Origin of the sequence: Agrobacterium sp. B1(2019) (assembly GCF_008274755.1) — a bacterium.
Lineage (GTDB): Bacteria > Pseudomonadota > Alphaproteobacteria > Rhizobiales > Rhizobiaceae > Agrobacterium > Agrobacterium salinitolerans.
Window position 1 is genome coordinate 57,391 of sequence record NZ_VTPB01000007.1, and the last position, 56,868, is coordinate 114,258.

Annotated in this window: 51 protein-coding genes and 5 pseudogenes (2 of these 56 cut by a window edge); 22 read left to right on the forward strand and 34 right to left on the reverse strand. The window is 58.5% G+C overall.

Features of this window, described 5'->3' with window-relative positions; genetic code table 11:
* Both AGR1_RS28870 and AGR1_RS28875 read right to left on the reverse strand, forming a co-directional pair.
* Positions 1-307 carry the 5' end (the start) of an NAD-dependent succinate-semialdehyde dehydrogenase gene (locus AGR1_RS28870; protein WP_149149158.1) on the reverse strand. 1,079 nt of this gene lie to the left of the window's left edge, so 307 of the gene's 1,386 nt are visible here — the first part of the coding sequence; the start codon lies at positions 305-307; its stop codon lies beyond the left edge, outside the window.
* 71 nt (positions 308-378) lie between these two features.
* Positions 379-1,482 carry an alkene reductase gene (locus AGR1_RS28875; RefSeq protein ID WP_149149159.1) on the reverse strand — a complete coding sequence of 368 codons (1,104 nt, stop codon included), beginning with the start codon at positions 1,480-1,482 and terminating at the stop codon, positions 379-381.
* Between the two features lie 104 nt (positions 1,483-1,586).
* On the opposite strand from AGR1_RS28875, the gene AGR1_RS28880 reads away from it, so the two are divergent.
* The 3 genes from AGR1_RS28880 to AGR1_RS28890 all read left to right on the forward strand — a co-directional run bounded on the left by AGR1_RS28880 (position 1,587) and on the right by AGR1_RS28890 (position 5,604).
* Positions 1,587-2,459 carry a LysR family transcriptional regulator gene (locus AGR1_RS28880; RefSeq protein ID WP_149149160.1) on the forward strand — a complete coding sequence of 291 codons (873 nt, stop codon included), beginning with the start codon at positions 1,587-1,589 and terminating at the stop codon, positions 2,457-2,459.
* A gap of 973 nt (positions 2,460-3,432) precedes the next feature.
* Entirely contained in the window at positions 3,433-4,086 is a 654-nt protein-coding gene (locus AGR1_RS28885; protein ID WP_149149161.1) for an OsmC family protein, read from the forward strand.
* A 483-nt stretch (positions 4,087-4,569) separates the two neighbouring features.
* A complete protein-coding gene (locus AGR1_RS28890) occupies positions 4,570-5,604 on the forward strand; it encodes a 2-dehydropantoate 2-reductase (protein WP_149149162.1) in 1,035 nt (344 codons plus the stop codon).
* A 202-nt stretch (positions 5,605-5,806) separates the two neighbouring features.
* On the opposite strand, the pseudogene AGR1_RS28895 reads toward AGR1_RS28890, so the two are convergent.
* The 6 genes and pseudogenes from AGR1_RS28895 to AGR1_RS28920 form a co-directional block, all read right to left on the reverse strand.
* Positions 5,807-5,968: pseudogene (locus tag AGR1_RS28895) on the reverse strand (alpha/beta hydrolase); the annotation flags it as partial.
* Between the two features lie 112 nt (positions 5,969-6,080).
* Positions 6,081-6,821 (reverse strand): alpha/beta hydrolase, encoded by a 741-nt coding sequence (locus tag AGR1_RS28900; RefSeq protein WP_149149231.1) that lies wholly within the window; start codon positions 6,819-6,821, stop codon positions 6,081-6,083.
* 57 nt (positions 6,822-6,878) lie between these two features.
* On the reverse strand, positions 6,879-8,129 hold the full coding sequence (locus tag AGR1_RS28905) for an amino acid ABC transporter substrate-binding protein (RefSeq protein ID WP_149149163.1): 1,251 nt from the start codon (positions 8,127-8,129) through the stop codon (positions 6,879-6,881).
* Positions 8,130-8,139: 10 nt separating this feature from the next.
* Positions 8,140-8,787 carry a hydrolase gene (locus tag AGR1_RS28910; protein WP_149149164.1) on the reverse strand — a complete coding sequence of 216 codons (648 nt, stop codon included), beginning with the start codon at positions 8,785-8,787 and terminating at the stop codon, positions 8,140-8,142.
* Positions 8,788-8,819: 32 nt separating this feature from the next.
* Entirely contained in the window at positions 8,820-9,197 is a 378-nt protein-coding gene (locus AGR1_RS28915; protein ID WP_149149165.1) for a nuclear transport factor 2 family protein, read from the reverse strand.
* Positions 9,198-9,354: 157 nt separating this feature from the next.
* A complete protein-coding gene (locus tag AGR1_RS28920) occupies positions 9,355-10,239 on the reverse strand; it encodes an AraC family transcriptional regulator (protein WP_149149166.1) in 885 nt (294 codons plus the stop codon).
* A gap of 287 nt (positions 10,240-10,526) precedes the next feature.
* Here AGR1_RS28920 and dnaE2 point away from each other — a divergent pair.
* Positions 10,527-11,454 (forward strand): annotated as a pseudogene (gene dnaE2, locus AGR1_RS28925) (error-prone DNA polymerase); the annotation flags it as partial.
* Positions 11,455-11,467: 13 nt separating this feature from the next.
* Here dnaE2 and AGR1_RS28930 read toward each other — a convergent pair.
* The 4 genes and pseudogenes from AGR1_RS28930 to AGR1_RS28940 all read right to left on the reverse strand — a co-directional run.
* Positions 11,468-11,966 (reverse strand): annotated as a pseudogene (locus tag AGR1_RS28930) (DDE-type integrase/transposase/recombinase); the annotation flags it as partial.
* A 65-nt stretch (positions 11,967-12,031) separates the two neighbouring features.
* Positions 12,032-12,394: a group II intron maturase-specific domain-containing protein gene (locus AGR1_RS30060; protein WP_246669782.1), complete on the reverse strand. Its 363-nt coding sequence runs from the start codon at positions 12,392-12,394 to the stop codon at positions 12,032-12,034.
* A 159-nt stretch (positions 12,395-12,553) separates the two neighbouring features.
* The gene (locus tag AGR1_RS30065; RefSeq protein WP_246669783.1) at positions 12,554-13,138 is read right to left on the reverse strand and encodes a reverse transcriptase domain-containing protein; all 585 of its coding nucleotides are present in this window, start codon (positions 13,136-13,138) and stop codon (positions 12,554-12,556) included.
* A 176-nt stretch (positions 13,139-13,314) separates the two neighbouring features.
* Positions 13,315-13,455 (reverse strand): annotated as a pseudogene (locus tag AGR1_RS28940) (IS6 family transposase); the annotation flags it as partial.
* Between the two features lie 44 nt (positions 13,456-13,499).
* On the opposite strand from AGR1_RS28940, the gene AGR1_RS28945 reads away from it, so the two are divergent.
* On the forward strand, positions 13,500-13,898 hold the full coding sequence (locus AGR1_RS28945) for a M20/M25/M40 family metallo-hydrolase (protein ID WP_149149167.1): 399 nt from the start codon (positions 13,500-13,502) through the stop codon (positions 13,896-13,898).
* A 353-nt stretch (positions 13,899-14,251) separates the two neighbouring features.
* Here AGR1_RS28945 and AGR1_RS28950 read toward each other — a convergent pair whose 3' ends face one another.
* The gene (locus tag AGR1_RS28950) at positions 14,252-15,031 is read right to left on the reverse strand and encodes an alpha/beta hydrolase (RefSeq protein WP_149149168.1); all 780 of its coding nucleotides are present in this window, start codon (positions 15,029-15,031) and stop codon (positions 14,252-14,254) included.
* Between the two features lie 146 nt (positions 15,032-15,177).
* Between AGR1_RS28950 and AGR1_RS28955 the strand changes: the two genes are divergently transcribed.
* Positions 15,178-15,648, forward strand: coding sequence for a MarR family transcriptional regulator (locus AGR1_RS28955; protein WP_149149169.1), 471 nt, complete (start codon positions 15,178-15,180; stop codon positions 15,646-15,648).
* A 41-nt stretch (positions 15,649-15,689) separates the two neighbouring features.
* Here AGR1_RS28955 and AGR1_RS28960 read toward each other — a convergent pair whose 3' ends face one another.
* Positions 15,690-18,074, reverse strand: coding sequence for a 1-deoxy-D-xylulose-5-phosphate synthase N-terminal domain-containing protein (locus AGR1_RS28960; RefSeq protein ID WP_149149170.1), 2,385 nt, complete (start codon positions 18,072-18,074; stop codon positions 15,690-15,692).
* A 54-nt stretch (positions 18,075-18,128) separates the two neighbouring features.
* Complete coding sequence (locus AGR1_RS28965) at positions 18,129-19,148, reverse strand: 1-aminocyclopropane-1-carboxylate deaminase (RefSeq protein WP_149149171.1); 1,020 nt, start codon at positions 19,146-19,148, stop codon at positions 18,129-18,131.
* A gap of 143 nt (positions 19,149-19,291) precedes the next feature.
* On the opposite strand from AGR1_RS28965, the gene AGR1_RS28970 reads away from it, so the two are divergent.
* Positions 19,292-19,768 (forward strand): Lrp/AsnC ligand binding domain-containing protein, encoded by a 477-nt coding sequence (locus AGR1_RS28970; RefSeq protein WP_149149172.1) that lies wholly within the window; start codon positions 19,292-19,294, stop codon positions 19,766-19,768.
* A 30-nt stretch (positions 19,769-19,798) separates the two neighbouring features.
* Here AGR1_RS28970 and AGR1_RS28975 read toward each other — a convergent pair whose 3' ends face one another.
* From AGR1_RS28975 to AGR1_RS29005, 7 genes are all read right to left on the reverse strand, one after another.
* Positions 19,799-20,992: a helix-turn-helix domain-containing protein gene (locus AGR1_RS28975; RefSeq protein ID WP_149149173.1), complete on the reverse strand. Its 1,194-nt coding sequence runs from the start codon at positions 20,990-20,992 to the stop codon at positions 19,799-19,801.
* Positions 20,989-22,098 carry an FAD-dependent oxidoreductase gene (locus AGR1_RS28980; protein ID WP_187772324.1) on the reverse strand — a complete coding sequence of 370 codons (1,110 nt, stop codon included), beginning with the start codon at positions 22,096-22,098 and terminating at the stop codon, positions 20,989-20,991. Before AGR1_RS28980 ends, AGR1_RS28975 begins: the two co-directional genes overlap by 4 nt.
* A gap of 113 nt (positions 22,099-22,211) precedes the next feature.
* Entirely contained in the window at positions 22,212-23,411 is a 1,200-nt protein-coding gene (locus AGR1_RS28985) for a cytochrome P450 (protein WP_187772325.1), read from the reverse strand.
* A 197-nt stretch (positions 23,412-23,608) separates the two neighbouring features.
* Positions 23,609-24,430, reverse strand: a complete 822-nt coding sequence (locus AGR1_RS28990) for an alpha/beta hydrolase (protein WP_149149176.1) — start codon at positions 24,428-24,430, stop codon at positions 23,609-23,611.
* A gap of 109 nt (positions 24,431-24,539) precedes the next feature.
* Positions 24,540-26,177 (reverse strand): GMC family oxidoreductase N-terminal domain-containing protein, encoded by a 1,638-nt coding sequence (locus AGR1_RS28995; protein ID WP_149149177.1) that lies wholly within the window; start codon positions 26,175-26,177, stop codon positions 24,540-24,542.
* A 394-nt stretch (positions 26,178-26,571) separates the two neighbouring features.
* A complete protein-coding gene (locus tag AGR1_RS29000) occupies positions 26,572-27,351 on the reverse strand; it encodes an SDR family oxidoreductase (protein ID WP_149149178.1) in 780 nt (259 codons plus the stop codon).
* Positions 27,348-27,677, reverse strand: a complete 330-nt coding sequence (locus tag AGR1_RS29005) for a nuclear transport factor 2 family protein (protein ID WP_149149179.1) — start codon at positions 27,675-27,677, stop codon at positions 27,348-27,350. Before AGR1_RS29005 ends, AGR1_RS29000 begins: the two co-directional genes overlap by 4 nt.
* 138 nt (positions 27,678-27,815) lie before the next feature.
* On the opposite strand from AGR1_RS29005, the gene AGR1_RS29010 reads away from it, so the two are divergent.
* Complete coding sequence (locus tag AGR1_RS29010) at positions 27,816-28,712, forward strand: LysR family transcriptional regulator (protein ID WP_149149180.1); 897 nt, start codon at positions 27,816-27,818, stop codon at positions 28,710-28,712.
* A gap of 524 nt (positions 28,713-29,236) precedes the next feature.
* On the opposite strand, the gene AGR1_RS29015 is transcribed toward AGR1_RS29010, so the two are convergent.
* Both AGR1_RS29015 and AGR1_RS29020 read right to left on the reverse strand, forming a co-directional pair.
* Complete coding sequence (locus AGR1_RS29015; protein WP_149149181.1) at positions 29,237-29,890, reverse strand: ImmA/IrrE family metallo-endopeptidase; 654 nt, start codon at positions 29,888-29,890, stop codon at positions 29,237-29,239.
* Between the two features lie 4 nt (positions 29,891-29,894).
* Positions 29,895-30,239: a helix-turn-helix transcriptional regulator gene (locus AGR1_RS29020; RefSeq protein ID WP_149149182.1), complete on the reverse strand. Its 345-nt coding sequence runs from the start codon at positions 30,237-30,239 to the stop codon at positions 29,895-29,897.
* 172 nt (positions 30,240-30,411) lie between these two features.
* Between AGR1_RS29020 and AGR1_RS29025 the strand changes: the two genes are divergently transcribed.
* The 3 genes from AGR1_RS29025 to AGR1_RS29035 are packed head-to-tail and all read left to right on the forward strand — an operon-like array spanning position 30,412 to position 32,956.
* On the forward strand, positions 30,412-31,218 hold the full coding sequence (locus AGR1_RS29025) for a multiubiquitin domain-containing protein (protein ID WP_187772327.1): 807 nt from the start codon (positions 30,412-30,414) through the stop codon (positions 31,216-31,218).
* The gene (locus tag AGR1_RS29030; protein WP_149149184.1) at positions 31,215-32,615 is read left to right on the forward strand and encodes a ThiF family adenylyltransferase; all 1,401 of its coding nucleotides are present in this window, start codon (positions 31,215-31,217) and stop codon (positions 32,613-32,615) included. The genes AGR1_RS29025 and AGR1_RS29030 overlap by 4 nt, the downstream gene beginning before the upstream one ends.
* Entirely contained in the window at positions 32,612-32,956 is a 345-nt protein-coding gene (locus AGR1_RS29035) for a DUF6527 family protein (protein ID WP_149149185.1), read from the forward strand. The genes AGR1_RS29030 and AGR1_RS29035 overlap by 4 nt, the downstream gene beginning before the upstream one ends.
* An 8-nt stretch (positions 32,957-32,964) precedes the next feature.
* On the opposite strand, the gene AGR1_RS29040 is transcribed toward AGR1_RS29035, so the two are convergent.
* The 5 genes from AGR1_RS29040 to AGR1_RS29060 form a co-directional block, all read right to left on the reverse strand.
* Entirely contained in the window at positions 32,965-35,187 is a 2,223-nt protein-coding gene (locus tag AGR1_RS29040; RefSeq protein WP_149149186.1) for a S8 family peptidase, read from the reverse strand.
* Positions 35,187-36,311 (reverse strand): ATP-binding protein, encoded by a 1,125-nt coding sequence (locus AGR1_RS29045; protein ID WP_149149187.1) that lies wholly within the window; start codon positions 36,309-36,311, stop codon positions 35,187-35,189. Before AGR1_RS29045 ends, AGR1_RS29040 begins: the two co-directional genes overlap by 1 nt.
* A 232-nt stretch (positions 36,312-36,543) precedes the next feature.
* Complete coding sequence (locus tag AGR1_RS29050; protein WP_149149188.1) at positions 36,544-37,380, reverse strand: hypothetical protein; 837 nt, start codon at positions 37,378-37,380, stop codon at positions 36,544-36,546.
* Positions 37,380-38,864 carry an AAA family ATPase gene (locus AGR1_RS29055; RefSeq protein ID WP_246669784.1) on the reverse strand — a complete coding sequence of 495 codons (1,485 nt, stop codon included), beginning with the start codon at positions 38,862-38,864 and terminating at the stop codon, positions 37,380-37,382. The genes AGR1_RS29050 and AGR1_RS29055 overlap by 1 nt, the downstream gene beginning before the upstream one ends.
* A 182-nt stretch (positions 38,865-39,046) precedes the next feature.
* Positions 39,047-40,177, reverse strand: a complete 1,131-nt coding sequence (locus tag AGR1_RS29060; RefSeq protein ID WP_149149190.1) for an RHE_PE00001 family protein — start codon at positions 40,175-40,177, stop codon at positions 39,047-39,049.
* 190 nt (positions 40,178-40,367) lie between these two features.
* On the opposite strand from AGR1_RS29060, the gene AGR1_RS29065 reads away from it, so the two are divergent.
* Positions 40,368-41,516, forward strand: coding sequence for a site-specific integrase (locus AGR1_RS29065; protein ID WP_149149191.1), 1,149 nt, complete (start codon positions 40,368-40,370; stop codon positions 41,514-41,516).
* Between the two features lie 431 nt (positions 41,517-41,947).
* On the opposite strand, the pseudogene AGR1_RS30070 reads toward AGR1_RS29065, so the two are convergent.
* A pseudogene (locus AGR1_RS30070) lies at positions 41,948-42,252 on the reverse strand (peroxiredoxin); the annotation flags it as partial.
* Positions 42,253-42,397: 145 nt separating this feature from the next.
* The gene (locus tag AGR1_RS29075) at positions 42,398-43,942 is read right to left on the reverse strand and encodes a hypothetical protein (RefSeq protein WP_149149193.1); all 1,545 of its coding nucleotides are present in this window, start codon (positions 43,940-43,942) and stop codon (positions 42,398-42,400) included.
* Between the two features lie 143 nt (positions 43,943-44,085).
* Here AGR1_RS29075 and AGR1_RS29080 point away from each other — a divergent pair, with 143 nt between their 5' ends.
* Positions 44,086-44,949 (forward strand): hypothetical protein, encoded by an 864-nt coding sequence (locus AGR1_RS29080; protein WP_149149194.1) that lies wholly within the window; start codon positions 44,086-44,088, stop codon positions 44,947-44,949.
* A 143-nt stretch (positions 44,950-45,092) separates the two neighbouring features.
* On the opposite strand, the gene repC is transcribed toward AGR1_RS29080, so the two are convergent.
* From repC to repA, 3 genes are all read right to left on the reverse strand, one after another.
* Complete coding sequence (gene repC / locus AGR1_RS29085; protein ID WP_149149195.1) at positions 45,093-46,307, reverse strand: plasmid replication protein RepC; 1,215 nt, start codon at positions 46,305-46,307, stop codon at positions 45,093-45,095.
* 154 nt (positions 46,308-46,461) lie between these two features.
* Complete coding sequence (gene repB, locus AGR1_RS29090) at positions 46,462-47,448, reverse strand: plasmid partitioning protein RepB (RefSeq protein ID WP_149149196.1); 987 nt, start codon at positions 47,446-47,448, stop codon at positions 46,462-46,464.
* 74 nt (positions 47,449-47,522) lie between these two features.
* On the reverse strand, positions 47,523-48,710 hold the full coding sequence (repA, locus tag AGR1_RS29095; RefSeq protein WP_149149197.1) for a plasmid partitioning protein RepA: 1,188 nt from the start codon (positions 48,708-48,710) through the stop codon (positions 47,523-47,525).
* A 440-nt stretch (positions 48,711-49,150) separates the two neighbouring features.
* Between repA and trbB the strand changes: the two genes are divergently transcribed.
* The 9 genes in view from trbB to trbG are tightly spaced (at most 23 nt apart) and all read left to right on the forward strand, a layout consistent with a single transcriptional unit that may run on beyond the window.
* Positions 49,151-50,116 (forward strand): P-type conjugative transfer ATPase TrbB, encoded by a 966-nt coding sequence (gene trbB / locus AGR1_RS29100; RefSeq protein ID WP_149149198.1) that lies wholly within the window; start codon positions 49,151-49,153, stop codon positions 50,114-50,116.
* Entirely contained in the window at positions 50,106-50,483 is a 378-nt protein-coding gene (locus tag AGR1_RS29105) for a TrbC/VirB2 family protein (protein WP_149149199.1), read from the forward strand. The genes trbB and AGR1_RS29105 overlap by 11 nt, the downstream gene beginning before the upstream one ends.
* Complete coding sequence (locus tag AGR1_RS29110) at positions 50,476-50,775, forward strand: conjugal transfer protein TrbD (protein ID WP_149149200.1); 300 nt, start codon at positions 50,476-50,478, stop codon at positions 50,773-50,775. Before AGR1_RS29105 ends, AGR1_RS29110 begins: the two co-directional genes overlap by 8 nt.
* A 10-nt stretch (positions 50,776-50,785) precedes the next feature.
* A complete protein-coding gene (locus AGR1_RS29115) occupies positions 50,786-53,221 on the forward strand; it encodes a conjugal transfer protein TrbE (protein WP_149149201.1) in 2,436 nt (811 codons plus the stop codon).
* Entirely contained in the window at positions 53,218-54,027 is an 810-nt protein-coding gene (gene trbJ, locus AGR1_RS29120; RefSeq protein WP_149149202.1) for a P-type conjugative transfer protein TrbJ, read from the forward strand. Before AGR1_RS29115 ends, trbJ begins: the two co-directional genes overlap by 4 nt.
* A gap of 11 nt (positions 54,028-54,038) precedes the next feature.
* On the forward strand, positions 54,039-54,227 hold the full coding sequence (gene trbK, locus AGR1_RS29125; RefSeq protein ID WP_246669787.1) for an entry exclusion protein TrbK: 189 nt from the start codon (positions 54,039-54,041) through the stop codon (positions 54,225-54,227).
* Entirely contained in the window at positions 54,221-55,399 is a 1,179-nt protein-coding gene (trbL, locus tag AGR1_RS29130; protein WP_149149204.1) for a P-type conjugative transfer protein TrbL, read from the forward strand. The genes trbK and trbL overlap by 7 nt, the downstream gene beginning before the upstream one ends.
* A gap of 23 nt (positions 55,400-55,422) precedes the next feature.
* Entirely contained in the window at positions 55,423-56,085 is a 663-nt protein-coding gene (locus tag AGR1_RS29135; protein ID WP_113731228.1) for a conjugal transfer protein TrbF, read from the forward strand.
* Positions 56,086-56,102: 17 nt separating this feature from the next.
* Positions 56,103-56,868, forward strand: the 5' portion of a protein-coding gene (trbG, locus tag AGR1_RS29140) for a P-type conjugative transfer protein TrbG (RefSeq protein WP_149149205.1). 47 nt of this gene lie beyond the right edge of the window; only the first 766 of its 813 coding nucleotides appear in the window; the start codon lies at positions 56,103-56,105; the stop codon falls past the right edge of the window.

Consider the following 56,868-nt stretch of genomic DNA (forward strand, 5'->3'; position numbering starts at 1 on the left):
GCATTTTTGCAGCGTGATCAGCAAAATGGCGCGAGATCTTGGCGATCTGCTCTACCTCGCCGCGCGCTTCGGAGATGCGCTTGCCCATCTCTTGTACGGCGACTTTGGCCAATTCGTCAGATCGGGACTCGATCAAGTCTGCCAATCGAGACAGAACGTTTAGCCGACGCTCAATGGGTCCTTGCGACCATTCGGATTTATAGATCTCGTGCGACTGCGCCAGAAAGCGCTCGATCTCCGCATCCCGGTGGCTCGCGAACTCTGCGACGGTTTCCCCGGTCACAGGATTAATACTCTTGTATGCCATGGAAAATCTCCATTGGTGGGAGGCGACCAAATAGGTCCGCCGCCACACTCGGTTGGTTCAGTAATTGTCAGTCAGAGGAAGGGATAGTCGGTGTAACCCTCGGCACCGCCGCCATAGAATGTGGCGCGGTTGTGCTTGTTCAACGGCGCGCCGAGGCGAATGCGCTGGGGCAGGTCAGGATTGGCGATGAACGGGCGGCCGAAGGCAATGGCATCGGATTTACCCGAAGCAACTGTCGCTGCCGCGGTATCGGGAACGAAGCCGCCGGCGGAGATAATCGGACCGCCAAATGCCTTCTTGAACAGAGCCGCGACGTCGGGCGCGTCCATGTCGAGTGGCTTTTCATCGTTGGTGAAGTCGGCGCGCGGCTCGATCAAATGCAGGTAGGCGATCTTGCGCTTGCCCAGTTCAGTGATCACGTACTCCCACACGGCCACGCCGGTAGAGTCCTGCACATCCAACTTGCCGCTCCAGGGCGAAAGACGGACGCCGACGCGGTCCGCGCCGATTGCAGCTACGACTGCATCAACAACTTCGAGAGCGAAGCGCGCGCGATTTTCGATCGAGCCGCCGTACTGGTCGGTGCGGTGATTGCTGCCGTCATTGAGGAACTGGTCCAAAAGATAGCCGTTGGCACCATGAATCTCGACGCCGTCAAAGCCAGCCTTGCGGGAATTGCGTGCGGCCTGGACAAAATCGCCGACGATGCCGGCAATTTCATCGATCTCCAGAGGACGGGGCGTTTCGAACGGTACCGCGTTCGCCTGAGCATCCATGTGACTGCCAGTGACGGCGATTGCAGACGGTGCGACGGGGAGCGCACCGCCCGGCTGCATTGAGCTATGCGAGACGCGGCCGACGTGCCAGATTTGATTGAAGATGTATCCGCCTTTGGCGTGGACTGCATCCGTCGTCAGGCGCCATCCTGCGATCTGCTCGTCCGAGTAGACACCCGGAACCCAGGGGTAACCGTGCGCCTGTGGCGTAATGTCGGTCGCCTCGGAGATCTGGAGCCCACCTTCGCTTGCGCGCTGGCCATAATACTTGGCGTTCAGGGCATGCGGAACGTCGCCCGGCTGGGCGGCGCGCATGCGGGTTAGGGGGGCCATCACCACACGGTGCTTGAGTGTAACCGCGCCGATCTGGAGCGGCGTGAAAAGAGTATCTTGTGCCATTTGAACCTCTACTGGTTGAAAGTGCACAAGATGTAATTCGGTTTAGTTTGTGTTACTATCCGCGCAATATGTGAAGCTATGTAACGATATTCGATAGGGTAGTCATGGATACACAAGCGCTCGACGTCTTCCTAAATGCGGCCCGTACCGGCAGTCTTTCAGGGGCTGCGCGCCATCTGAAGCTCACGCCAATGGCGGCGACACGCCGGTTGGCTTCGCTCGAAAGTGAGCTGGGAGTGCGCCTGTTCAATCGCACTTCAAGATCGCTCTCGCTTACGCCTGAAGGGGAGGCCTTCCAGCCTTTCGCAGCTGAGATGATGGATGCGCATGAAGTCGCGCGAGCCACGCTGTCGCCGAAAGCCGGCGGTGCGACGGGGCTACTGCGCTTGACAGCACCAATCACCTTAGGCCGAAAGCGGATCATGCCAATAGTTCACGAGCTGCTCGACGAGAATCCCGACTTACGGATCGACCTTGACCTGAGCGATGCAATGGTCGACATCGTTGCTGCTGGCATTGACCTTGCGATCCGAATTGCACCGATGAAAGATTCCGGCTTGATCGCCCGGAAACTGGCGGACAACCCGAAGCACATCTATGCCGCCCCACCCTATCTTGAAGCGCGTGGAGTGCCACAGACTGTTGAGGATCTGGCTCAGCACGAATGCCTTACGTTTTCGAACTTCACGCACTGGCAGTTCATAGTAGCCGGCAAGGAACGGTCGGTACGTGTGAGCAGCCGATTTTCGTCAAGCGGGGTCGATGGCTTCTTGGCCGCCTGCGTTTCAGGTCTTGGGCTGGCCCAACTGTCCTCCTGGGAAGTGAAAGACGAACTGCAAAGCGGAGCTCTCGTACCCGTACCGATCGCAGGGGTCTTGCCCCGGGATCTGGCGGTTTGGGGCGTCTATCCGTCCAGGCGACAAGTGTTACCCAAGATCAGGGTCTTTCTCGACAAGCTGCAAAGAAGCCTGGTCTGACCGTCAGGCTATTGCTCGGCACGCTCACGGCTGTATTGCTCCAGGCTGGCGGATGACTGGGGTGGGTTCGAAGACCTACTTCAGCACTAAGTCTCACCCCGATATTCCAGGGAACTGACTGCCTACGTCTGCCCCAATCTTCGGTCGGTCACAATCCGTGAATTCTGTCCCCGTGAGTACGAGAAGGGCGGGTGGAAACAAAGTCTTCGGGTGGACGGGCAGCTGGCATTCAGTATCAGCATGCAGGTTCTGGTGCCGCTCCGGGTAGGCCCGGTCTGGGGCATGTTCCCGAGGACACGCTAACGGAGCATGTCGGAGAGGGAGAGTTAGTCCGCGTTCTTGGAGGTCTGAATGCCACACTCTCTCGGCTAACATCTCTACTATTCAAGCGGGCACTACTCGACCGTGTTGAGTTGTTCGTTGACGCGGCACGTTACCAACAGCGATAGCGGGTAGGGCGGCATGGCTGATCGGCCTCCCCACCTAATGTAACCATCGCGCCACCGCCGGTCACCCCAAACTCTGCAAGCTGAAAGATCACAGCCATCGCGCCGTCAGACTGGCAACTCTCCGGCGGTGTTTGGCAGTGCGAAGGTAGACATGAATTGCTTGGTTACAACGGAGAGACTGCCCTTCCGCACCGCCGTCAGGAAAAGACTTCCGAAGCACATTGCCACGCCCACGAAACGCGTTATCCAGTGCACATTCCCCGAAAGTGCAGGACCAAGAACAATCGGAGCAATGAAACCGACGCGCGTGCCGGCCACGAGGAACCCCCGCACGTGAGGTTGCGGCGCTGCACTCGCAAATGCCGCCGGTGCGTTTCGCTGCTGTTAAATGGTGCCCCGGCATTCCAAACCAATGCGTTCCAGCAGCATAACGAAAAGCGTTATATTCCATATCAGGTTGGTGTCATGGAAATCAGGATCGTTATTGGGTAGGTTTTTGCTAAGGCAAACCAGAAGAGGCAACTATGGAAAATTCCTCCCTGTTAGAATCTGAGTCATTCGAGTTCAGAACCAAATCCCATGGTCCTGGAACTGCGAATGCGAACGAGTCCCAATCCGGCGAGACCGGTGCACTCTCCGGGTACAACGGTCTCGACATCCCGGCGCTTCGCGACACAGCGGCGGCCATTGAGGCCGATCCCGCAAAAGGGGCCGCAAGGTTCCATGTACGTACCCGGTGGCAGGGCGGAACCCGCAGCCGGTCCACCGTGGATGAATACCAGTTGGGCGACCAGGTCATCGAGCGCCGCTTTGTGGTGGACTCCGACGAGCCGCTGGAGCTTCTCGGCGGGAATTCTGCACCCAACCCACAGGAACTGCTCATGGCGGCCGTCAACGCCTGCATGACCGTTGGTTACGTCGCGAGCGCAGCGATGATGGGTGTCAGCTTGTCGACACTTGAGATCGACATACACGGCACCCTCGATCTGCGCGGCTTCCTGGGCCTCTCGGACGACATTCCAGCGGGCTACCAGAGCCTCGATTACACAGTCCGCATAGCGGGCGACGGCACGCCCGAGCAATTCGTCGCCATTCACGAGGCGGTCATGCGGACGTCGCCCAACTATTCCAACATGACCCGCCAGATTTCGATGAATGGACGCCTATCCATTCTGTAGCCGGTAACCTGAGCGGGTCCTGCTGTAGGAATTGGTCAAAATGGGCGGGCCAATCCACAATGGGCTGCCCGAAATACCCTCAACACGACGATGGTCAGGCAGGACGCCGGTCCGACGGACCGATTCGTGGAGCATGTAGACGGTGACGCTTTCTCTGAACGGAACAGAGCGAACATTCAACGGAGCTGCCCAGCACTAGGCAACATGGGCATGAGCCCCAAACCGTCCTGCGCGCCGGGGAGGGCTCATGCCCTCACCGGGGGTCCACCCAGCCCACGATCTAAGCCTGCGCCATCTGCTCGACAAGTTCGTCCATCTGGGCCTGGCTCGAATCCGGGGTGATGTGTCGTCGATCTGAGGTGATCGCAATGCCTCGACACGACTGCAACCGTCCCGAGACAATCATATGTTTGTTCGCTCCGCGCTGACGGGCGGGCCCTTACTGGGTCCGGCGTCCCCATCCGAAGACAAAAGACTGCAGAAATGATGATCCAGAACACGAAGAGTGAACCGCGCATCTGCGTTGCAGGAGCGGGAGCCGTCGGGTTGACCCTCGCGGCCCGTCTGATGGTCGGGGGAAACAGGGTCGGGCTGATCGCAAGGGAAGAGAGCGTCCGCTTCATCCGACAGAACGGGCTTAAGCTCCTCGACCTCGATGGGCTCCATCACCTCCGCCCGGAGGTGGATCTGGCCTCAGAATTCTCTGCTGCAGACATCCTTTTCCTCTGTCCGAAATCACAGGACCTACCGCAGCTGTCGCTGTCGATCCGGCACCTGATCACGCCGGACACGCTTGTTGTTCCCGTAATCAATGGATTGCCATGGTGGTATTTTGACGGCGAGAACGGTGTGTGGATGGGTGATAGCGTACGCGCTGTCGATCCCGACAGCATCCTGAAGACGACGATCCCGTCGCGACAGGTCATCGGAACAACGACTGTAATGACGGTCGAGCGGGTCAATCGCGGCACCGCGCGGACCTTCAATCGTCTTCAGATGACGCTGGGCGAGCTTGACGACCAGCCTTCAGCCAGACTCGCGGCGCTCGCTGGCCTTCTCGAGAAGGCCGGATTTACGGTGCATGTGGCTTCTCGCATCCGGGATGCCGTCTGGACAAAGATCGTCAGGAACCTGATCTCGAACCCCCTGACGGCCATTACCGGGGCGACACTGCGCGAAAATTTTGGCGACCCGTTCCTTGCCGATGTGAGCAGCCGCATGTTGGAGGAGATTCTGCCCCTAATCGCGGCTTACGGCGCAAAGCTCGATGCGAGCCCGGTGTCCATTCTGGAACTGGGTAAGTCAATGGGCGACGTGAAGACTTCCATGCTGCAGGACCTTGAGCGGGGACGCGAGCTGGAGCTTGCTGCCGTGTGCGATGCCGTGGTCGAACTGGCGCGCGCGCGCAACATCGCCATGCCGGTTACCGAGGCAATCGGAAAGATCGCACACTTCAGAAGCAGTCGGCAGCAGGCGCCGGTCGCTGAGGTCTCCACATTTGGCGGATCCGGAGTCTGACAGCTGGTTGACTTGGAAGAGCACAGAAATTCCGCCCTGACGGAGGGATCGGACTGAGAGGGCCGCGACTGCTGACGACTCGGCGGTGCCGCCATTGCTCGAAGGCGCATGGGACACTTTACGTTTAGTGCGACGCCATTGGCCTCAAGAGGTGGCCGGCTGACTTTGAAATACGCCAGATGTCCGGCATCGCGTCTGGCCGTGCCACGACGCGATAGCCGTTCTGGAGGAAGAACAGCATTTGGTTGTCCCAGTCGTCCGATGACAACGGCCAGCCGTGGTGGAACATGATCGGCTGGGCGTCCTTCGGGCCCCAGTCCTTGTAGAAGATGTCGACGCCGTCGCTCGTGGTCACGTAAGGCATGATGTTCTGTCCTTCTGAGCTTGTGGAGGATGCGGTGTAATGCTGTTCTTGGGAGAGTGCCCGCCCCGTGCAGGATCGTGACTGACAATACCGCTAGCTATCCATCCTCTACCTATTCGGGATTTCGGGCAGCTTCATCGATCACATCGGCGATGGCCTTGGGCTGCGTCATGAACAGCGCATGGCTCGCTTTCACTTCCGTGATCTTGGCGCCGATCCGATTGGCCATGCTATGCAGCATCCCTTCGCCGAAAGCGTTGTCCTCGGTGGCGATCACCGCCCAACTGGGCTTGGTGCGCCAAGCCGCGTTTTCCAGCTTGGTGGCGAATACTGACATGTTGATCGGAACCTGAGAGTCCCGCAGGAAGGCGGCATCCTCGTCGCCGGTATCGGCGGCGAAGGCGGTCTTGAAATGTTCGAGGTCAATGAAGCCGAAGCCATCGGCCTGAACATCAAGCACGAACTTGGATGCAGCAGGGAAGCCATCGTACTGCTGCGCTGTCGTCTCGCCAGCATCGGGGATGAGCGCGGAGACGTAGACCAGGCTCGCTACCTTGGGATGGACGCCAGCCTCCGTGATGACGGTTCCGCCCCACGAATGGCCGACCAGGACAGCCATGCCGTCCTGCCGGTCCAGAACGCGTCGGGTTGCGGCGACATCGTCGGCGAGTGAGGTCAGGGGGTTCTGCACGATCGTTACACGATAGCCGCGGCTCGTCAGCTCATTATAGACGCCGCGCCAACCCGAACCATCGGCGAAGGCACCGTGAACGAGCACGACATTTTTCACGGCATTGCTGTCCGATTTTCGCGCTCCGGACTGTGCATACGCGGCACCAACAAGGCTTGCCATGGCAAGCGTAGTCGCGGCGGCGGAAATGAGGCTTGGCTCGAACATTGGAATTTCCTCTCAGTTGGGTTTTGACGAGGCCGGAATCTCATTGAATGGCAGCAACGCCGGGGAACCCGGATCGGCATGGCGCGCGTCCTCAAACGGATATATCAATTGACCTGATGCCAGCCGGCTCGGCGAGACGACCACCTGCCTTGATCCATCCCTCAACTGGTTGATGTCATTGCCAGCGATGCCGCGAAACTGAACTTGCAGAACACGCGGCCGTGCCCATTCGCCGTTCTTGCCGAATCTCAGATCACCCATGACAGTGTGGAAGGTCGCCTCGCTCGCGAAGGTCGACAGTAGGGTGTCGTCAAGGGCATCGGTTTCCTCGATCGCTTGGCCCACAACCTGCATCTGGGCATAGGCGAGCGGGGCCACGTAGTGCCCGAGTGGATCCACCCCCATAGTGGCTGCCTTCATCTGGTAGGCGTTCATCAACTTACTTATGCCGGGAAACATCATGCTGGGGACCGGCGCCCAGTAGGCGTAGTTGACGAAACCGTTTAGTTGAGAACCAAGCGTGATCCTGACGGATGAACTTTGCGGGCCAATCATTGTGCCGCCCACCATTTTGGGTTTGAACCGATGTCCGTTGATCGCCCGCACCAATCCGACGGTGTCCGCAGGATAGGAAGAAAGGAACAGAAGCTCGCAATTGTTTTCGGCCGCAGCATCGATGATCGGCATGAAAGTCTCCGTGGCCATCGGGTAGGTGGCCTCGTGAACTATATTAAATCCGTATTTCTCCGCGTTTGCCTTGGCGCCATGGATGGCGCTTCTTGAGAACTCCGCATCGGCATACACAAGTGCTATGCGCCGCGAGGTCGGCGCGTGCGCGGCTGCGAGTTCGAAAAAACCCTCGGTGAGCGCTGCATTTGCGTCCGGTCCCGTCGGTATCATTGCGAAGTAGTTTGGATAGCCGAACGCCTCATTCACGCGGAGGCCCATGAGACCCACGAAGAAGCGCTCCCGATGAATGATCACGGGCATTGCCGCCATCAGGATCTTGGTGCCATACCCACCGATGACGAGATCGACCTGGTCTTCGTCCATTAGCCGTTTGTAGATGCCGTCAACCGTCGCCGTATCGGAATAATCGTCATAGCAGACGAATTCCACGAGGCGGCCGAGTAGGCCGCCGCGATTGTTGACGTCTTCCCGCCAGATCTCATGGGCGAGCCGGGCGCACCTGCTGTTTTCGGCGAGCGGACCCGTCAGCGACAAGCAATAGCCAATACGAAGAGGCATCGACGCTGCGGACATGTTGAGGGCCTCAGATGCCTGTGCCGGGGCGCCCGGCGAGAAGCTGCAGTTCCCAGGCGAAGGCGACACCGGAGCCGCCAGTATGTGGGAGGACCTCTTTGCCAAGCGATTGCGCGGATTCTTCACGCGCCCAGTCGCGCTGCCATTCGCTCACTACCGCAAGCCAGGTGATCGGCGTTACGCCGGCCTGCACCATGCGGAGCACGGCCATTTCGTGCGCTTCGAGGCTGACGCCCCCCGATGCGTCGGTCACGCCATAGACGTCCCAGCCTTCGCCCGCCGCCTGGATGGCGGGCATTGCGAGGCATATCTCGGTCCACAGCCCTGCAAGTATGAGCTGCTTGCGCCCGGACTCCTTGACCGGGTCGACCACCTTCTGGTCTTCCCAGGTATTTATGTAGGTACGATCGATCGGCTTCTGATCCGGGAAGACGTCCTGAAGTGGCTTGAGAAGCTTGCCGCCGCGATCCTCCAGGACCGTGGTAAGGACGGTCGGGACGTTGAAGACCTTGGCTGCCTTGGCCAGACCGACAACGTTGTTGATGATCATCGTCGGCTCGTGGCTGTGCAGGTTGGCGAACTGAAACGGCTGATGATCAATCAGCACCACGATGCTGTTTTCGGGACGAAGTAGGGCGTTGAGACCGTTCTTGGGCATGACATTTCCTTCGGTTGGCGGTGGGTACTGGCTTAGGCGCCGGGCGGATCGAGAAAGACGTAGAGAGCTCGGATCAGGCCGTCCTCGATCCTGGCGACGTCGGTGCCGGTTGCGACCGCAGGGCCGAAAGGCGGACCGGACCGCCAGCGCAGTCGTGCAAGTCCGTGGTGGCCCACGGCCGGACCGAGGCTGGAGAACACGAAGTTGGGTGGAAGGCTCGACAGCAGCAATTCAACAGCGTCGTTGATGGCGGGATGCCCTGTTGCTGAGGCCTCCGGTTCGTAGAGCACTGCGTCGTCCGCATAGAGATCCGTTAAGGCGATCATCCGGCGTGCAGCGTCGCGTTCACCAAATATGCGGGCGAGGTTCGCCTGCATCAATTCGTCATAGTCGATGGATTGCGTGCGCATGCTTGCCCTCCAGAACCGGTGATCCGGCGGCGGGCGCTGTCGAATGGAGCGGGTCGTTTAGCGCGCCTGCCGGAATGCGAAAACAATACGTCTTCGCCCCAGCAAGGGCACTGCACGATCATGCTGTCGGCGGTCCGATTCTGCTACAAACTCAGAGCTATCCCTTTCGGTCGCGACGCCATGCAGCCGGTGTTGCGCCAGTGAGCCTCCTGAAAGTGCGTCCGAAATGAACCGCATCGGCAAAGCCGGTGATCTGGGCCACTTCCTCGAGCGTAGCATCAGTGTCAAGGAGAAGCGTTCGCGCGCGCCGGATGCGCGAATTGAGCTGCCAGCGGTAAGGTGGCGTGCCGGTCGAGGCCTTGAACGACCGACTGAAGTGCGACTGCGAGAGTCCGACCATCGCAGCCAGTTCCGCCAGTTCGACACGCTGGAAAAGGTGCGCTTCGAGGAAATCGGTCACACGCCGCAACTGCCATGGCGCTAGTCCGTTGCCATCGGCGATGGGTTCTCGCGGTTTGGCAAAAAGGCCTGCGGCAATCGCGGCGACCAACCCGTCTCCATAAAGCTGTACGGACGGATCCGTGTCACCGACTGCATCGGCGAGCAGTTTCATGAGGGGCCATATTCGCTGATCCGAAAAACGCAGGCGAGGAGCGGAGATCACATCGCGGTCGAGCCTTGTATCCAGTCGCTCTTCCAACGCTGCGAAATCTACAAGCAATGTGGCGTCCCTGACGAAGCGAACGTCCTGGCTGAAGCCCCACACCTCCATTCCCGCAGGTAGGAAATCCATATGCCGGGGGGTATAGCCGATGCGACAGGACTGGTTTGCGCGCAGCCGAGGCTCGCAGGGACTGCCAACCTCATCAAGCAGCGCAACGAGGCGGGTTTCGGAGTCGTAGGGAAAAGGATGGGCGACGGCCCCGGAACCACGCCATTCCGAGACCTCGACAGAAACCCCGTTCCATATATGCCGCGAGACCGACAGGCTCACGACATTCTCGGGCAGATCCGAGACCAGAGGATTCGCAGGAGCAGACATCTCCCACCTCCCATATATTCACGAAGGACCCGCCGCCGCATCGTTCGCTCGGGCAAGCCGCCCGTGCCCCTGTTCCTGTCCTGAATGGCGTAGGCTTGGCCAGCCTGTTGAAATTTGAACCTTCTTTCGGTCTTGGCCAAAACGTATCACGGCTTTCTAAATTCGTCCAGACGGCCAGGCAGTTCCGCCCCGACGTTGTCAACGTTCAGAGTAGAACTCTTATTGAACAATCGCCCTTGACATGGATGTCATGAAAATTGAGCTAACCCAAGATCAGCTTCCCGACTGTCGGCTGCCGGCTCGATCTGCAGGACGGCATGTCGATCCTCGTTTATCCCACCGATCGCGCCGCCTATTCGCGGCTGACGCGGTTGATGACGTTGGGCAAGAGCCGCGGCGGGAAGGCGAATTGCATCCTGCATCTCGATGATGTCGCGCGCTATGCCGAAGGGCTGATTGGCATCCTGGTGCCGGATATGGGGGATGACACCTCTGCCGTGCATCTTCGGAAGATGGCGGAAGTCTTTAGCGATCGTGCCTATGTTTCCTTTGCCTGCGCCGGCGCCCCAACGATCAACTGCGGCTGCATGGCCTGTCGAACCTGGCGGTCAAGTATCGGGTGAAGACGGTCATCACCAATGACGTGCTGTTTCATGAGCCCGGCCGGCGCCAGCTTCAGGATGTCGTGACCTGCATCCGCACCGGCACCACCATCGACGATGTCGGCTTCGAGCGGGAGCGGCATGCCGACCGTTATCTCAAGCCGCCGGAGGAGATGGCGGGTTTGTTTCCGCGCTATCCGGAAGCGCTAGCGCGAACGACGGAGATTGTCGAGCGCTGCAGATTCTCGCTTGAGGAGCTGGTCTATTAGTATCCCGAAGAGGCGCTGATCCCGGGCATGACGGCGCAGCAGTCGTTGGAGCGCTACACCTGGGAGGCGTGAAGACCCGCTATTCCGAAGGTCTGCCGGCCCACGTCGAAAAAAGCATCCGTCACGAGCTCGCTCTCATCGAGACGATGAAATATGCCCCCTATTTTTTGACGGTGTACTCGATCGTCCGCTACGCCCGATCGCAAGGCATCCTTTGCCAGGGCCGCGGATCGGCTGCCAGTTCCGCCGTCTGTTGCGTGCTCGGCGTCACCTCGATCGATCCGGAAACCAATGATCTCCTGTTCGAACGCTTCGTCAGCCAGGAGCGCGACGAGCCGCCCGACAGGCATCGTAAACTTAACGGCAAACGGGGACAGACCATGACGCCGGCCGAGTTTGTCGGTCACGCTCGGGCGATTTTCGCCATAGTGTCATCGCCGCTGAACGCAATTCGCGATGATGGCCGGAGGAGATGTCGTGGCGGGGGATGTGGAACAGGTTGGCGATGGGATCGTGGCTGGAGACGAAATGCTGAAGATGTTGCCTCGACTTGAAGCGTTTCATAATCCGCTCTCGCCGCCGGATTGGCTGATGGGGATTCTCCGCCCGATTGTTCAAGCCCTTGTGTGAGCGATGCTCGACACCCGGCATGATCTCCCGCTTTGCGGCATCGTAGGAGCGAAGCTTGTCGGTGACCATCACCCGCAGCGCTCGTCCCTGGCCCTTCAACAGCTTGCGCATCAGGCGCTTGGCCGCCTTGGCATTGCGGCGGCTTTGCACCAGAACGTCCAGGACGAAGCCGTCCTGATCCACAGCGCGCCAGAGCCAGTGCTTCTTTGCCACGGATCGAAACAACGGGGCGAGTGGCGCGGGGGAATTTCACCCCCACGCTCTCTCAGAACCGGACGTGATACTCTCGCATCATCCGGCTCCCATTGTTCGACCGTATCCATGAAGCAGAGGCCAATGGGCGAACAACCGAGGTTGGCGCTGCGCGATGCGCAAGAGCCAATGCCGGGATCGCCGCTTGTGCCCACGCAGGGACTTGTACTTTCCCGAGCCCCATCGAGCGAGGTATCGTTCGATGCTCCAGAGCGTGGGTTGGAGAGCTGAAGGACAGAACCGACCATAGTAATTGATCCAGCCGCGGATGTACGAATTGAACATCCGTGCCAGATCATCGAGAGCCTTGTCATTGCGAAGGTGAAGGGACCAACTACGGATAGTGCCGCGGATCGCCTTGAGCGCCGTTGGACTGGCAGCGGGACTGAATGAGACACTCATGCCCCCCGGCCCACTTGCTCACCAGTCTCGGCCGGAAAGTGTAGCCGAGAAAGTCGAGCTTGTAGACCGGGTGAGTACCTCGCCGACCTTCATCCCTACAGTAGACGATTTTAGTCTTGTCAGGGTGAAGCATCAGCCCGCAGTCAGTAAAACGCGCGTCTAGATGAGAGCTTTCTGAAGCGCCATCGCCTGGTCCTCGGTCCGACAATGACAGATCGCGTCGTCAGCATAGCGTTCAAACGGAATGTCCGGGAAATTCCGACACATCCACATGTCAAACGCATAGTGAAGAAAGAGGTTTGCCAAGAGAGGGCTGATCACCCCGCCCTGTGGCGTTCCCCGTTCTCTGGCGACGAGACTTCCGTCCGGCATCTGCACTGGCGCTTCTAGCCATCGCTCAATGTAGAGAAGCGCCCCCGGGCAATCAGTGTGCTTGCGCACAGCCCGCATCAGCAGGTCCGGGCCGATGCTATCGAAGAAGGCCTCGATATCGAGATCAAGAACCCAATCGTACCGCCAGCATCGTCGCCGCGCCACGCCGATCGCATCGAGCGCCGACTTGCCGGGCCGATATCCATAGGAATCCGGATAGAATTTAGGCTTCACCGTCGGTTCCAGATGGCGTTTGACCACCATCTGCGCAATGCGATCGGCGACCGTAGGTATGCCCAGCGGGCGCGTCTTCCCATCGCTCTTGTGTATGTCGACCCGCCGCACCGGCGGCGGAAAGTAGCTGCCCGACACCAGCCGATTTCAGAGCTTGTACAGCCTGTTAAAGGGCATGATGCTCCCGGCGCCGCGATTCCGGTGGATAGCCCTTCGACAAACGTTTATCGTGGGTTTGCCGGGATAGGGGTGCTGGGAGCATGAAACGGCGGCAGGCCGACCTAACGATGAGCTGTGGGCTCGATTTGTTACTGCGAGACAACGACCCCACGGGCAGCCAGCAAGTCCTCGGCCATTCGCAGGCTGAGAGGGAAGCCGAAATAGAGCCACACGGCGTGGGCAATGATTTCAGCGGGAAAGCGATGGCGACGATATAGTGGATTAGGGTCTGTCATGGCCCGTCATCGCACATCGAGTTCCACATTCCATTAAGTTGACGATGCCAGCCGAAGTTACAGTCGATGTGCGGCATCCCAATGCCGCGCTGTCTCATGAGATGTTTGAAAGGACTGTAGCTGCCATCGCGGACTGCGCCCGGCTGGCAAATGTTCGGGCGGAGATCATCAAGCAATGGTCGTTCGGGGACATCACCTTCGACACCGGCCTGGTCAACCTCGTTCGAAGCGTCGCCGCTGACTTGAAGGTACCACACCGGCATCTCCTCAGTGCCGCCGGGCATGACGCTTATCACGTCTTCAAAATTGCGCCGACAGTGATGATGTTCACGCCCTGTCGCGATGGTATCAGCCACAACGAATCAGAGCATATCGAGATCGAATATACGCTTCCCGGTGTCAACGTAGTGCTGAACGCCGTGGTAAGAAAGGCGAACCAATAGAGTGTATCGAGACCGGCGCGGGGAATCCATCGTAGCGTTAACTAAACTCCTTCAGGGCTAGAAATCTTCAATAGCTTTTGAGCGGATTCGAACCGCCGACCTCGTAATTACACAAGTGGTGGATGATGGGAGACGGAACAGACGACCGACCTATTTGCCGGCCCCTCGCACTCGTGGCCCCGCGGTGGTACGATTGCTATGGTCTTGGACACCGAAGGAGCGCGCCCGCCAACTATGCTGACTGGTCCGACGGCGACCCTCGAGATGATGCGGGGGTATCGGATGCAGTTGCTATAAGGAGCCAGACGTTGGCAGGCGGCCTTTCGCCGCCTGTCGGGTGTTCGCACAAGGTATCACTGGGCGGCCTGCTTCGTGCTCTTAGCAGCTTGATCGATAACGTCCGCGATAACCGCCGGCTGCGTAAAGAGCAGCGCATGGCTTGCATCGACCTCGGTCACTTTGGCGCCGATGCGCTTTGCCATGTCCTGGAGCATCTTCTGGTCGAAGGCCTTGTCCTGACGAGCGATCACGGCCCAGCTGGGCTTGGTGTGCCATGCGGCATTCTTGATCTTGATGCCGAAGGACGACAGGTTGATCGGCACTTGCGAGTTTTCCAGAAAGGCAGCGTCTTCGTCAGTCGTATCGGCCGCGAAGCCCGCCTTGAACGTGCCAGTCTTCAGGATGCCGAAACCATCGGCTGTCGGTTCGATCACGAATTCCGAGGGCGTCGTATAGCCTTCATACTGCTGGGCGGTGGTCTCGCCGGCATCGGGCGACAGGGCCGAGACATAGACTAGGCCTGTAACCTTGGGGTCGATGCCCGCTTCAGTGATCATGACGCCACCCCAGGAATGGCCGACAAGAATGGTGGGACCGTCCTGGCGTTCGATCGCGCGCTTGGTGGCCGCAATGTCGTCGGCGAGCGAGGTCAGCGGGTTCTGCACGATGGTGACCTTGTAGCCACGCTGAGTGAGGTTGTCATAGACGCCGCGCCAGCCGGAACCGTCGGCAAAGGCACCGTGGACGAGGACGACGTTCTTGACGGCCTGATTGGCGGGGCTCTTCTCAGCGGCGTTGGCTGCGGTTGCGATGCCGATTGCTGCGGTGGCGGCGATGATGGTGCTGGTCTTCATTGTCTCTCTCCCTTTGTTGGCGCGAGAACTGTTATCGCGATAAGTGTGTACGTAGCGAGCGTTCCTGTCCCTGTCAATCATAATTGTTATCGCGATATATCTTTTCACGAAAACGTTAGCTATAGGTCGGACAGAAGGAGACCCTCATGGCTCGACAGAAATCAAATAACCCAGTGCCGCTCGACAATCAGGTCTGCTACGCCATCTATTCGGCGGGCATGGCGATCCAGCGCCTCTATAAGCCATGGCTCGACCAACTCGGCCTGACCTATCCGCAATACCTCGTTCTCAACGTGCTCTGGCAGGAAGACGAACAGACTGTCGGCCATATCGGCGATAAACTCGCCCTTGAATCGAGTACCTTGACGCCCTTGCTCAAACGCCTTGAAAGCGCCGGGCTCCTTCGGCGGACGCGCAATCCCGACAATGAGCGTCAGGTGATTGTGGGCCTGACCGAGCAGGGCCGCGCACTCCGGTCGCGGGCCGGCTGCCTGGCCGATGCGCTTCTGGACAGCTCCTGGCACACGCCAGATCAACTCGGTGCGCTCAATCATCAGGTCAGACAATTGCGCGATGACATCTACGCAAAGCTGGGCAGTTGGACCGCGCCTTCGTAAGACGCTAGACAAGGTGCGGCGTCGATCGTTGAGCGAATTGATCATGGGAACAGCAATGCCTCGTGCGACGGAGTGCGCTTTCCCGCCGTCAGGGCCATGACCGATGCTGCGATGGAGCGTCGGTCGATTCGGAAATGCCGGTAGAGGTCGCCGATTGTTCCCGTCTGGCCAAAGTGCTCGACGCCATGTGGGATCGTACGATGGCCCGCCACCGCGCCCATCCAGGACAGCGTCGCCGGATGACCGTCGATCACGGTGACGACGGCGCAATGGCCCGGCAGCGGGTCGAACAATCTCTCGACGTGACTTCGCGCTTTCGTGTTGCCTCGGGCCCGCTCCCGCTGTGCAGCCGTCCAGCCCGCATTGAGTCTGTCTGCCGAAGTCACTGCTAGCACGCCTATATCGCGGCGGTGTTCGCCCAGCACGCCGGCGGCGGCAATCGCTTCGTCGGCCACCGCGCCCTGATAGGCGATGACCACGGAGCAATTCGGCCCGGGCTTCCTGAGCCAGTAGGCACCGTCGATGGCACCTTGCCGGAAGTCGTCGTCGACACGTTTGAGGGGCTGCTCGAGCGGCTTTGTGGTCAGCCGGAGGTAGACGGAGCCACCGGTTTCGTCACGCAGCCATGTGCGTTCGTCCGGGTCACCCTCTCCGTTGCGCTGCATGTAGTCGAAGGCCCACTCCATGATGGCGGCGAGCTCGTCGGCGAAGGCGGGTTCGAAGGCCGCCAGCCCGTCTTGGCTCATCCCGATCAGCGGCGTGCCGATCGATTGATGCGCCCCGCCCTCGGGCGCCAGCGTGACACCCGATGGCGTGCCAACAATCATGAAGCGGGCGTCTTGATAGCAGGCATAGTTCAGGGCATCGAGGCCGCGGCAGACGAAGGGGTCATAGACCGTGCCGATGGGGATCAGGCGCTTGCCGAGCAGCGAATGGCTCAGCCCCGCGGCACCCAGCAGCAAGAACAGGTTCATCTCGGCAATGCCGAGTTCGACATGCTGCCCCTCCGGGGTGAATTCCCATTTCGCCGTCGAGGCGATGCGGTGCTCGACAAAGGCGTCGGCCATCGGCTTGCGGGCAAAGAGTTTTCGGCGGTTGACCCAGGCGCCGAGACTGGTGGTGCCGGTGACGTCGGGCGAGGTCGTCATGATGCGTTCGGCGAGAGCAGATTTGCCCTTGGCGAGGTCGTCGAGGATCTTGCCAAAGGCGAGCTGGGTGGAGATCTCCCTGTTGGCGTCGAACGCTATCGGCGGCACCTCGAGCCGGGTGTCGGAATAGCGGCGCGCGCCTTCGGCAAAGAATGGCGTCGAGGCGAGGAACGCCTTCAGCGCCGCCGGGTCGGCCACGCCGGCCAGCGGCTCCCATTCCTCGCCTGCCTTGACACCCATATGCGCCTGCCAATCGGCAAACTGCGTCGTGGTCATCAGACCGCCGTGATTGTCCTTGTGTCCGGCGATCGGCGTGCTCCAGCCCTTGATCGTATAGGCGAGAAAGCAGGTCGGCCGGTCATGGTCGGTCGCGGCGAAGACCTCCGCCATGGTTGCCACGCAATTGCCGCCGAGATTCTCCATCAGCGCCGCAAGCTCGGCATCGCTGCGTCGCTCGATCAGCGCCGAGACATCGCCCTGGTCGCCGAGATCGTCGAGCAGACGCCTGCGCCAGACAGCGCCGCCCATGAAGGTGAGCGCGGCATATTCCTGGTTGGAACATCGGTCGATCCAGTCCCGAAGCTTTGCCCCGCCCGGCTCGGCGAAGGCCGCGCGCTGCAACACGCCGTATTTGACCCGCACCACGTCCCAGCCAAAGGCCTCGAAGATCTTCTCGATCCGCTCGAACAACCCTTCGCGGACGATGCCGTCGAGCGACTGCCTGTTGTAATCGATGATCCACCAGCAGTTCCTGAGCTCGTTCTTCCAGCCCTCCTGCAGGGTCTCGTAGATATTTCCCTCGTCGAGTTCGGCGTCACCCGCCAGCGCGATCATGCGGCCGGTCCTGCCCTCGCCCCAGGCCTTGGCGCGGACGAAATCCTGCACGATCGAAGCCAGCGCCGTGATCGCCACGCCAAGGCCGACCGAGCCGGTGGAGAAATCGACGTCGTCGCTGTCCTTGGTACGGCTGGGATAGCTCTGCACGCCGCCAAAGCCGCGAAAATTCTCCATCTTCTCGCGACTGAGCCGCCCCATCAGATACTGGATCGCATGGAAGACCGGGCCGGCATGCGGCTTGACGGCAACGCGGTCCTCCGGCCTGAGCGCCGAGAAGTAAAGCGCCGTCATGATCGAAACCATCGAGGCGGAACTCGCCTGATGGCCGCCGGTCTTGATGCCATCGACCTTCGGCCTGATGTGGTTTGCGTGGTGGATCATCCAGTGGGAGAGCCACAGAAGGCGCTGTTCGATCGTCTTGAGATGCCGCGTGTCAGTCATTGTCATGTTCCGAAAGAGTGGGACAAGGGTTCACGTCGGTTCAGACTGCGCCGATCAGCCGTCCTTGTAATAGTAGCTGTAGCCGTTGAGCGCCGGCGCGCCGCCCAGATGGGCATAAAGGACGCGCGCGCCTTCCGGAAAGAAGCCCTTGCGGGCAAGGTCGATCATTCCCTGCATCGATTTTCCCTCATAGACGGGGTCGGTGATCATCGCCTCGGTGCGCGCTGCCAGCCGGATCGCCTCGTTGGTTTCCCCGGACGGCACGCCATAGGCGGGATAGGCATAGTCCGGGTTGATGACGATCTCGTCTTCGCGGATCTTCCGGCCGAGGCCGACGAGTTCCGACGTCGCATCGACAATGTTGCGCACCTGGTCGCGCGTCTGCTGGAGCGTGCCCGAGGCATCGATGCCGATGACCCGGTCAGCGCGATCCTGCGCGGCAAAGCCGACGATCATTCCGCCCTGTGTCGAGCCGGTGACGACGCAGACGATGATATAGTCGAAGGAGAAGCCGAGTTCCTTCTCCTGCGCCGCGACCTCTTCGGCAAAGCCGACATAGCCGAGCGCGCCATATTTGTGGACGGAGGCGCCGGCGGGAATCGGGTAGGGCTTGCCGCCGGCATCTTCAACCGACTTGATGGCGTCTTCCCAGCTCTTGCGGATGCCAATGTCGAAGCCGTCATCGACCAGCCGGCTGTCGGCGCCCATCAGCCGGGTCATCAGGATATTGCCGACGCGATCATAGACCGCATCATAATGCGGCACCCATTTTTCCTGGATGACGACACATTTCATGCCGATCTTGGCGGCAGTCGCGGCCACCATGCGCGTGTGGTTGGATTGAACACCGCCGATCGAAACCAGCGTGTCGGCTCCCGAGGCGATCGCGTCAGGCACGATATATTCGAGCTTCCTCAGCTTGTTGCCGCCCATGGCAAGGCCGGAATTGCAATCGTCGCGCTTGGCATAAATCTGGACCTTGCCGCCCAGGGCCTCCGTCAGTCGCGGCAGATGCTCGATCGGCGTCGGGCCGAAAGTGAGAGGATAGCGTTCGAACTTTTCAAGCAGTGACATCGATAAGGGCCTCCGTGCCGATTTTCGCGTTGAAGGCTAGCGGAAATCGTGTGAAAGGTGCTCTCTAAGCTTGTTGCTCGATTTTCGAAATCCGGATAGATTTCCAAAATTAGAAATCATTTCTTCAATCTATCGAGCTAAAAATGAAAGATTCTTCCAGTGAGGAATTCGACAGGATCGACCTGAAAATCCTGCGCGCCCTGCAATCCGAGGGACGGCTCAGCAATGCTGATCTCGCCGAGCGCGTGAATGTCAGCGCCGCGACCTGCCACAGGCGGACCCAGCGACTGTTCGAGGAGGGTTACATCACCGGCGTACGGGCCGAAGTGGCCCCATCGGCGGTCGGTCTCGGTGCCTTGGTCATGGTCGGCGTGGTCCTCGACCGCTCGACGCCCGAGAGCTTCGCCGCCTTCGAAGGCGCCGTCCTGGAGCTCAAAGAAGTGCTCGACTGCAACCTGGTCGCCGGCGACTTCGACTATCTCTTGAAGATCCGCGTCCGTGATATGGCCGACTTTAACAAGTTGCACGGCCAGAGTTTGATCGCCCTACCGGGCGTGCGCCAGACACGAACCTTCTTCGTTATGAAGGAGGTCAAGGAAAACGCGAAGTTGCCGTTCTGATATTCGGTAAGGCTTCGCCTCAGCGTGCTACTACACGTTACCTTGCAAATCTTGTAGTTCGTGCTCCAGCACCCGAGTGCGGATCATGTTTGATGCTGCGTCCGCGATCGTGGTCATCGCTTCGCGCTCAGGATCACTCAACGTTCTCGGCACCACATCGATAACGCATATGGAGCCGAGAATGAAGCCGAGCGGGTCACGAACCGGGGCGCCGGCGTAGAAGCGAAATCCGTAGGGTTCAGACAGCGTCGGGTTATCAACCAGGTTTTCACGCTTCGAGAGATCTTCGAGTATGGTGAACTCGTTGGCGATGAGTGTCTCGTTGCAGAATGCCCAATCCCGCGGCGTCGAGACGCCGTCAAAGCCCAAGCGGGATTTGAACCATTGCTCGGCTTCAGTGATCAGCGTGAACATTGCGATCGGCGCATTTGTCGCGTGGGCAGCGAGCCGAACGAGTCGATCGAAACCGAGCTCCGGCTCCGAGCCAACCAGAGCTGACCCTGTCACCGCCCTTAGCCGCGCATCTTCGTTCCACGGCGTGCGAAAAGCCGTGGGCTGTGTCGTACCACTCGCGTTTTCAAGGAGAAATTCAACAATCGCCGCAGCATTCGCCCGGACATCCGACTGCATCTTCGTCCGAACGCTGTTGGCGCCGAGCTTGACGGGTTCGGCTGCATTTCGCGGGGCCGAGTTGACTATAGTCGTCTTGCCAAATCGAGCGTCCTTTTCCAGCGAGGACAGCAGCTTCTTGCGGTCTTCCTGATCAGCGCTTTCGACGATGACGAGCATCGGCGGGATGGTCGCAAGCCAAGCCCGGATGGTTTCCATGTCTTCCGACACGTCCACCAGCAAACCCAATGCAGGTAGACCGGCCTGACGCCATTGATCCGCCCGACCTTCGCCGGCAAAGATTATAGCATGCGCCCGGACGATCGGCTCCTCGCGGATTGGATTCTCAATCAGGTCCAGCACCGCCTGGCGTGGAATCCGCCGATGTCCCCCGGGCGTTTTCCAGGAAGGCAATTGGCCGCTTTCGACCCATAGCTGCGCCGTTCGGGTTGACACCCCCAGCAGCTCAGCCGCCTTTGCCGTTGTCAGAACGTCTTTCACGTTGTCGTCCACTTCTGCAGACGATGATATAGTAAAAAATGCTAAATTTGCAAGAAACGGCAATTGTTTACTGGACTTGTCACACAAAGTTGTCCGTCCGGCAAAACGGATCATATCGGCTCCTTGAGCGGCCGGTAAGCGCGCTCGTAAAGTCGCTGCCCGGCAAAGCGCAAAAGTGCATTTCGCAACACGCGAGGAAGCCGTCGCATCTTGTCACGTGCAAAGCCCTGTCGATGAACCCACGCGATGCGTGGTTTGCGCAGTGCTTCATATCGCGCGAGCCCTGTCGGAATGCTGTCCGCTGTTGCTAGTTCGCGTGCAAGGACAATGGCATCCTCCAGTGCCATGCCTGCACCCTGGGCCATGCTTGGCGGCGAGGCATGAGCCGCGTCTCCGACAAGGACAACGCGGTCTCGATGTAAGGCGGTCATTTGCAAGCGGACCAACTCACTGAAATGCACGTTCGCGCTGGCAGCCAACTTCAGAGCGGGCACTAACGGACCGGCGATATCCTCAAAAAGTGGCTCGAGCGAAGTCATCGCCGAATAACACTCGACATTCATTTCGTCGACGGTCAGATCGGCATACACGTAAAGTTCGGACGGCGAGACAGGCTTGCCCAGCAAGCTCCGGTTGGCCGCCAGCATGACCGTCCAATCCTCGATCCCACAGGTGTTGGGCACCAGGAAGCGCCAACACACATTCCCAACGTAAACCGGCGGCGGAGTGTCTGGGAACGCGATGTCGCGAACCGACGAGCGGACACCGTCCGCGCCGATCACCAGATCGTATTCACCGACCCCGCCGTCATGGAAAAAGACCCGGCAGCGTTCGCGATCATTCCTGACATCCACCACCCGTCGATATTCGATGTCGTCAGGCCCCACAGCGAGCTTCAGCAAATCCCATAATGTGGACCGCTTCATTGATCGGCATGGTGCAACGTCGCCCCAGAAACCTTTCGTATCCACGACATTGAGCGGGCGCCCGTTTTCATCACAAAACCGTTGATGGGTGATCGGGTGTGAATGCTCCATCAAAGCGTCCAGCAGCCCGAGGTCTCCAAGGGCGCGCACAGCATTTCCCGGCAGAAACAGTCCCGCCCCGCCGACACCTGCAAAATTGCTGCGCTCGACAATGGTGGCACGGAGTCCCCGCTGTGACAGCGCGCGATGCATGGCAAGGCCGGCGATACCGGCGCCCACAATAAGTATTCGCATATCGGTCTTCACTTCTTGACTTGGTTGCCGCGTTCGATCGGATGAGCATCTGTGCGGCGATGCGCGCCGCCACTTGCGGTAAGCGGGCCCGCCACACCGATCGGCCTTCGGGTTCACCAGGTCACCCAGCATTCCGTGGTGCGGCGAACAAAGATATGCCCGAGAAATACCGGAGCGGTTTCCAGTGTCAGATTTGAAAGCCGCTCGGCGAGCACACTCAAACCCTCCTGGAGTTCAGCCCTCCCGAATGCTTCTGCGACGCATTTGTGCGCGCCGCCACCAAAGGCGAGATGCGACGGCGTGAGATCCGAGCGAAAGATGTCGAAGGTGTCAGGGTGATCAAACAGACGTTCGTCACGCAGGGCCGACATGGAGGACAGGATCACGAGTTGGCCGGCAGGCAGTGTCCACCCGTCGATGTCTATCTCCTCGGCGGACACTCGCACGACGCCTGCAATGCCCGGCTCGAAGCGTAGCGACTCCGAAACGGCGGCCGGCACCAAGGCCGGGTCGTCGCACACGGCCTCCCACTGGCTGCGATTGGTAAGGAGACTGGATGCCTGCGCCACCATGGCAGTCCGCACGGACTCGGTGCCGCCGATGATCATCTGAACGATCTGGATCACGACTTCCATGCCCGAAAGCTGCTGATCGGAATCGACGAGTGCAAGGTATTGCGACAGGAAGCCCTCAGCCTGGCTTGCCCATGTACGGGTCACAAGCGTTTCCAGATAGCCTTGGAGCCGTCTGGCTGCCACTTCGGCATCAGCCATCGCCGAGGGGGTGGCATATGGCCTGAAAAACTCGTTCATCGCATCGATGTCACGCATGAAGGCGGGAACCTCCCGGTCCGGAACGCCCAGCATCCCGGCAAGGGCCAGCACCGGCAGTTTGGCTGCATATCCATTGCTGAGTTCCAGCTTGCTATCCCGATAGCAGCCTTCGATCAGCGACTCGGCCGCCTGTCGAACGAAGGAGCGGAACTGGTCTATCGCATGGCCGGCGAGCGCCCTGGACATGGCGGAACGTCGATGCGCGTGAACATCACCGTTCGCCGTGAGCATCCCATGTTCGAAAATGTCGAAAAGCGCTCCGTGACTTACTCCTCCCTGTGCGGGAATTGCTATTTCCGTGGCGCGCAATCTCGGGTCTCGGGAGAGACGGCTGACATCGTCATGCCGCAGGACGACATAGCCACCCGTCTCGAGGGTCACGATCGGGTGGGAAGCACGATATCGCCTGAAGGCCTCATGCGCATCTTCCTCGATCTCGGCCGATGAGATCATCGGTACTGTGCGGGTCAACGTTTCCATGCTGACTTCCTTTCTGGTGTGGGACGCCGCAGGCATCGCCGCCCGATACAAGGGCAAGCGTGCTACCGGGCTGTCATCGGGTTGTTTCTGGAGGAAAGCCGCGCCCATAGTGGGAACCGCGGCTTCGCAACGGGCCGGGCACGGAGAGCCTCCGGCCCGGAGCCTTCAGATAAAGCGTGGATGGCATCGCCGCTGGCTCATGGCCAGGTTCGCGTCACATCGGCCAGGAAGTCGGCGAGCAGGGAATTGGCGCGTTCCGATGCTTCCCAAAACGGCGAATGCGATACGTGTGGGATCCGGAAGCAAGTGTCCTGCCACAGATTGGCGTAGGCGACGCTGTCGACGTAGTCCAGGTTGATGATCTGGTCGTCTTCGCCGTGTACGATCGCCGAGAGTATCGGACTTGTGGTCAAGGCTTCACGCTGATCGATGCCCAGCCCCCGCGCGGCGCCCTCAAACAGGGTCCCCCTGAACGCCTTGTCCGTGCGTTCGATCGCCTGATACATGAAGCGCTCGGCATTCGCGCCGAACACCGCCGTTGCAAACCGCTCCACTTCTTGGGGATCGAGCGCCGGCTTCGCACCAAGGCCACCGAGCGGCCTGCCGCGAAAACCTTCGGCCATGTCGGCCCCCAGCGAGGGCGTTCCCATAAGGAACAATCCTTGAGGGATGGTAGAGTGGTCGAGCATCTCGATCGCCACGTGGCCGCCGAGAGAGGCTCCGACAACAGCTGCCTTGCCGATGCCCAACTCATAGAGAAGTTCGACCGTCAAATCAGCAAGGCCAGGGAGTGTGTAGGTTCGTTCCGGATCGGTCGCATCGCTTGAATCGCCGTGGCCTGGTAGGTCGAACGTGATCATGTGGTAGTTGTCGAGCAACGTGGACGCGAGCTGCTTCTGAAATACCTGGCGGCAAGCAGAGTTTCCGCGGATGAACACGACCGGAGACCCATACCCCGCGCTCTCGACGGCGATCCTGCAGTGGGACGTTACAATGTCTTGACGCCTTGTTGTTCGCATCTCGCGATCTCCTTAAATGCAATCCTGTCGCGCAGGTTGGGGCGATGTGGCGGGGCCGTCCCCGCCACAGCTGAACAGTTCTTAATGGTGGATAGCTTGGCCCCGGCGGCTAGCAGATTGCGATACGGTGCGCTTGCGTCAGCCCGTGCTGCTCCCGGATCAGATCCGCAGCGCGTTCGCCGATGACGACGCAGGGCGCCATCGTGTTTCCGGTCGTGATCCGCGGCATGATCGAGGAATCCGCGATACGGAGACCTTCGATACCGTAGACTTTCAGTTCATTATCGACCACCGACATGCTGTCACGACCCATCTTTGCCGTGCATGACTGATGCCAATATGTGACCGCGGACTTGCGAATGAAGTCGATCATCCCGGCACGATCGCGCGCCCCCGGTGCGGCTTCACCGCTCACCAATGGGGCAAAAGCTTCGCTGTTTCCGACTTCACGGCACAGCTCCACTGCCGCCAGGGCTGCCACCATATCTTCCGGCTCACTCAACGAATTGGGCTCGATGTAGATCGGGTCGTTCGCTTCGGGTCCGCACAGGCGCAGCCGCCCGCGACTTTTCGGCTGCGCGAGACCGGCAAACATCGTCCAGCCATGTTCCGGCGTCGCGATCTCCGCCTCTGCAGGCGCCGGCACCGGGAATTCGAGCTGGCATTGCAGGATATCGGGGTGGCTGAGGCTGGCATCGCTCTTCCAGTAGAGTGTCGCCTCACAACCACCGCCGCCGACACCCTGCGGCTCACGGTAAGCCCAAGTGCAACCGAATGCGAGGTGATCCTGATGGTTACGACCTACACCGGGGAGGTGCTGAACGACGGAGATGCCATGGGCTCGAAGTTCGTCCTCGGGACCAATGCCTGACTGCATCAAGACCTTGGGCGTGTGCACCGCTCCCAGCGACAGGATCGTTTCATGGCGAGCGCGGAACTGCCGGCGCTTGCCACCGACCAGGGCTTCGACGCCGATGACTGTCCGTCCGTCAAACAGAAGCCGCGTCACGAGAGCGCCCGTCAGAACCGACAGATTGGGATGCGACATCATCGGCGTGACGTAGGAGCGGAAGACCGATTCTCGCTTGCCACCATTGATGCGCAGTTCAGCGATGGATGCACCACCTTCGCTCTCCATCATCTCTCCATTTGGGCTGTCATAGACTGGAATTCCGACCATCGCGGCGGCGCTGACAAGCGCTTGCGCGATTGGCTGCGGTGCGTCCGGCTGGGAAACGTGGACCGGACCACCGGTGCCCCTGCGGAACGGATCAGACTTGCCCTGCCAGTCTTCGATACGACGATAGTAGCCGAGTACCGACTTGTATCCCCAACGCTCGTCACCAGACTCGGTTGCGAAATGATCCCAGTCTTCCCTGTGACCGCGAGCCCACACCATGACGTTGATGCTCGATCCACCACCGAGCCCCTTTCCCATGCTGAGCGGAAGGCGGCGGCCCGCGAGTCCCCGGGTCGGTTCCCCGACAAAACCCCAGTCGCGCTCGGTGCCGAGATTGAGTGGCCACCGGGCGGGGTTCGAGACGCTTTCCGCGTCGTCATCACCTCCGGCTTCGATCAGCAGAACGCGAGCCTGTCCGTCTTCCGCCAGACGGGAGGCGACCACCGATCCGCTGGAACCGGCACCGCAAACGATGAAGTCGAAGTCGTTCTGTTCGCTCACGAGCAGGCCATCGTGGCCTTCACGGCGGCCCGCGGCGGCTCGGTTGGTCGCTATTGTCTGTTCCATTTCAAGTTCTCCTGACGCGTTGTGGTAGCCAAGGTAGCCAATCTTGTTTTCAATTACAACGTTTTTATCAATTCTATCATTTTTGCTGTTCGCAATTTTGAGAGGTCGGGAATGAGCCATCGCGTCGAACGACATCAAGATATGTGGAAGGGCATCCTCAATCTGTGCCTCGGAAGAATGTAATGAGCCGATACGAGGCGGCGCGCGAGACACGCGATGATGTGTGAGACTACGCCATTTCGGCCCCGCCAAATGACGCAGGCATGGCACCGCGAACCGGTCTCGCTGGCCGCGGCGGCACGGCCCTGCCGCGGCGCCGGGAGTTGACGAGCTTGGCCCTTGCCAATCTCTTCAGCAGATGAAGGCGTTGATGGGCCGGCACCGCGTCATGTGCTCAAGCGGTCGGAACAGTCCCACCGTCGATCACATGCTCCGTGCCGGTAATGGATGCCGCCCGGTCCGATGCAAGGAATGCGATCAGATCGGCGACCTCTTCCGGCTTCGCTGGCCGCCCAAGCGGTATGCCGCCCAGCGCGTTCATGATCACCTGCACTGCGGCTTCGTACACAATGCCGGCTTCCTCGGCTATGCGCAGGGCCAAGCCATTGGCCCCGGGATCGGCAATCCACCCGGGAGAAACCCGCACCACCCGCACGCCCTTCGGAGAAACCTCTTTTGAGATGCTCTTGCTGTAGGTGTTAAGTGCAGCCTTGGCCGAGGCGTAGCCAGTTGTCGCTTCGTATAGCGGAAGGCTTCTCTGGATCGAGGTGACGTGAATGACGACACCATGTCCCTGCGCAACCATTCCAGGAATTAGAGCGCGATCCAGCCTGACCGCCGGAAAGACGTTGAGGTTGAACTCCTTGTCCCATTCCTCGTCGGTGAGTGCCGCAAAGCCGCCTGATGGGGCAGAGGAGCCGCCCAGGACGTTCACGAGGATATCGAGTCCGCCAAGCTCGCGGCGCACCGCGTCGACGACGGTTTCGACCCCGGCCTTCGTGGTTAGGTCGGCCTCGATGAATGCCGCACCGGAGAAGTCGGCGGGTTTGGTGCGAGCGGTGGTCAGGACACAGGCACCAAGCTCTTTGAAGAGCGCCACGGTTGCCGCTCCGGCACCCGAAGTGCCTCCGGTGATCAGGGCTCGACGTCCCTCTAGGGTAAGGAACGGGGTCATACGGTGATCTCCAGCTCGGCGACCTTGTCGTCCACAAGGACGAACAGGAACCGCAGATCGATCGGGCTGCCGGGGAAGGTGCCGACGGCATGGGCCGTCACCTGCGTCTTGCCGCTCTCGGTGGCGATCAGGAAGGGCTCCACCGTGTAAGTGTATTGCGTGCTTTCGTTGGCCATCCACTGGCGAATGGCATCACGACCCCTATGGGTCTTGCCCTTGTCCTTCACGCTACCATTTTCGGTGAAAGCGGCTGCGACCGCTTCGGGGCTGCCCTCTCTGTCGGCATCGAAATAGGCTTCGATGCCCTTCGGGAGTTTGATTGTCATTTTGGCGCTCCAATCATGTTTTCAACCTTTGCCGCTGTGGGCCGTGACCTTCTCGAGGCCGACACGGACAATCTAGGGCTGGACGCTTGACTTGATAATTGGGACAAAGCAGGATGAGACGTTGCGAAAAGAGGGACAATGACGCGGTCTGTTCTCGCCGATCTGGATGCCGTTCTCAGCATCGCCCGCCTTGGCTCGTTTCGGGCGGCCGCACTTGAGCTTGGCATCTCCACGACGGCACTCAGCAATGCCGTCGCCAAGCTAGAGCAGCGTCTGGCCGTTCGGCTGTTCAACCGCACGACGCGGAGCGTCTCGCTCACCGATGCGGGGAGGACTATTGTCGAGTGGGTCGGACCGGCGATGACTGACATTCACGATGCTATGCTGACGGTCCAATCGCTTCAGGAAATTCCGACAGGCACATTGCGCATCAATGCCTTTGCGACGGCGGCCCGAGAGGTCATCGAACCGCTCATCCTTTCGTTCATGCGGCGCTATCCCCAGGTGCATATCGATCTGGTCACGGAGGGCCGGATCGTCGACATCGTTGCGGCGGGTTTCGACTTGGGATTGAGGCCGGCCGATCTGGTGCCGGCCGACATGATCGCCGTGCCACTCGGCCTGAAGCGCAGCAATGCCGTGGTGGCATCACCCGACTTTCTGCGCACGCATGGAACGCCAACGGCTCCGGCCGACCTTTACCGATTTCGCTGCATCCGCGCGCGTCTTCCCAACAACGCGCTTCTTCGGTGGAAATTCGAGAAGGAGGGCAACGCTGTCCAGATCGATGTCCAAGGCTCGATCACCCTCGACGAGTCGAGCCTTGTCAGGATAGCGGCGCAGAATGGGGTCGGGCTCGGATACGTCATGGAGGCGGATGTCCGCGACGACATTGCGGCCGGGCGATTGGTGCGCGTTCTCGAGGACTGGACTCCCGCCTTGGCACCATTGGCACTGTATTACCCCGGCAGGAAAAATCCGCCGGCCGCCTTCACTGCATTCATTCAGGCTGCCCGTGAATTTGGGAAGGGGTGATAGCGCGGGCGCGCAAAAATATGCTTTCGGGATTTAGTCCAAGCACAACCTTGGCCGACGGTCGGAGAGATGGGAGATGGGAACGGAACAGTTGACCTACCTATTTCCGCGAGCCGGCTCTTGATGGGATCGGAACCGCAGACCCCAGAATTGCTGCGATGGCTCGACAGGAGCAGCTGTGGTGTGCGCTCGCTTGATGGCCTCTATGGAAACGCCGCATTCACTGTCGGTGGCCAGAGTTCCCGATAGGTGCCGGTTGAAGCTTGGGTACGATAATGGATCTGCGAAGATCGGTCTTCGCGTGGATCAGGATGAAACTGTTATAAGGCGTAGCAAACCCTTCAGCAACGAATTCGACGATATCGCCATTCTTGTCCTCGAAGCTCAGGGTAGCCGGCCTCGACATCTTACGACCACCTAACGGGATGAACTCAGCGAGAGGGCTTATCCGATCAATCGTATCCGGAAGCTGCAGCTGTCCAAACCGCGCCTGAAAAAGCGGTGACAATTCGGTGCGCCGAACTTCAGAACGCATGCCGAGGACCGGGCACGTTTCTGTCGGAATTAAGTACGATGACCGCGCAGGCGCGATGGTTCCGCCGCACATACTCGCGAAGTGATGCATAAATTGACGCGCCAAACCTAGTTGACAGAGCAATCGGTACCTTTATCCCGAACGCGCTGTCGGCTGCCATTTGGGCGAACCTGTCATCTTGAAACAGAACCAAGGTCGCGAAGATGTTTGCCTCACGCTCGAACTGATCCGACACGTCAGCCGAAAGGTTCTTATCGCAGTCCTGTATCCAGCGGAAAATTTTGGACTGATGAGGGATATGCTTATGGCCGGCTTCGTGCAGCTTCAGAAAATTCTGCTTCGATTCAGTAACACTGGTATCGACATGGATGACATCCGCATGGACGTCAAAGATGGCCCTCACCTTGTCGATTGCCGATTTGACGTAGCTGGCAGCACGCTCTCCGAATTCTCTTGCGTGTCGCAATAGAGCTCGTGGATCGAATGCACTCATTGGTGCGATGCGCAGCTGTGCCGCGCTAAGCAAGTCTGGGACCGGCGTAGGCAGCCGGTCCCAAGCGCTGGCTTTGTTCAACAGATCGGTCGCCGCACGGTGGATAGCGGAATACTCACTCGGCGAGAGAGAACTGTCGTCCGGTTTCAAGGTGTCAATCCTTTTTCGAGCGCAGATATCCAAGGAATTTAAGCAGCTCGGCTTCCTCGGCCTGCGTTAAGTTCAATTCAGCGAAAGTCGCCGCCCTCCCGTGGCGCTCAACATCGGTACGCGTAGTCGTAATGTAACCTGCAAGCTCCATTAGTCTGTCGTATTCAACGCCATACAGATTGGCTAGGGCATATAGAATGTTTGGGGACGGCTTCTGAATTTTTCCGTTCTCAATCTGACTTAGGTAAGCATTTGAGACTTCTTTGTTTGTGGCCTCTTCGACTGCTCGAAGTGTTAGCTTTCTGTCTGTTCGGATCGACCCTAGGTATTCTCCGAGGGTGACTTTCACAATGCTCCTCTTTTCATAACCGCGCCGGCTCTGGGCTTGAACCGGTCATGGGGGTTCCGCGGCATAAGGCATTATAGCGACCATGCTTGATAAGTCAAGCATACGTCATGTCTGCTATTTTTATCAAGCATGCTCAATTCTTGCTTGACATCCTTAGCATGCTTGATTCATGTTGCAGACACTGATCGGCCATGACGGATCGATCAGCCAACCAACGAGGTTCGAAATGAACAAGACTGCAATCGAAACAACTGTCGCCCGTGTCGAGGAACTCCAGGAGGAAGTCCTTGATGAGATCGTCGAACTGGAAGCCTACGCGAAAGAGGGCAAGCGCCCGCCGCTCGCAAGGGGCTATCGCTTCAAGATCAACGACAAGCCGTATGTGTGGAAGAAGCCGCCCATCGCCGGCCGCGAAGTTCTGGTCCTGGCGGGTCTCACCCCTCCCGAGAACTACACGCTGCGTGTGAAGCTCTCGGGCCATAAGCCCCGCAAGATTGCCCTCGATGAGGAGATTGACCTTCGTCATCCGGGCACCGAGAAGTTCCGTGCGATCCGCAAGGAACAGACCGACGGCGAACTTCAGGGGCGGCGCGATGCGCCGCTCCTCGAGGCCGACTTGGCCTTTCTTGAAGCATATGGGCATCGGTTCGACATCCTCAAGGATGGGTCCATCTGGGTCATCCTCCATGATTTCCCCGTGCCGGCGTGCTTCACCCATCAGCGCATCTCCCTGGCGATCCGCATCGAGCAGGGCTATCCGCTGACCCAGCTCGATATGCTTTATGTCTTTCCGAAACTCGCTCGGATCGACGGCCGCATGATCCCCCAGACCGAGGTTGAGCAGCAGATCGACGGCAAGACGTTCCAGCGTTGGTCTCGTCACCGCGATGGTCCGAACCAGTGGGTGCCGGGAGTCGACTGCCTTGAGACCCACGTCTTTCTCATTGAGGAGATTTTCGAACAGGAGGCCGCGCGATGACTATCACGCTCTCCATGTCGGCAGATCAGCACAAAGATCTGCAGGACTTCCTCTTCCCGGGCGACGGTCTGGAGGCCGCCGCCCTCCTCCTGTGCGGCGGAACCGCCCAGGAGGGTCGCTATCGTCTTTCAGTTCGCGAGGTTATCGGACTTGATCTCGAAAAATGCGTGAGGCATGCAGATCGCATCTCGTGGCCCACGGATCTTCTTGTGCCGCATCTTGATCATGCTGAGGAAATGGGTCTCAGCGTGTTCAAAGTCCATTGCCATCCCGGCGGCTTCCCCGATTTCTCCGACGTCGACGACGATGGCGATCGTGAGCTGTTGCCGGTCGTCCGGTCGTGGGTCGAGACCCCTGTCCCGCACGGCAGTATCGTGATGTTGCCGAACGGCAGGCTTTTTGGTCGTTACATTCTGGAACACGACGAAATGCGTCCACTAGACTTGATCAGCATCGCCGGCCCTGACATTCGCCTTTTCCCAGCACGGTTAAGTGTCGGCGACCAGCCCTTTGCCCGTTCCCAGGATCAGGCATTTGGCAACGGGACCACCGCCTTGCTGTCGACACTCCGGGCAGGCGTTGTCGGCGTTTCGGGAACCGGTAGTCCGCTCCTCGAGCAGCTGATCCGGCTCGGCTTCGGTGAGATCGTGATCATCGACCCTGACATCATCGAAGATCGCAATCTCAACCGAATCCTTGGCAGCAGCACAGCCGACGCCAAGATCGGCCGCCTGAAAGTCGACGTTGCCGAGGCTGCGGCGATCTCGACGGGGTTGCCCACGAAGATCATCAAGATTGCTTCAACGCTGATGTCGCCGTCTGCGATCAACGCCTTGTCGGTCTGCGATGTGATTTTCGGCTGCACCGACACGCACACTGCGCGGTTCGCGATGAACCTGGTATCAACCTATCACACCATTTCCTATTTCGACATTGGCGTCATGCTCGACACGACTGATGACGGAGATGGCGGGCGACGTGTCTCCGATATCCTCGGGACAGTACATTACATTGTTCCAGGTCGGTCGAGCCTTATTTCGCGCGACGTCATCTCTTTGCAGACAGTTGCAGCAGAGGGGCTGGCCGCCAGTGATCCTGAAGCAGCGGCCCAGCAAGTCCGTGACAAATATCTCCGTGGGCTGGCTGTGAACAGGCCTGCTGTGATCAGCATCAACATGTTCGCGGCCGCGCTGGCGGCCAACGACTTCCTTGCCAGAATCCATCCCTATCGTGACAGACCCAATAGCGAGGTCGGCTCGATCGAATTCAGCTTGGGCCAGCTCCGCTTGACGGCGGACGAAGAGCAGGAGGACTGCGCGCTTCTTCGTCCGTGGCTGGGCCTTGGCAAGATTTCGCCGCTTCTCGGGTTACCGGAATTGTCGGAGACGCGCCCATGAAGTGGATTCCGGAAATACCTGGCTATGCCATCGGCGTTATGCGCCACCTGTTCCGTCGCCCATACAAAGCAGTCGTCAGAGAAGGAATCATGCCTCGACTGATCGCCCCCAAAACGCTCTATATCTTGAACGAGGACGGCGAGCCCTGGCAGGCAACGATGCTGTGCCCTTGTGGATGCGGCGCAAGCTTGCACATGAACCTAATCCCCGACGAAAAGGCCGTCTGGCGCGCGAAGGTTGAAGCAGATGGGACCGGAACGCTCCATCCTTCAGTCTGGCGCCAAGTGGGCTGCCGCTCTCATTTCTTTATTCGCAACGGAAAAATCCGGTGGTGCGACTGAGCCCCGCATTATGTCCGAATCGGAATATCGAGGACCGGGCGCAGCGGCTCGAGCTGCGTCTGGTACTTCCGCACAATCTGATCGTATAGATCTGCGACACGCTTGGCTTTGACGCTTACAACGAGCGCATAACGGAGCTTGTCTTCTGGCTCAAAATCCCTGCTTTCCAAGCGGGCATTGTAGTGGATGTCAAAAACCGGGTTCCTGAGGCTCTTACCGAGGAAGCCAACAGACCCGTGTAGCGTGTTCTCCCATTTCCATGCGTCTCTACGCAAATCGCCTTCGGTCAGGCCCTTCTGAGCCTTTCCGAAAAAGCTCTGTGTGTCGGCGTGCAGCTTGTCGCCGTCCTTGCGCCTATCATCCTTCGGCCGAAATGCAATTTCCAAGCCCGCCCGCGTGTAGTTGCCGGGATGATGCGGATCGGTGAGCGTCTTGTAACAGATGGTCGCTGTGATCTGGACCTTACCCGGAATCTCGCCGGTCGGTACCGGTATGGGCGCGCGGACATAGGTTCGGGCGGAAATTGTGCCCTGATAAATCACCCTGATTGTGTCGTCGTCGCAGAGCAAAATATCATCGACGCGACGCGCGACGCGCCCTCGCCCAATCTCCTCGGCCGATAACTCGGACATCTCCGCAGTGTGGATCAGCAGGGCACGGACCGAAAGCATATCGACGCTGGCGCCGAGGTGAGCCTTGACGCCGGCGGCAATACGCAGAAGGCTCGGAGAGGCGAATGACGTCCCTCCAGTGACCTCCAAGCTCGGGCTGCCGTCAAGGCTGGTAACAAGAAATGGCCGCTGGAGCGAGCCGCCGAAATCAACCAGATCGGGTTTGATCAAGCCGGGGCTCCGACCTGGGCCAACCGAGCTGTACGGTGCTCGCGCCCAAGGGCTGTCCGGACTGTCAGCAGCGCCGACGGCCATTGCATTGACGCAATCAGACGGCACTTGGATTCGATTGAATCCAAGCGTCGCGTCGCGCTCGCCATCATTTCCAACAGCAATCGTCGCAAGAGTGTCATTGCGCGCAAAGCGATCATCAAGGACAGCCGTCCAGGCATGGACGTCGTCATCTTCGATCGGCAGCCTGGGACCCAGACTGATGTTCACGAGGTCAAACTGCTTGTTCAGAAGGGTCTGGTCGATGCGGTAGAGAACTTCATAAAGGCCCTCGGGATCCTGGCTGGGATCGGTGTCGACAACCCGGTAGTGGTCCACAGACGCATATGGCCTTGGCAATGGCTTGGTAGGATCGATGTGACCGAAAAGAAAAGCGGAGGTTACATGGACACCATGGCGTCGAAGCTCTTCATGTGATCCTCCTACGCCGGTGGTATCAAAAGGCGTCGCCCATGATGTCAAAGGGTGGTTGTCCGGCAGCCCACCATCAAAGATCGCTACCTGGATCGTGCGATCCATGGCCGGCTGCGACGGGTATTCAATCGGCGGTGACGGCGTCGCGGCAGCCCGTACGGTTGGCCGGAGTATCCGCAATGTCGGCATCTCGCGAAGGGCACGAACAGCGGTGAATGTTGCAATTTTGTCGGCAAGGTTTGCAGGTGCCGTCAATTCGACGAAACATAGACCCCCGGCGTAAAATCGCTTGTCCATGGGAGCGTTGATCCCAAGCGACGCAAGATAGTGTCTGAAAGCTGAGACAATGCTCTTTTCCCCGAGCAGCTCGTCGGTGTGCAGAACGGCTTCAAACGTCACATCCCCTGACGCCGGAATTTCGCCCTTTAACTTTTCTTCGGGCTCAGGGGCACCGATTTCTTCGATAGCAATGATGCCGTTGGCAGAACCCGTAGAGTCATTCCAATGAGGCAGACCCTCGCTCCAGCTGCGAAGCGCATTACGCGGGCCCATGACGAAGATCTCGGTTGTCAACGTCTCTTCGGGAGCCCGGCCCAATGAGCGCTTCTTGGGTGTCACTGACCGTGTCTTACTTCCAACAGCCTCAACGCCGACACGCTGAAATAACTCTCTTGGATAGAATGATTTGGCGATATACTCAGGGTTTAGAACCACCGAAAGCACCGCCTTGTCGTCCGGACAAGCGTTGGCTGGCAGGAGGTCGACTTCCGCCACCGCCCGTGTCAACATCGGCGCGAGTCGAGAACGTGACTCCAAAAAGGTATAGGGATGCTGCTTCGGAGCGCCGCCCCGGACACCGGTCACAGACGACACAAGTCGCTCACCCTTTCCGAGAAGAAAGTTCTGCCTTGCCATCAAGCACCTTTACGCCTGCGGGTTAAGGCCTCGGGCTGCGCGTGACTTCGCACGGTATCCCGGGCAACACCAGTGAGCTTCTGAACGCTTCGCTGCGAGACCCCGCTCTGAACCAGCATGGTGGCGAGCGCTATCCGGTCATTCTTTGACAGGCTTTCCAATTGAATCAGGGCTTGCAGATGGTCCTCCACAGCTTCACCGGAGATGGCCGCGCCACGCCGAGCCCGCTCTATCGACTGCTGGATGTCGCTGAACGATTTGCCGTGAAGTGCGATCGCAAGCACCTTGGACCAGTGGCTCGCATTCACGGAATGCGGTCCAAGGAGCCTACCGACATGATCCTCGATCGCCGGCGCGTCAGGCATCGGGAACTCGATCTTCATCTCGAATCGCCGCCAAACCGCGGGATCAAGCAAGTCGGGGTGGTTGGTGGCAGCGATCAATAGACCTTTCGCCGGCCAATCATCGATTTGCTGAAGCAGCACGGTCACCAGCCTTTTCAGCTCGCCGACCTCGTCGCGATCATCGCGGCGTTTCGCGATTGCGTCCAACTCGTCGAGCAACAGGATGCAGTCAGCCTGCTTGGCATAGTCCAAGACTTGCCGCAGGTTCGCGCCTGTGCGCCCGAGGTAGCTGCTCATCACTGCGGCGAGGTCGAGAGTCATTAGGGGCTTGCCCAACTCTCTGGCGAGCCACCTGGCAGCAAGTGTTTTGCCGACGCCAGGTAGGCCGACGAAGAGCGCGGTCCGCGTCGGATCGAGCCCAGCTGCGTCCAGCGCATCTAACCGTCTTCGCTCATTGATCATCTGAGAAAGCATGGCGGCCACCACCGGTGCCAACACTGGGGGATGGTCAAATTCGATGTTCTCTTCGATCTTGAGCAAATGCAGACGGGAGTCATTGTCGACCGGCAACGGCATTTCGACCATCCGCCGAAGCGGTGTGTCTTTTGAAGGAGCCTCCCTTAGAAGGGCAGTCAACGAATTGGAAAGCTCAGGCTTGTCGGCGCGGGTCTTGCGCGCAATTTTCTGGACCAGCATCTGAATATCCTGGGGCCGGCCGGCAAGTGCCAGACGGGCGAGACTGATGATGTCGGATTCAAGATCCGCTTTTGCTGGTGTCATTTCCGGAAAATCCTTGTGGGCGATCGACTCTCCCTCAAAGTGGACGAAAATTCAATAATGAATGGTAAAATTCTTCCACTATGTAGTTAAGTATATGAATTATATATGACTTCTTATGGCACATCCACGGTGGCATCACTAGGTATTTGCTGCCTTTCTCGTTCAAATCCCCGACCGGCTTCTGATTCGAGCGTCAGAACTCACATGCTAGAGACCGGTTGGGCATGCTAGCTCACGCAAACCCGCCGTCACAGAACCAGTCGTCCGACGACCAAGCGCGATAGGCAGCGGTCCGCCACCCGTTCCGCCGAGCATGGCGGCAACTGGTCGCTCTCGCCGACAATTCCTCACGCACAAAATCGACACCACCAGCGGCATGCAACCCACAAAGTTCGTGCCTGATATTGAGAAGCTCCTCGGCAGCTTGCGATGCGTATAGCGATGAGAGATCTAGGCTGCGGAAGTGATTGAGCATTCTCTGCATAAGCAATGGACTCCAAGTGGCAACGAGCTGAACTTCAAATAGAAGCGCACTGGGCGAGGTATGTTGAACGGTGGCAGCCAACCACGTCTCGCCGTCAACGTCATCGTAATAGGGATGGATTGCTACTTCTTCCGCAGTTGCGGGAAAGCCTGCAAGTTTCGCCTTGTTGCAGTCCGAACACGAAGGGACAAGATTTAGAGGAGCAATCGCGAGCGCTGGATAGTGTGCTTTTGGTAGATGGTGATCAAGGGTCATGACATTGCGGTGTCCACAAAGTGGACAACGACCATTCGGCGCCGACGCAAAAATCTCGTCGTAGATCGGACGGCCCGGCCCCTTTAAGCCTGCTAACCGCTGGGTATAGACAGCTTCCATCTCCTCTTTTGTGACATCTACGACCGGAGAAGTCCGTGGAATGAGATGCAGATCCTGCGAATGGGCGGCTGCGTCGTAAGCGGCTGACTCGGCGACGACCGTGTCGGTCGCAGCCACGAGGCGTGCCTTCAGATCCGCATTTCTAACGCGGCTGATGCTGAGATTAAAGGCTTCTAACGCGGTGTAATTGGGCTGATCGAGGGTCAACATTAGTTGTTGTTCGCGTCCCTTGCCGCTATGAGGCCGCGAACAAGGGCGCGCGCCTCGCCACCAAGTTCGTCACCAAACTTTTCCACGATCTGCCGGAAAGTCAGCCCGCTTTTAACCTCCTCAGTGAGCAATTTGTGAAACCCTGATTGGGTCACCTCGAGGCCGAAGATCTCTCGTGTCAAAATGCCCACATTCTCGCCGAAGGTCTCAATCTCGGGTCGTTCAGCGATTGCTCGTTCGCCCACACGACGTATCTTCCACGCACAACTGAGGGGCACCTCTTGAAGAACTACGGGTGAGTGAGTCGCGATGATCGCGACTCCATTTCTGTTCACCAGCAGATCGGAGAGTGCCCGAACGAAGGCTGAAAGCAGCGGAGGGTGCAAGTGCGCTTCTGGCTCATCGAGCAACACCAAAGTGCGCTCCTCGACGGTTTCCACCAGCCGAGTAATGGTCAAGAGGACGATCTTGTGACCGGAGCTCAGAAGGTCAAATACCCGGCGCGCCTCAGCTTTAGCGTCGTCAATGCCGAGTTCCTCATTGGCCAACTCAACGACTTCCGCGTCGCTAAAGACGCGATCAGTCTCCAAAGTTTCCAGCGCCCTTCGCCAACGCGAAGCGCGTGCTCCTTGGCGGCACACGAGAACGCTATTGGCGAATTCCGTTGCCAATCTCGCCGGCGACTTAGGCACAAGCTTGCGATCTTTGTCGGCGCTATCAATTCTTTTCAAGCCAACATAGGTATAGAGTACGCCGTCGCTCTTGTTCTGCCGATTGGGCAGTGGCTCAAAAGTATCGAACGCGCTGAACGAGACAGAAACTAGGTTGGCAAACACTTGATCGGCGAGAATGTCTTCCGGATCCCCCTCAAAGGAACCGACCTCACTCACATTCGCTTTCGAATCGACGATTGCTCGGGTCATGTTGTTTAAGAGATGTGTCTTGCCGACACCATTTCGCCCGATAACAACGTGGACATTGGTTGGCGGGTTCGACCCAGGCTCCACGTCAAAAGTGAACACCGGTGGGTCGACCCGTACTCGCCGTGGTTTCGGCGCTGTGTATGAAAAGTGATACTTCGAAAGCCGGGCTCCGCCTCGCGACATTCGCGAGAACTGTCCCTTCACTGTAGCCGGTGTAACTGAGCGAAGAAGCGAGACACCGGTGACACTCTCATCCCGCGCAAGCTGAAACCGATCTGGATCAAAAGCCATGTCGCGCAGCCCCCGCAGGATGAAGTCACGGGCCTCGTCACCAAGTTGATTAAGGTCTTCATAGTAGCTGTCGTCTTGTCCGATCGAAAAAAATTCCTCACCCAGTTCGTCGAACTCCGTTGGCAAGGCCGGCCGTCGCTGCTCCTTCCCCATATTGAACTGGCCAATCTTCACTCCGCCAATAACATGCCGCTTCCCATCACCATCGAAAACAATAAGCTGATAGAGGGTGTTGTACTTGAACCAGTCGTCCCAATTGTCGGTGAGCAAGAACGCGCACCCGACGGCGTCCCTGGGAGGTCTTTCCCCATTTGCAAGTACTCTGAAGAACAACGTCTACCCCACCGCGCCGCCGGCGATATCCAAGCCTGCCGCATTCAATCTGTGCGACGATTGTTGAATGCCGCAACCGTAATGATTTCCGGCGCCGAGATCAAATGATACAATCGTAGCTATATCACTCCCCATGCCCGAAACCTCCCCCTCCCCGTCATCTCTCTGAGGCCGAGTTCCAAAACAATCCTCCTCGCCGCCTGCGGCGTCACCTCGAGCGTTTTCGCCACCATCCCGGCCGACACCAGCGGTTTCGCCATCACCAGCTCGACCAGCTCCGGCAGTTTTGAAGACGCCCGTCGCCCCGCCAATTTCCGGTCCATCATCTGTCGAGCCAGCGCCAGCCTGTCATGCTCCTTCAGCCCGATCTCGGCCGCAGCCAAGAGCCCGTGGGCGATGGCGAGCAGCCTAGTCTCACGATCGCGATGCCGTCGGCGATCGACGGGAATGGTCTTGAGGCCCAGGTTGACGGCGGCGAGATGGGCACTGGTGGTGACACCGGCCTGGCGCAGGATGGAGGCGGCAAATAGCCGGCCGAGCCAGGGTGCATGCTGGAGGACGGAAAGCTCGTTCCACGCATCGAGGACGACGATGGCCTGCAGTACTGCGGGCAAGTTTTCGGCCTGGCGCACCACGCCCCGCCATTCGTCGAGCCTGGAATCCTCGTCCCAGTCGAGATCATAGACCAACGGATCGGCCGGAGCCCGGCCGGGCTTTTTGGCTCGTTCGATCGCAGCGTCAGAGCGCGCGAGCAGCGCATCGATAGCCGCATAGTCGACGCCGGGGAGATCTTGGGCGTCGTCGGCGTCGTCCCCCTCCTCTTCCGCGTCGATCGCGATCGCCGGCCGAATAACTCCGGTCGTCGTAGTCTCGTCCGCGCCGCCCGCCCCGATCTCCGAGGTTTTCCGCAGCGAGAGGATGCCGTCGGCAGAGAACGCCCAATCCGGGGATTGGCCGGCGATGCGCCGACGGGTTCGCAGCACGTCGCGGGCGATTGTCAGCTCATGGGTGGGTGTGCGAATATCGCGGGTGGCGTCATGGAGGACGAGATCTTCGAGATGCACGAGTTCGCCGTCGATCCACAGCGAGGCACAGGCGTCGGCGAAGTGGGACCGCTCGACCCAGCCGTGCCCGACCGGCGAACGGGCGACGCGCTCGTCGAGACGCGTCAGAGCGATACCGGCGTCAAAGGCCGACCGCATTAAGGTCGTCATGCTGATTTCTGCGAGATCGTAAGCCATTGAGATTATGGTAAATTATTTCTTAAAAGAACTCTATATGGATATTACAGTTCCTCACATGGTATGATTGTTAATTGGGGTTCTAACCATCGATAAGTATCCCTTATCGATGGTAGTTGATTTCGCGGCGCAAATCGAGTGAAATCGGGGCAAATCACGGTGCCAGCGGCCGCCGAAAGCCGCGATTCTGGAGCCTATCGTGCCTAAAGCGAAGACATCACACACGTCCGTCGAGCGGCGCGCCGAGGAGCTCGATACCATCGCGTCCGTTTTGCCGCTCGAACGCCGCGACGAGCTTGCCGAGCTGTTGACCGATGATGACATCGAGACGCTGCGGCATCTCGTTAATCAGGGAATGGGCGACAATACGCTGAGGGCCCTGACGTCTGATCTTGCCTACCTGGAGGCCTGGGGTCTCGCTGCCACCGGACAGTCCCTGCCCTGGCCGGCGCCCGAGGCGTTGCTGCTCAAATTCGTAGCCCATCATCTGTGGGATCCGGAAAAGCGCGCAAGTGACCCCAACCACGGCATGCCTGATGATGTCGACAAAAATCTAAGGCGTCAGGGTTTCCTGAAATCCGTCGGCCCGCACGCGCCTGACACGGTACGGCGCCGGCTGGCCAGCTGGTCGACATTGAGTAAGTGGCGCGGCCTTGACGGTGCCTTCGCCTCCCCTGCTCTTAAGTCAGCCATTCGTCTGGCCGTGCGCGCCGTTCCGCGAACCCGTGCGCGCAAGAGCGCAAAGGCCGTCACTGGCGACGTTCTGGCAAAGCTGCTGGCGACGTGTGAGTCAGACAGCCTGCGCGATCTACGCGACAAGGCAATCCTGATGGTCGCCTTTGCTTCCGGCGGCCGTCGACGCAGCGAGATCGCCAGGCTACGCGTCGAGCAGCTGACAGTCGAGCCACCGATCGAGGTGAACGACGGTCCTCCCCTCCCCTCACTTGCCATCCATCTTGGTCGAACCAAAACGACGACAGGCGAGCAGGACGATGTCGTCTATCTCACAGGCCGACCTGTCGAGGCGCTGAACGCCTGGCTGGCGGCCGCAAAGATCGAAAAGGGCAGCGTGTTTCGGGGAATTGGGCGATGGGGCACCGTTTCGCGGCGTGCGCTCGATCCGCAGTCGGTCAATGCGATCCTGAAGCAGCGGGCACAGATGGCCGGGTTAGACAGTGGGGAGTTTTCGGCGCACGGGTTGCGATCCGGCTATCTAACCGAAGCGGCCAATCGCGGCATCCCTCTCCCAGAGGCCATGGAGCAATCGAGGCATCGGTCTGTTCAGCAGGCCTCCAGCTATTACAACAACGCCGCGAGGAGGACCGGACGGGCAGCAAGGCTCCTCTGATAGCCAGAGCCGACCCCTTGTGGACCTCCTTAGCGCGTGCGAATTTGCCTCATGATAGTTGATCCCAACTCAGTACTGGATAGCGCGCAAATCCAACTCATTCCTGAGGAAGCAATCGTGCTGTTCGAGCTGCTATCGCGGTGGTGTGACGACAACAATGCGTCAACACCGGAGGCCTCTTGTTTCGAGAGCACTGCCGAGGGCGCTGTACTTCGTAGATTGTTGGCTGACCTTGAGAAGCAATTGGTCTCCCCTTTCAAAGCCGAATATCGCGACTTGTTGGATCGCGCTCGCGATCGATTGAAAGGAAACTGGGACTATCCGACATTGAGAGGCTGATTACTTGACCACCCTTGCTACCGAAGTGCCGGTTGCGACCTCAGGGCGACATGAGGCTGCTTCTCGCCCAAACCGGTCATCGTGGATTGAATCGTATCCTGAGTTGAAAGACCGAACAGCCGTTTAACGCCGTGAGCTTTCAACTCCGCGTAATGGTCGCGAAACGCACAAGACTGTGGTGTGCAGCCCCAAGCGCCCGGAATTGCATCCCACCCCTCAATGGCTCCGCCACTGGCCGGACTGGTGCGGGGGTAGGCTTAGATAACCGTCAGCCCCCGCCGGAAAGATCAACGTTCGCTCCGTTCGTGGCGGACAATATTATGCTGGGAATACGCATGCCTGTCAGATGTGCTGCTTTCCCATCATCTGCACGACCCGTCATATTTTCGATATCCATTGCAGTGCCAAACATTTTCGCAATCAATTCGTATCGACACTAGCTCCACTTTTTCAGTGCTGCAAAACGGATGATCTTTAAGGCAGAAACTTCTAGTCATTCTCCCCAAGGCTCTAGCGTACGTACTCGAGCAAGCCGGTGCTGGTCATTTCGTTTCCAGTTCAGTTATTTGCGCAAGACCGCATAGATGGCAAAATGCGTCCGAAAAAATCGGAGATCTGGAATTACCCTCGCCTCTCCAATGATATTGGTGAATCTCAATATCGAGGGCTGAAACTGCCGCGGCAATGGCGCTAGAAAGTTTGGCGTCGATCAACAGTACAGGCTTGTGACCTGAAAGGTTCGGGAAAAGCTCTCGGTACAGCATGAGCTGGCCGACCGCCGTGTGTACATCAGACGTGCTGCATCCAGTCTTGATTTCAACCAGCAGGGGCGACCCGTTGTCACGGGCGATCTCCATATCAATCGAGAAACCTCCTGCTCGACGCCATTTCCGATATCTAACTTCTTTCGCCGATAATGCAGTTGCGAGGGTTTGCCATACCTTACCATGCAACTGTTCAACGACCCGTGGATCCAAGGCAGGTCGAGCAGGCAGAACATAGGGTTGATCGCTCTCTCCCCCTCCAGCCCAGGCTACCGCATCCTTTCCGGTAGCCTGGGCTAACGGTGTGCGGGCCGCCCAACACAGTTCAACGAATGCCGCGGTTGTCCGACGAATACGCGCCGGCGGATCACTAAGATCTGCAACGAGAAACCAACTGCGCTCGGCTGCTTTTCCCTCTGCAGCAACCGATAAAGGTTGCAGGCCGGTCAACGAAATGAATTCTGGCACGCGAATATCGGGTGCGGGCCGCCTTCCCCGCAACCAACCCCGACGCAGCAAGTGCAGCCCTCCAGTTTCGTCCGTTGCCACTGCCGTCAGGCGATTATAGTTCCCTGGCTCGGGCGGAGCATTGAGCTCCACTGCCCATTCGTTGCCAAGAGGATCAAGGCCCGCCTTTATTTCGGCGCCGCCCTCACCATCTTGCTCAGTGAACCAAACGTCTTGTTGCGCTATCCGTCGAACGCGTCCTGACACATCTGCGTTCTCAAGGAGTGCACTGCGCCAATAGTCGAACGATTTTCGCGACACTTCCGTGTCCGTCACCAGATGCAATGCGCCAGAGGCGAGACCAAGTCTGCGTGCAATCTCATCGTAACCAGGTTCAAAGAGGCCGATAGCTTCTATGCTCCAATCAATCAGTTGATCGAAGGTCCAAGACAAACCGACCTGCGGCGACGCGATGCTGGCGAATGGCGAGAGACGATGATCTTGGCGACTTAGCTCCTCGTAGATGGCGCGAACGGAGTCTGGAGCGCTCACTGTATCGATTTTTACGCAAAACCCGTCGGCATCTATCCCTACCGTGAAAGCGAGATGTCTTGGCGCGTTCTGCCGCGGATAGATCCGGGTCCAGGTATATGGTTTGAACCTCTGTCGCCACTGATCGGTCGGCTTTGACAGTTTGCGGACAAAACCGTCTGGGAACAATTTGCGCTGCAAAGCACGAGCCCATTCGGCTGTTGCTTCATAGGCATCAACAAGTTCGGCGTATGCAGCGTCTTGGTAAGCGTCTCCGTCTCGCCGCACCTGGCCGCTCAGGTCCGCAAGAAGCGCGAAATGCTTTGTCTTAAAGCCGTGATCCATCGGTCCCCACTGCAATAGTGCCCTTATCAAAGTCGTACGTCCTGAGGAGCCATATGGCTATAAGGAACACGCCGACGCGTCACGTTCTAAGGCAGCTGAGCGTTGGAGTGCCAACTGCAGCGAGAGAGAGGAGATTCAACAGAATGCCATTCAACACTCACGGCTTTGCCGACGTCGATTACAACACTTATTATCGTCAATACGCAGCGCCTTTTTTGAGTGAAACAAATGAGGAGAATAACGACTTCTTCCTCAAGGAAGCTCAACAAAGCCACCTTTACGGAGTCAACAACGCGCTCAACGAGGTGGTAACCGATGCGGCACTGCTGACCTCCTTACCGTTATCACCCGAGGCTGAGGATCATCTTCGGTACGGGGTTTTGCGCAGGTTGCGAATGATTTCAACGTCCTTTCGGCACTTCCAAGCCTTGGTGCCACCGAACCGCGTTGTGCCGCTGGTGCTTGAGCAATCTGACGATGTCTCGCGCTACCTCAACTCGATTTACATCGATCTACTAGGCTTGATGGACAACTATGCGTGGACACTCACGCATCAGTTCGGGAATAAGAAAACGCTTTCCGCCGACAGAATGCAAATCGGTCTGTTCAAGCCTGCGGTGGCAAAAGATCCAGCTCTGTCATCCCTAATGAGCGAGGTTCGCGCCTTTGCTCAATGGGAGAAGGAAGTCAAAGAACGACGAAATCCGGCAGCACACAGAATGCCCCTTTACGTACCTTCAGCATCACTTAGCCCAGACGACGCCTTGGAATATAGGAGGCTCGGAGAACTGGCATCATCTGCGTTACGAGATCAGCAATTTGAGCGTTACAGAGAGTTAAACGACGCCCAACAGCGGGTTGGGTCATTCCTCCCCAAATTTCTCCACGATCCCGCGGGACCCGTAGACAACATCTATCCCACGGTACCAACCGACATCGGGAATGCCATTTTGATCGGACGCCTGGTACAGACATTCATTAGAAAGGAAATCCAAGTCGCTACGTGAGATTTCACTTCGCGGCCTAGAGGAGTAAGCAAAGCCCATCTTCATGTTTTCATTGCATAAAAATGCCATTTGTACCGCTGACAATTTTGTGGCCGAAAATGATGAGATGCTACGCAACTCTACGGCGGCGACAAGAGACCTTTTCAAGCTGATTGTTGTCGCGGCGGCTCCTGCGTCCTAAGCAGCGCCATCAGCATCGGACCAAGCGAGAACTCACCTTTCTCACTTCGCCTCGTCAAGTCTCGTAGATAGCCGCCCGGCGAGTTGATGTGCCCAGCTCGCTCAAGGACACACGCCATGGCCACGGCCGCATTCTCGGGCCCCATGGTCTCGCAAGCGTCCTGGTAGGCTGACGGACTGACGCCAAGCATGGTTCGGACGACCACCGCCGCGGCCATCAGCTCGCGCCAATGCGAGATCGACCCTCCAATCGCGTAGTCAGAAATCTGCGGACACGCTCTTAACACCATTCCCAACGGGAAAGCCTTTATCGGCTCGGTACCACGGTTCGGCTTAGGCACTGTCGTTCCGCCCTGCTCTTTTTCGGAGCGAGGTTCAAGTTCATTTAAGGATTCGGTATTTGAATTCTGTATGTGCTGACGGATTTCGCTATCATTGGTGTCGGAATTTTGAGGATTTAGCTGAATTTCCAGTAAGTTGACGGCTTCTTCGTTGAGGAGGTTGAGTTCATCGAGGCAAGCTTCGAAGGCCTCCGCTGTTTTGGCGAGTTTTATGCGCGCGATCGCCCCCACAAGGGCACTTTCAACTGCCTGCCAATTCCCAGGTGCACCCTCCTCTACAGCAGCCGTAATGAGCTTGCGTACGTTGCGCCGCGCGATCGTGATGCGCTCCTTCGTAATGCGGAGGTGGCGGCTCTCTTCCCTGACTTGATGCGCCATCAGAGCGAGCTCCTCAGCGCGTGCGAGGAGCGGCGCGAGGCTGAAGCCGTACGCTGTTTCGATCTCACCATCGCTCCCTTTACGGGCGTAGCGTTTGCCATTTGGACTATCGTTACGATGAATCAGCCCTGCATCCACCAGGAGCGCCAGGTTTTCCCGTAGGGTCGTTCCTGCGATTCCGTTGGAGCGAATGGCTAGCTGCGCGTTCGACGGAAACACGACAAGATTGCGGTCTTCGCTGAGTTCTTGTTCTGGATAGAAGCTCAGCAGCGCGTTAAGCACGGCGAGCGCGCGATCGCGGAGGCCTAGCAAGGCTCTCGCCTCGCAGGCGCTACGATAGACCTTCCACTTGTCGACGGTCTTCCCTGCCCTGATATTTGCCGTGGCGAGTTGACCTTTGACCAAAGCAAGCGTCATCGGCCGCCGCCCGAACGGCGTCGTTACATTTCCTGACTGCATTTTCCTCTCACCTTTCGAAAGGCAAAGGAAATCCGCTCACCAAACTGGCGCCAAAGACTCTTGACTGCGATTCATGGAAATGCGATTCTCAGGCTGCTTAGACATGAGGAAGGCTTCCACGACGGCGACGTTTGGGGGCCTTTTTCTTTTGCCGCTACTTTTCCTCTGCTCTGGTTGATTTCAGGAACTCTTGATGCAAGCGGTCTAGGTTATCGGCAATGAACCGCCCAAACCTGCCGGCGTCGTTCGCTTTGAGGGCGATAGAATAGCTCTTTGCGCTTCCTTTGAATTCCGCACGCACGCTTGAGTCCTCAGCTTGCCATACACTAGCCTTGGTGGGACGTTTTGCGGGTTTCGAGGCGTTCTTGATCTCGGCCAAAAGTCCCTCGAACCGGGCATCGGATTCCAGCGACGAGAATGCCCCATTGTTAATGCGCGTTCGTGCAAATTCGAGCGTCGAAGGCTTTTCGATTAACTGAGCGAATTCGGTCCAGCGATTGCGACCGACAGACTTTGCTGCACCGATCGCATTTGCGACATCCGCCGGAACGCGACTCGCTACCGACAGCATTCGCGTCAGCATCGGCGCATCAACGGAAAGCGCTACCTGAATTACGGGTTTTTCGTGTGACAGCTCCAGTAGCCTCTGTGCGAACATTGCGCGCTCGATAAAGGAGAGGTTTTCACGAGCTGAGTTTTCCTGCCCCTGAGCAATGATATGATCCGCGTCGGACAACTGTTTCACGACAGCGCGGACAGGGCGGCCAAGCTCCTTTGCGGCGCGCGCTCGGCGATGCCCGAAGACGATCTGATAGCGGCCATCCGCTGTCGGGTGAGGGCGCACCATTATCGGTGTGTCCTGTCCGCGCTCCCGGATACCCTCGACGAGCTCGCCATAGGCGAGGTCGTCAGCTCCGATCCGATCGGAGACGAAGGAAGAGTCCAAGAGTTCGGGATCGAGATCGATGATCGTCTCGCCCGTAATCTGCTGCTCGGCCTGCGCGACTTTCTCGCGCAGTTCGCTCAATGAGCTAATCATCGATCGTGACGCCCCATGCGTCGCGTAGCCAGGCGTTGCGCGCCGTTCGGTGCCCGAATTTGCCGGCGACGTTATGTTTGCGAAAACATCTTTACGTGCCATTGGATGACGCCTCAGTTTTGATCAAACCGCTGTTTTCACTTCGAAAAATCACAGTTTGTACCGCTGACAATTTACTAAGCATGGCGTCTCCCCCATGCCTTCTGCAGGAGTTCGATGACTTCGTTGTTCACGGCATCCATCGATTCCCGCGCACGGTCGTATGTGGACGCTGTAAACTGCGCGCGCTCGACCTCATACAGGCTCTGCTTCGTCAAACCTGCGTCCGATACAGCAGTCGACTTGACCATATGGTTTTTCATCATCTGCTGCGCGAACATTGACTGCATGAAGCCGACCATCTGCTGTTGCGGGATATCGGTGGGCTCGTAGCGAGTCACAAGATAGCGGAACCAGTCGAGCGACACGTCGACGCCTACGCTCTCGACACTCTTGAGGATCTCGCCAAGCATCAACAGGAACTGGGACATCGACATGATGTCGAGCATCTGGGGATGCACGGTAATGAGGACCGATGTTGCTGCCGTCAGTGCTGTCAGCGTTAGATAGCCGAGCTGGGGAGGGCAGTCGACCACGACGACGTCATATTGGTCATCGACCTCGGCCAAAGCATCACCGATGCGGGTGTAGAAAAGTTTGCCGGCAGTCGAATCCTTGCGCTGCATCGCTATCGGAGTGTCATACTCGTATTCTTGCAGTTCGAGATTGGCTGGCACCACGTCCAGATTTGGAAAGTTCGTGGGCTGGATGACGTCTTTGATCGACTTGCGCTGATCGTCGTAACGCAGCGCCTCGTAGAAAGACTTCTTCTCGTCCAACTCCGGCTGGATGCCGTAGAGCGCAGTGAGGGAGGCTTGGGGGTCGAGATCAACCGCAAGCACGCGATAGCCCTTCAGGGCCAGGAACTGCGCAAGGTGAGCAGATGTCGTGGTCTTTCCCGAGCCGCCCTTGAAGTTGACGACCGCGATGACCTGTAGCTTTTCATGGGCCTGGCGATGTGGAACACGATCGAGATGTTGGCGAAGCTCGTTGACTTGGGCGGCGGTGTAGTAACGACGGCCGGTCGACGTGGTAGTCGGCTCCACGCCTTTTCCCTGCAGGTGGAGCTTCTTTAGATAACTCTGCGAGACGCCGACAAAATCGGCGACTTCCGCCAGTGAAAATTGGCGGAGGGTCTTTTGAGCATTCGGCGGGAATTTCTCCTGCCTTAGCATGTCAAGCTTCGAGGAAATATCCCCGCCCTGCGCGAGGATAGTATCCGCGAAACTCGTCACTTTATCCAAAGCGGCCATTTTCACGTTCATTTAGCTAATCGCCTTCAGTCACGATAATCATAAGGATTTTGTCCAATTATCGTGACAATCACCCGATTCCCAGATCATGGCAAGGAAAATAGGGTAAACAAACCCTTAACTCGCTTCGGGGGGTTCTAACGGAAATTCCCGAGACATGAGCATTTCTCAACAAGATTAGCGACTTAGCGACAACGCCAGCTCTGCCGCCCCTGTGGAGACTACCAGTTTTGATAGTCAGATTTTGTCACCGACCGGCGATCAGGTCGGGTGAACGCGGGTTAATCCTGAGAATCGGTTGCTACCACTTTTGATAGTAGCAGCCTGTGTCCGAACATCGCAAACCTCCCTGTATCCAGCAGAGGAGCACTATCGATGGCTGTGCAAGGCAGACGAGAAAGCGAGCAAACGGAACGGCTAAAGCACCTGTCAGTCGGGAGGGGAGGGCACCAATGACGCAGCACCGGTCCTTACCCCGGTTGATACGAAAACTGCAGGAAGCATTGGGAGATCAGATCTGCGTAGCGCTCGACGATCCGAGTGTCGTCGAGATTATGCTGAACCCTGACGGCAAGCTGTTTATCGAGCGGCTCGGTCATGGGATCACGCCGGCAGGCGATATGCGGCCCGGCTCTGCGGAGATTGTTATCGGCAGCGTGGCCCACGTTCTTGATTCGGAAGTCGATGACGCGCACCCGATCGTGTCGGGCGAGTTGCCGATCGGTGGACACCGCTTCGAAGGGCTATTGCCGCCCGTCGTTTCCGCACCGTCGTTTACGATCCGGCGGCGCGCATCCCAGCTCATACCGCTCGATGCCTATGTGACAAAGAAGGTGATGACGGCCAAGCAGGCCGAAATCATTCGAAGCGCAGTGAAATCTCGACTGAACATCGTCGTATCCGGTGGGACCGGGTCAGGCAAAACCACGCTCGCCAATGCGATCATCGCGGAAATCGTCGAGCACGCACCGGAAGACCGTTTGGTCATTCTGGAAGATACGGCGGAGATCCAATGTTCGGCGGCAAACTCAGTTGCCCTGCATACGAGCGACGAAATCGACATGGCGCGCCTCCTGAAAAGTACCATGCGCCTTCGACCGGACCGGATCATCGTCGGTGAGGTGCGTGATGGCGCCGCGCTCACCTTGCTGAAAGCATGGAACACAGGCCATCCTGGCGGCCTTTGCACGATCCATTCGAATACCGCCCGGTCGGCGCTCCAGCGCCTTGAGCAACTGACAGCGGAGGCGAGCCAGCAACCGATGCAGGGCGTGATCGGCGATGCGGTCGACCTCGTGATCTCCATCGAACGAACAGCCCGCGGACGCCGGGTAAGCGACATCCTGCATGTCACTAAATTTGCATGTGGCCAATATCAGACAGAATCCCATGGAGAGGAACCAAGAAATGCAGCTTAATCGGAACGCGGGAACCCTCGCTGCATCGGCGATCGCGGCGGTTTTCCTGGCATCACCAGCGTTTGCGAGCTCGGGTGGAAGCCTTCCGTGGGAAGGTCCGCTCGAACAGATCCAGCAGTCGATTACTGGACCGGTCGCTGGCTACATCGCGCTCGCGGCCGTGGCGATTGCCGGTGGTATGCTTATCTTTGGTGGCGAATTAAACGATTTTGCCCGCAGGCTGATGTACGTCGTGCTGGTAGCCGGGATCCTGCTAGGGGCAACGACGATCGTGGGCTTGTTCGGTGCGACGGGCGCTTCGATCGGAACTCCACTTGAAGAGCAATTGGCTGCTCCGATGCCGGCAGGGGAGGGGAGGGATGCCTGACGGCTATTCAGGTCTGCAACGTAACCGCATCCACAGGGCACTGTCGCGACCGAATCTCCTGCTTGGGGCGGACCGCGAACTCGTTTTGATCACCGGCCTTGCTGCCGTCATTTTAATCTTTGTCGTCCTCACGGTCTATTCGGCACTGTTCGGGGTCGCGGTTTGGATTTTCATCGTTGGTCTGCTTCGACTGATGGCGAAATCGGACCCGCTGATGCGGCGCGTCTACGTCCGCCACATCTCCTATAAGCCCTATTACAAGTCCACGTCTGCGCCCTGGCGCCGGTACTGAGGAGGCGAACATGGTTGCCCTCAAACGTTTTCGCTCGACTGGCCCCTCCTTTGCTGATCTCGTTCCTTACGCAGGAATGGTCGATAACGGCGTGATGCTATTAAAGGACGGCAGCCTGATGGCTGGCTGGTACTTCGCGGGTCCCGACTCCGAAAGCGCCACAGATCAGGAGCGCAACGAACTCTCACGGCAAATCAACGCCATCCTATCGCGTCTCGGCTCGGGCTGGATCATCCAGGTAGAAGCGGTTCGCGTCCCGACCGTAGACTATCCAGATGAGGACCGGTCTTTTTTCCCCGACCCCGTCAGCAGGGCAATCGAGGCGGAGCGCCGAGCACATTTCGCGCGTGAGAAGGGGCATTTTGAGAGCAAGCATGCGATCATCCTGACCTACCGTCCGCTCGAGTCAAAGCGCACGAGCCTTAGCAAGTACATTTATTCCGATGAAGAGAGCCGGAAGCGATCTTATGCTGACACGGCTCTCTTCTTGTTCAAGAACTCGATCCGAGAGATCGAGCAGTATTTGGCGAACACGTTGTCGATCCGCCGCATGCAAACCAACGAAACCTTGGAGAGGGGAGGGACGAGGAGGGCGCGTTACGACGAGCTTCTCCAATTCATCCGTTTCTGCATCACCGGTGAGAACCACCCCGTCCGGCTCCCCGATATCCCGATGTATATCGACTGGGTCGCGACGGCGGAGCTTGAGCACGGCCTGACGCCACGCGTCGAAAACCGGTTTCTCGGCGTCGTCGCCATCGATGGCCTTCCGGCGGAAAGCTGGCCAGGGATACTCAAAAGCCTTGACCTCATGCCGCTCACCTATCGCTGGTCGTCCCGCTTCATTTTTCTCGATGCGGAGGAGGCAAGGCAGAAACTGGAGCGCACCCGCAAGAAATGGCAGCAAAAGGTCAGACCCTTCTTCGACCAGCTTTTCCAGACGCAGTCCCGGTCCGTCGATCAGGACGCCATGACGATGGTTGGCGAAACCGAAGATGCGATCGCCCAGGCTTCATCGCAGCTCGTCGCTTACGGTTATTACACGCCGGTGATTATCCTGTTCGATGTTGATCGAGAAGCGCTGCAGGAAAAAGCGGAAGCAGTTCGCCGCCTGATCCAGGCTGAGGGTTTCGGTGCGCGCATCGAAACCCTCAACGCCACGGACGCCTATCTCGGCAGCTTGCCTGGCAATTGGTATTGCAACCTACGCGAACCGCTAATCAACACGAGGAATCTCTCCGACCTTGTGCCATTAAACTCGGTCTGGTCTGGTTCTCCTTTTGCCCCTTGCCCGTTTTATCCGGAAAACTCTCCACCGCTGATGCAGGTTGCCAGCGGCTCCACGCCCTTCCGTCTTAACCTGCACGTCGACGATGTCGGCCATACCTTGATTTTCGGCCCGACCGGCTCGGGCAAGTCCACTCTTCTCGCGCTGATCGCCGCCCAGTTCCGTCGCTATGAGCACGCGCAGATTTTCGCCTTCGATAAGGGTCGGTCACTCGAACCGCTCACCCTTGCGTCCGGCGGCAATCACTACGAGATTGGATCCGATCGGGACGGCGAGGGGTCACAGCTCGCTTTTTGCCCGCTTGAAGATCTTGCGAGTGACGAAGATCGCGCCTGGGCGTCGGAATGGATCGGAACGCTTGTCGCACTTCAAGGTGTCAACATCACCCCCGATCATCGCAACGCTATCTCGCGTCAGATCATGCTGATGGCGCTCTCTAATGCGCGGTCGCTATCCGACTTTGTTTCCGGTGTTCAGATGCGCGAGATCAAGGATGCGCTGCACCACTATACGGTCGACGGTCCTATGGGCCATCTCCTCGATGCCGAGCAGGACGGGTTGACGCTCCGCGCCTTCCAGACGTTCGAAATCGAGCACCTCATGAACATGGGCGAACGTAATCTTGTTCCAGTGCTTACCTACCTCTTTAGGCGAATCGAAAAACGGCTCGATGGCTCGCCAAGCCTGATCGTCCTCGATGAAGCTTGGTTGATGCTCGGACATCCGGTATTCCGGGACAAAATCCGGGAGTGGCTGAAGGTGCTGCGAAAGGCCAACTGCGCGGTTGTCCTGGCGACGCAATCGATTTCCGACGCGGAGCGATCCGGCATCGTCGACGTGCTGAAGGAATCCTGCCCGACAAAAATCTGCCTTCCGAACGGAGCTGCGAGAGAAACTGGCACGCGCGAGTTCTACGAGAGGATTGGTTTCAACGAGCGACAGATCGAGATCGTCGCAAACGCGATTCCGAAGCGTGAATACTACGTGACGTCTCCTGATGGCCGACGGCTTTTCGACATGTCGCTCGGCCCAGTCACCCTTTCTTTTGTCGGCGCCTCGGGCAAAGCCGACCTAGCCCGTATCAGGGCGCTCTTGTCGACCTATGGCAAGGACTGGCCGAGCCAGTGGCTCATTGAAAGGGGAATGCAACCACTATGAGTAAAACAAGCAGAATTCTGGCTATCCACAGGGCGTTACTTGCTTCCGCCGTTGCCGCCGGCATCGCCATATCACCTAGCTCGTCATTGGCAAGCGGCGCGGTCACGGGCGCCACCGAAATGACCCAGATCCTCAACAACGGCGAACTGATTTCACTGGTCGGACAATCGACGGAGCAGATCAACAATCAGATTACGCAGATCACGCAGCTCGCCGAGCAAATCCAGAACCAGCTGAACATCTATCAAAACATGCTGCAGAATACGGCACAGCTTCCCAATCACATCTGGGGTCAGGTCGAGGGAGATCTCAGCCAGCTCCAGAACATAGTCAAGCAGGGCCAGGGCATCGCATTTTCGATGGGCAATGCCGACGACCTCCTGAAGCAGCGCTTCAAGAGTTACGCCGATCTCAAAACCGGTCTCCCGAACGCCGACAGCTTTTCGTCGACCTATCAAACCTGGTCAGACACGAACAGGGATACGATTTCCAGCACACTCAAAGCCGCAAGCCTGACCGCCGAGCAATTCGACACGGAAGAGGACACGATGGGCCAGTTGCGATCCATGTCTCAGTCGGCGGATGGCCAGATGAAGGCGCTGCAGGTTGGTCACCAGATCGCTGCCCAACAGGTGGCGCAAATGCAGAAGCTGCGCGGCATTGTTTCCCAGCAGACCACGATGATGGGAACCTGGCTACAAAGCGAGCAGACCGACAAAGACCTCGCGCAGGCCCGCCGCGAGAAATTCTTCAATTCGAATGTCCAGTCCGTTCCGACCGGCCAGAAAATGGAGCCGCGTTGGTAAACCGTTCGGTATTGATCATTTCCGTTTGTGCCGCGATAGCCGGCATTGCCATCGTTGCGACCGTCGTCTTGGTACGTGACGAAAGTGCGGCTGCACCGCAAATGAGTGAAGAACAGCGAGCGGACCGGGAAAATTTCTTTGGCGTCCCAAAGGAACCTCGTCCAATCGAGAAGGGCCAGGAGATGCGGCCAAGATGGTGACCCTCGCACTTAGACGCACCTTTGTGATCACTGGAGTTGTCTGCCTCATCACGGCAGTGCAGGCCTTTGCTCAGCAAGGGCAGGTGTTGACTGAACTCGAGAATCAGGTCTCAGCGGCGGCCAAGGGGTGGGAGACTACCGTCATGGACGCGGCGAGATCCCTGTTCTGGATCCTCGCTGGGATCGAGGTGGGAATAGCTGCCGTTTGGCTTGCGATCCAGGCCGCATCTTTGGATAGCTGGTTTGCCGAGCTGGTCCGCCGTATCATGTTCATCGGCTTCTTCGCCTTTGTGCTGACGCAGGGCCCTACCTTCGCAAAGGCGGTTGTCGATAGCCTGTTCCAGATCGGTGCTGGCGGCGGATCAGCCTCGCCGGCAGAAGTTTTCGACGCCGGCATCCGCGTCGCTTCTCAAATGTCCGAGCAGGCGAAATTCGGGGTCTTCGAAGATAACGCGCTGGCGATTGCTGCAGTCCTGGCGATGGGTATCGTCGTGATCTGCTTCTCGCTCGTCGCTGCCATCTTCGTCTCGGTGATGGTCGAGATGTATGTCGGCCTGCTTGCCGGTATGATCATGCTCGGCCTTGGCGGATCTTCTTTCACCAAGGACTTCGCTGTCAGATATCTGGTCTATGCATTTGGCGTAGGAATGAAGCTGATGGCGCTGGTCATGATCGCCAAGATCGGCTCGAACGTCCTGCTGGGCTTGGCCCAAGCGCCGACTGCGACCAGTGATCAGTTCATCACCACCCTTGCCATCGCAGGCATTTCCGTCGTGGTCTTCATCATCGCGATGTACGTGCCGAACATCATGCAGGGCGTGGTCCAGGGCGCGTCAGTGTCTGGTGGAATGGAAACCGTCCGCCACGGCGGGCAGGCCGCGTCGTTTGCGGCTGGCGGCGCGTTTCTCGGGGCGGGTGCTGTCGGCGCTGGCTTTGCAGCCGCGCAGGCAGCCCGAGCAGGCGGTTCCTCTGCTGCGGGCTCCGTACTGAAAGGAATGGGCGCGAGCTTCAGTTCCGGCACGATGGCCGCGGGATCCGCAGCGAAGGAAAAGGCGATCGGGTCGCCAGGCGCCTATGCCGGCTCACTATTGGGGCTCGCCAATGCAAAGCTGCAGGAGAGCCGCTCCGGGCATGTCAGCCCACCACCTGCACCTGAACGAAACGACAAATGATTTTCAAAAGATTGGATTGATTGATGGCCGCAGACCGTGCCCCAGATAACCCGTATCTTGCGGCCCGCCAGGAATGGTCGGAACGCTATGGGTCCTATGTCAAAGCCGCGGCGGCATGGCGCGCGGTCGGCATCCTCGGACTGACGATGGCGGTGATTGGTTTCGGTTACGCGCTCTATCTCAGTTCGCAGGTGAAGCTCGTTCCGTACGTGATCGAAGTCGACAAGCTTGGAAATGCGGTGAACGCCGGATTCCCGCAGCAGATCGAATATGCCGATGCTCGGGTTGTCCGTGCGACGCTCGGCAATTTCGTCACGTCGTTCCGTAGCATTACCCCAGACGCCGTTGTCCAAAAGCAATACATTGATCGCACCTACGCCTTGCTTAGGACCTCGGACCCATCCACCGAAAAAATCAATTCGTGGTTCAGGGGCAACTCGCCCTTCGAACGTGCGAAATCGGCCACGGTTGCGATCGAAGTGAACAACATCGTCGCCTTGTCAAACCAGACCTATCAGATCGACTGGACCGAATATGAGCGGGACCGGAAGGGCAAAGAGACAGGGACACGGCGCTTTCGCGGGATCGCCACGGTCGCGCTCACTGCACCGCAGGACGAGGCCATAATTCGGCTAAACCCGATCGGGCTTTACATCCGCGATTTCGACTGGACCGCACAGCTCTAGGAGCAGGGGAAAATTTCATGATGAGGATTGGATTTCTGGCGGCCGCCGCCTGGCTGGCCGTAACACCGTATGCTGCTGCTGCGGATTCGCAAGGCATGACCTATAAGGAAGCGAAGGGAACGGGCCTGTCGGGTAGTTGGAGAGGGTCGACCGGCCTTGTCACACGGGGAGCGGATGGGAAGGTGATTTTTCTCTACGGAGAGACCCAGCCGTCCGTCGTGTGTTCGCCCCTGCAGGTATGCGACATCGAACTTCAAGGTGGTGAGATCGTAAGGGACGTTTTGGTCGGTGACACCGTTCGGTGGAAGGTTGAGCCGGCGACGTCCGGCGCCGCCAACGGTCAGGCGATCCATCTCGTCGTCAAGCCATCGGAACCGGGACTGGTGACATCGATGGTGGTAACAACGTCCCGGCGCACCTACCACATCCAGCTCAAATCCCATCCGACGCAGTATATGGCAAGAGTTGGCTTCGAATATTCCGAAGACGTTTCCACCAAGCTTGCCGACATCAACGCGAGGCTCGAGACAGGCGGCATCCCTGGCTCAGCGCCCGACAAGCTGAATTTCTCCTATTCGATCAGCGGCGGTGCATCGTGGAAGCCGAAGCGCGTCTATTCGGATGGCCAAAAAACCTACATCCAGTTTGCGCGATCGATTGCGGGTCAGGATGCGCCGGTCCTCTACGTAGTCTCGGGCGGACAAAATCGGATCGTTAATTACCGAATGAAGAACGAAATGATGATCGTCGACTACGCGATCGACAAGGCGATCCTCATTTCGG

What these genes read in the sequence shown, in the direction of transcription:
- AGR1_RS28900 (WP_149149231.1), bottom strand. Translation starts at nt 6,821, where the DNA reads ATGGCAAGCCTTGTTGGTGCCGCGTATGCACAGTCCGGAGCGCGAAAA.
- AGR1_RS28970 (WP_149149172.1), top strand. Translation starts at nt 19,292, where the DNA reads ATGAAAGATTCTTCCAGTGAGGAATTCGACAGGATCGACCTGAAAATC.
- AGR1_RS29005 (WP_149149179.1), bottom strand. Translation starts at nt 27,677, where the DNA reads ATGACAATCAAACTCCCGAAGGGCATCGAAGCCTATTTCGATGCCGAC.
- AGR1_RS28960 (WP_149149170.1), bottom strand. Translation starts at nt 18,074, where the DNA reads ATGACTGACACGCGGCATCTCAAGACGATCGAACAGCGCCTTCTGTGG.
- AGR1_RS28950 (WP_149149168.1), bottom strand. Translation starts at nt 15,031, where the DNA reads ATGAAGACCAGCACCATCATCGCCGCCACCGCAGCAATCGGCATCGCA.
- AGR1_RS29010 (WP_149149180.1), top strand. Translation starts at nt 27,816, where the DNA reads ATGACGCGGTCTGTTCTCGCCGATCTGGATGCCGTTCTCAGCATCGCC.
- AGR1_RS28990 (WP_149149176.1), bottom strand. Translation starts at nt 24,430, where the DNA reads ATGCGAACAACAAGGCGTCAAGACATTGTAACGTCCCACTGCAGGATC.
- AGR1_RS28875 (WP_149149159.1), bottom strand. Translation starts at nt 1,482, where the DNA reads ATGGCACAAGATACTCTTTTCACGCCGCTCCAGATCGGCGCGGTTACA.
- trbL (WP_149149204.1), top strand. Translation starts at nt 54,221, where the DNA reads ATGGTGACCCTCGCACTTAGACGCACCTTTGTGATCACTGGAGTTGTC.
- AGR1_RS29075 (WP_149149193.1), bottom strand. Translation starts at nt 43,942, where the DNA reads ATGGATCACGGCTTTAAGACAAAGCATTTCGCGCTTCTTGCGGACCTG.
- AGR1_RS29000 (WP_149149178.1), bottom strand. Translation starts at nt 27,351, where the DNA reads ATGACCCCGTTCCTTACCCTAGAGGGACGTCGAGCCCTGATCACCGGA.
- AGR1_RS29110 (WP_149149200.1), top strand. Translation starts at nt 50,476, where the DNA reads ATGCCTGACGGCTATTCAGGTCTGCAACGTAACCGCATCCACAGGGCA.
- AGR1_RS28985 (WP_187772325.1), bottom strand. Translation starts at nt 23,411, where the DNA reads ATGGAAACGTTGACCCGCACAGTACCGATGATCTCATCGGCCGAGATC.
- trbJ (WP_149149202.1), top strand. Translation starts at nt 53,218, where the DNA reads ATGAGTAAAACAAGCAGAATTCTGGCTATCCACAGGGCGTTACTTGCT.
- trbB (WP_149149198.1), top strand. Translation starts at nt 49,151, where the DNA reads ATGACGCAGCACCGGTCCTTACCCCGGTTGATACGAAAACTGCAGGAA.
- AGR1_RS29080 (WP_149149194.1), top strand. Translation starts at nt 44,086, where the DNA reads ATGCCATTCAACACTCACGGCTTTGCCGACGTCGATTACAACACTTAT.
- AGR1_RS30060 (WP_246669782.1), bottom strand. Translation starts at nt 12,394, where the DNA reads ATGAGTGTCTCATTCAGTCCCGCTGCCAGTCCAACGGCGCTCAAGGCG.
- AGR1_RS29030 (WP_149149184.1), top strand. Translation starts at nt 31,215, where the DNA reads ATGACTATCACGCTCTCCATGTCGGCAGATCAGCACAAAGATCTGCAG.
- AGR1_RS28880 (WP_149149160.1), top strand. Translation starts at nt 1,587, where the DNA reads ATGGATACACAAGCGCTCGACGTCTTCCTAAATGCGGCCCGTACCGGC.
- AGR1_RS28890 (WP_149149162.1), top strand. Translation starts at nt 4,570, where the DNA reads ATGATGATCCAGAACACGAAGAGTGAACCGCGCATCTGCGTTGCAGGA.
- AGR1_RS29035 (WP_149149185.1), top strand. Translation starts at nt 32,612, where the DNA reads ATGAAGTGGATTCCGGAAATACCTGGCTATGCCATCGGCGTTATGCGC.
- AGR1_RS28915 (WP_149149165.1), bottom strand. Translation starts at nt 9,197, where the DNA reads ATGCGCACGCAATCCATCGACTATGACGAATTGATGCAGGCGAACCTC.
- AGR1_RS28945 (WP_149149167.1), top strand. Translation starts at nt 13,500, where the DNA reads ATGCCAGCCGAAGTTACAGTCGATGTGCGGCATCCCAATGCCGCGCTG.
- AGR1_RS28920 (WP_149149166.1), bottom strand. Translation starts at nt 10,239, where the DNA reads ATGTCTGCTCCTGCGAATCCTCTGGTCTCGGATCTGCCCGAGAATGTC.
- AGR1_RS28955 (WP_149149169.1), top strand. Translation starts at nt 15,178, where the DNA reads ATGGCTCGACAGAAATCAAATAACCCAGTGCCGCTCGACAATCAGGTC.
- AGR1_RS28965 (WP_149149171.1), bottom strand. Translation starts at nt 19,148, where the DNA reads ATGTCACTGCTTGAAAAGTTCGAACGCTATCCTCTCACTTTCGGCCCG.
- repB (WP_149149196.1), bottom strand. Translation starts at nt 47,448, where the DNA reads ATGGCACGTAAAGATGTTTTCGCAAACATAACGTCGCCGGCAAATTCG.
- AGR1_RS29045 (WP_149149187.1), bottom strand. Translation starts at nt 36,311, where the DNA reads ATGACACCAGCAAAAGCGGATCTTGAATCCGACATCATCAGTCTCGCC.
- AGR1_RS28885 (WP_149149161.1), top strand. Translation starts at nt 3,433, where the DNA reads ATGGAAAATTCCTCCCTGTTAGAATCTGAGTCATTCGAGTTCAGAACC.
- AGR1_RS28905 (WP_149149163.1), bottom strand. Translation starts at nt 8,129, where the DNA reads ATGTCCGCAGCGTCGATGCCTCTTCGTATTGGCTATTGCTTGTCGCTG.
- AGR1_RS29040 (WP_149149186.1), bottom strand. Translation starts at nt 35,187, where the DNA reads ATGGCAAGGCAGAACTTTCTTCTCGGAAAGGGTGAGCGACTTGTGTCG.
- repA (WP_149149197.1), bottom strand. Translation starts at nt 48,710, where the DNA reads ATGAACGTGAAAATGGCCGCTTTGGATAAAGTGACGAGTTTCGCGGAT.
- AGR1_RS28910 (WP_149149164.1), bottom strand. Translation starts at nt 8,787, where the DNA reads ATGCCCAAGAACGGTCTCAACGCCCTACTTCGTCCCGAAAACAGCATC.
- repC (WP_149149195.1), bottom strand. Translation starts at nt 46,307, where the DNA reads ATGCAGTCAGGAAATGTAACGACGCCGTTCGGGCGGCGGCCGATGACG.
- AGR1_RS29105 (WP_149149199.1), top strand. Translation starts at nt 50,106, where the DNA reads ATGCAGCTTAATCGGAACGCGGGAACCCTCGCTGCATCGGCGATCGCG.
- AGR1_RS28995 (WP_149149177.1), bottom strand. Translation starts at nt 26,177, where the DNA reads ATGGAACAGACAATAGCGACCAACCGAGCCGCCGCGGGCCGCCGTGAA.
- AGR1_RS28980 (WP_187772324.1), bottom strand. Translation starts at nt 22,098, where the DNA reads ATGCGAATACTTATTGTGGGCGCCGGTATCGCCGGCCTTGCCATGCAT.
- AGR1_RS29135 (WP_113731228.1), top strand. Translation starts at nt 55,423, where the DNA reads ATGGCCGCAGACCGTGCCCCAGATAACCCGTATCTTGCGGCCCGCCAG.
- AGR1_RS29050 (WP_149149188.1), bottom strand. Translation starts at nt 37,380, where the DNA reads ATGTTGACCCTCGATCAGCCCAATTACACCGCGTTAGAAGCCTTTAAT.
- AGR1_RS28975 (WP_149149173.1), bottom strand. Translation starts at nt 20,992, where the DNA reads ATGATCCGTTTTGCCGGACGGACAACTTTGTGTGACAAGTCCAGTAAA.
- AGR1_RS29115 (WP_149149201.1), top strand. Translation starts at nt 50,786, where the DNA reads ATGGTTGCCCTCAAACGTTTTCGCTCGACTGGCCCCTCCTTTGCTGAT.